The sequence below is a fragment of the Flavobacterium sp. genome (assembly GCF_004295795.1).
GTDB lineage: Bacteria > Bacteroidota > Bacteroidia > Flavobacteriales > Flavobacteriaceae > Flavobacterium.
In genome coordinates, this window is record NZ_SEBR01000008.1 from 1 (window position 1) to 57,671 (window position 57,671).

The 57,671-nt window shown below is 44.8% G+C and carries 50 protein-coding genes, 3 tRNA genes and 1 pseudogene; 25 read left to right on the forward strand and 29 right to left on the reverse strand.

Translation table 11 applies throughout. The features are described from left to right. Nucleotides 1-437 precede the first annotated feature (437 nt). Entirely contained in the window at nucleotides 438-1,436 is a 999-nt protein-coding gene (locus EOO49_RS08440; protein ID WP_290844624.1) for a hypothetical protein, read from the forward strand. Between the two features lie 11 nt (nucleotides 1,437-1,447). On the opposite strand, the gene EOO49_RS08445 is transcribed toward EOO49_RS08440, so the two are convergent. From EOO49_RS08445 to tgt, 7 genes are all read right to left on the reverse strand, one after another. Continuing rightward, nucleotides 1,448-4,114 carry a DNA methyltransferase gene (locus EOO49_RS08445; RefSeq protein WP_290844626.1) on the reverse strand — a complete coding sequence of 889 codons (2,667 nt, stop codon included), beginning with the start codon at nucleotides 4,112-4,114 and terminating at the stop codon, nucleotides 1,448-1,450. Nucleotides 4,115-4,404: 290 nt separating this feature from the next. Continuing rightward, on the reverse strand, nucleotides 4,405-4,590 hold the full coding sequence (locus tag EOO49_RS08450) for a hypothetical protein (protein ID WP_290844628.1): 186 nt from the start codon (nucleotides 4,588-4,590) through the stop codon (nucleotides 4,405-4,407). Nucleotides 4,591-4,628: 38 nt separating this feature from the next. Next, nucleotides 4,629-5,132 carry a hypothetical protein gene (locus EOO49_RS08455; RefSeq protein WP_290844630.1) on the reverse strand — a complete coding sequence of 168 codons (504 nt, stop codon included), beginning with the start codon at nucleotides 5,130-5,132 and terminating at the stop codon, nucleotides 4,629-4,631. Between the two features lie 143 nt (nucleotides 5,133-5,275). Continuing rightward, the gene (locus EOO49_RS08460; protein ID WP_290844632.1) at nucleotides 5,276-5,692 is read right to left on the reverse strand and encodes a helix-turn-helix transcriptional regulator; all 417 of its coding nucleotides are present in this window, start codon (nucleotides 5,690-5,692) and stop codon (nucleotides 5,276-5,278) included. 634 nt (nucleotides 5,693-6,326) lie between these two features. After that, nucleotides 6,327-7,205 (reverse strand): DMT family transporter, encoded by an 879-nt coding sequence (locus EOO49_RS08465; RefSeq protein ID WP_290844635.1) that lies wholly within the window; start codon nucleotides 7,203-7,205, stop codon nucleotides 6,327-6,329. Then, a complete protein-coding gene (locus tag EOO49_RS08470) occupies nucleotides 7,192-8,277 on the reverse strand; it encodes an LptF/LptG family permease (protein ID WP_290844637.1) in 1,086 nt (361 codons plus the stop codon). The genes EOO49_RS08465 and EOO49_RS08470 overlap by 14 nt, the downstream gene beginning before the upstream one ends. Before the next feature lie 27 nt (nucleotides 8,278-8,304). Beyond that, complete coding sequence (gene tgt, locus EOO49_RS08475; protein WP_290844639.1) at nucleotides 8,305-9,435, reverse strand: tRNA guanosine(34) transglycosylase Tgt; 1,131 nt, start codon at nucleotides 9,433-9,435, stop codon at nucleotides 8,305-8,307. A gap of 247 nt (nucleotides 9,436-9,682) precedes the next feature. On the opposite strand from tgt, the gene EOO49_RS08480 reads away from it, so the two are divergent. The 4 genes from EOO49_RS08480 to EOO49_RS08495 all read left to right on the forward strand — a co-directional run bounded on the left by EOO49_RS08480 (nucleotide 9,683) and on the right by EOO49_RS08495 (nucleotide 14,243). After that, nucleotides 9,683-10,174, forward strand: a complete 492-nt coding sequence (locus tag EOO49_RS08480) for a VOC family protein (RefSeq protein ID WP_290844641.1) — start codon at nucleotides 9,683-9,685, stop codon at nucleotides 10,172-10,174. A 755-nt stretch (nucleotides 10,175-10,929) separates the two neighbouring features. Further along, the gene (locus EOO49_RS08485; protein WP_290844643.1) at nucleotides 10,930-11,358 is read left to right on the forward strand and encodes an SRPBCC domain-containing protein; all 429 of its coding nucleotides are present in this window, start codon (nucleotides 10,930-10,932) and stop codon (nucleotides 11,356-11,358) included. A gap of 525 nt (nucleotides 11,359-11,883) precedes the next feature. Continuing rightward, nucleotides 11,884-13,296: a glycoside hydrolase family 30 beta sandwich domain-containing protein gene (locus EOO49_RS08490; RefSeq protein ID WP_290844645.1), complete on the forward strand. Its 1,413-nt coding sequence runs from the start codon at nucleotides 11,884-11,886 to the stop codon at nucleotides 13,294-13,296. Further along, nucleotides 13,296-14,243 (forward strand): VOC family protein, encoded by a 948-nt coding sequence (locus EOO49_RS08495; RefSeq protein WP_366927236.1) that lies wholly within the window; start codon nucleotides 13,296-13,298, stop codon nucleotides 14,241-14,243. Before EOO49_RS08490 ends, EOO49_RS08495 begins: the two co-directional genes overlap by 1 nt. On the opposite strand, the gene EOO49_RS08500 is transcribed toward EOO49_RS08495, so the two are convergent. Next, complete coding sequence (locus EOO49_RS08500) at nucleotides 14,212-15,588, reverse strand: hypothetical protein (protein WP_290844649.1); 1,377 nt, start codon at nucleotides 15,586-15,588, stop codon at nucleotides 14,212-14,214. The genes EOO49_RS08495 and EOO49_RS08500 overlap by 32 nt on opposite strands. 300 nt (nucleotides 15,589-15,888) lie before the next feature. Here EOO49_RS08500 and EOO49_RS08505 point away from each other — a divergent pair, with 300 nt between their 5' ends. After that, a complete protein-coding gene (locus tag EOO49_RS08505; RefSeq protein ID WP_290844651.1) occupies nucleotides 15,889-16,398 on the forward strand; it encodes a hypothetical protein in 510 nt (169 codons plus the stop codon). Between the two features lie 66 nt (nucleotides 16,399-16,464). Here EOO49_RS08505 and galA read toward each other — a convergent pair whose 3' ends face one another. The 4 genes from galA to EOO49_RS08525 form a co-directional block, all read right to left on the reverse strand. Further along, nucleotides 16,465-19,866 (reverse strand): beta-galactosidase GalA, encoded by a 3,402-nt coding sequence (gene galA, locus EOO49_RS08510; protein ID WP_290844653.1) that lies wholly within the window; start codon nucleotides 19,864-19,866, stop codon nucleotides 16,465-16,467. 865 nt (nucleotides 19,867-20,731) lie between these two features. Continuing rightward, nucleotides 20,732-21,286, reverse strand: coding sequence for a hypothetical protein (locus EOO49_RS08515; protein ID WP_290844654.1), 555 nt, complete (start codon nucleotides 21,284-21,286; stop codon nucleotides 20,732-20,734). A gap of 868 nt (nucleotides 21,287-22,154) precedes the next feature. Next, nucleotides 22,155-23,525, reverse strand: coding sequence for a formimidoylglutamate deiminase (hutF, locus tag EOO49_RS08520; protein ID WP_290844655.1), 1,371 nt, complete (start codon nucleotides 23,523-23,525; stop codon nucleotides 22,155-22,157). Continuing rightward, nucleotides 23,522-24,319, reverse strand: coding sequence for an N-formylglutamate amidohydrolase (locus tag EOO49_RS08525; protein WP_290844656.1), 798 nt, complete (start codon nucleotides 24,317-24,319; stop codon nucleotides 23,522-23,524). The genes hutF and EOO49_RS08525 overlap by 4 nt, the downstream gene beginning before the upstream one ends. Before the next feature lie 373 nt (nucleotides 24,320-24,692). Here EOO49_RS08525 and EOO49_RS08530 point away from each other — a divergent pair, with 373 nt between their 5' ends. Both EOO49_RS08530 and EOO49_RS08535 read left to right on the forward strand, forming a co-directional pair. Further along, the gene (locus EOO49_RS08530) at nucleotides 24,693-25,544 is read left to right on the forward strand and encodes a transketolase (RefSeq protein ID WP_290844657.1); all 852 of its coding nucleotides are present in this window, start codon (nucleotides 24,693-24,695) and stop codon (nucleotides 25,542-25,544) included. Between the two features lie 230 nt (nucleotides 25,545-25,774). Then, nucleotides 25,775-26,728, forward strand: coding sequence for a transketolase C-terminal domain-containing protein (locus EOO49_RS08535; RefSeq protein ID WP_290844658.1), 954 nt, complete (start codon nucleotides 25,775-25,777; stop codon nucleotides 26,726-26,728). Nucleotides 26,729-26,799: 71 nt separating this feature from the next. Here EOO49_RS08535 and EOO49_RS08540 read toward each other — a convergent pair whose 3' ends face one another. After that, nucleotides 26,800-27,843 carry an FKBP-type peptidylprolyl isomerase gene (locus EOO49_RS08540; RefSeq protein ID WP_290844659.1) on the reverse strand — a complete coding sequence of 348 codons (1,044 nt, stop codon included), beginning with the start codon at nucleotides 27,841-27,843 and terminating at the stop codon, nucleotides 26,800-26,802. Nucleotides 27,844-27,921: 78 nt separating this feature from the next. Here EOO49_RS08540 and EOO49_RS08545 point away from each other — a divergent pair, with 78 nt between their 5' ends. Both EOO49_RS08545 and EOO49_RS08550 read left to right on the forward strand, forming a co-directional pair. Continuing rightward, complete coding sequence (locus EOO49_RS08545; RefSeq protein WP_290844660.1) at nucleotides 27,922-28,314, forward strand: S4 domain-containing protein; 393 nt, start codon at nucleotides 27,922-27,924, stop codon at nucleotides 28,312-28,314. 39 nt (nucleotides 28,315-28,353) lie between these two features. Continuing rightward, entirely contained in the window at nucleotides 28,354-28,851 is a 498-nt protein-coding gene (locus tag EOO49_RS08550) for a phosphoribosyltransferase domain-containing protein (protein WP_290844661.1), read from the forward strand. Here EOO49_RS08550 and EOO49_RS08555 read toward each other — a convergent pair. Continuing rightward, entirely contained in the window at nucleotides 28,843-29,361 is a 519-nt protein-coding gene (locus EOO49_RS08555; protein ID WP_290844663.1) for a shikimate kinase, read from the reverse strand. The two genes, EOO49_RS08550 and EOO49_RS08555, sit on opposite strands and share 9 nt — an antisense overlap. 126 nt (nucleotides 29,362-29,487) lie before the next feature. Between EOO49_RS08555 and EOO49_RS08560 the strand changes: the two genes are divergently transcribed. The 3 genes from EOO49_RS08560 (at nucleotide 29,488) to EOO49_RS08570 (ending at nucleotide 29,785) form a co-directional block, all read left to right on the forward strand. Then, nucleotides 29,488-29,560 (forward strand) — tRNA-Lys (locus EOO49_RS08560). Nucleotides 29,561-29,591: 31 nt separating this feature from the next. Then, nucleotides 29,592-29,664, forward strand: a tRNA-Lys gene (locus EOO49_RS08565). A gap of 38 nt (nucleotides 29,665-29,702) precedes the next feature. Then, nucleotides 29,703-29,785, forward strand: a tRNA-Leu gene (locus tag EOO49_RS08570). An 838-nt stretch (nucleotides 29,786-30,623) separates the two neighbouring features. On the opposite strand, the gene EOO49_RS08575 is transcribed toward EOO49_RS08570, so the two are convergent. The 6 genes from EOO49_RS08575 to EOO49_RS08600 all read right to left on the reverse strand — a co-directional run bounded on the left by EOO49_RS08575 (nucleotide 30,624) and on the right by EOO49_RS08600 (nucleotide 33,927). Next, nucleotides 30,624-30,950 carry a hypothetical protein gene (locus EOO49_RS08575; protein WP_290844665.1) on the reverse strand — a complete coding sequence of 109 codons (327 nt, stop codon included), beginning with the start codon at nucleotides 30,948-30,950 and terminating at the stop codon, nucleotides 30,624-30,626. Nucleotides 30,951-30,961: 11 nt separating this feature from the next. Then, nucleotides 30,962-31,516 (reverse strand): hypothetical protein, encoded by a 555-nt coding sequence (locus tag EOO49_RS08580; RefSeq protein WP_290844667.1) that lies wholly within the window; start codon nucleotides 31,514-31,516, stop codon nucleotides 30,962-30,964. Between the two features lie 68 nt (nucleotides 31,517-31,584). After that, the gene (locus EOO49_RS08585; RefSeq protein WP_290844669.1) at nucleotides 31,585-32,244 is read right to left on the reverse strand and encodes a response regulator transcription factor; all 660 of its coding nucleotides are present in this window, start codon (nucleotides 32,242-32,244) and stop codon (nucleotides 31,585-31,587) included. Then, the gene (locus EOO49_RS08590; protein ID WP_290844671.1) at nucleotides 32,241-32,993 is read right to left on the reverse strand and encodes a histidine kinase; all 753 of its coding nucleotides are present in this window, start codon (nucleotides 32,991-32,993) and stop codon (nucleotides 32,241-32,243) included. Before EOO49_RS08590 ends, EOO49_RS08585 begins: the two co-directional genes overlap by 4 nt. Next, nucleotides 32,975-33,607 (reverse strand): hypothetical protein, encoded by a 633-nt coding sequence (locus EOO49_RS08595; protein WP_290844673.1) that lies wholly within the window; start codon nucleotides 33,605-33,607, stop codon nucleotides 32,975-32,977. Before EOO49_RS08595 ends, EOO49_RS08590 begins: the two co-directional genes overlap by 19 nt. A gap of 5 nt (nucleotides 33,608-33,612) precedes the next feature. Beyond that, nucleotides 33,613-33,927, reverse strand: coding sequence for a hypothetical protein (locus EOO49_RS08600; RefSeq protein ID WP_290844675.1), 315 nt, complete (start codon nucleotides 33,925-33,927; stop codon nucleotides 33,613-33,615). A 571-nt stretch (nucleotides 33,928-34,498) separates the two neighbouring features. Between EOO49_RS08600 and EOO49_RS08605 the strand changes: the two genes are divergently transcribed. Together EOO49_RS08605 and EOO49_RS08610 are read left to right on the forward strand one after the other, a co-directional pair. Continuing rightward, the gene (locus EOO49_RS08605) at nucleotides 34,499-36,706 is read left to right on the forward strand and encodes a T9SS type A sorting domain-containing protein (protein WP_290844677.1); all 2,208 of its coding nucleotides are present in this window, start codon (nucleotides 34,499-34,501) and stop codon (nucleotides 36,704-36,706) included. A gap of 92 nt (nucleotides 36,707-36,798) precedes the next feature. Next, nucleotides 36,799-38,526 carry a choice-of-anchor tandem repeat GloVer-containing protein gene (locus tag EOO49_RS08610; RefSeq protein ID WP_290844679.1) on the forward strand — a complete coding sequence of 576 codons (1,728 nt, stop codon included), beginning with the start codon at nucleotides 36,799-36,801 and terminating at the stop codon, nucleotides 38,524-38,526. 90 nt (nucleotides 38,527-38,616) lie between these two features. Here the strand turns inward: EOO49_RS08610 and EOO49_RS08615 are convergent, their stop codons facing one another. Further along, nucleotides 38,617-39,465 (reverse strand): hypothetical protein, encoded by an 849-nt coding sequence (locus EOO49_RS08615; RefSeq protein WP_290844681.1) that lies wholly within the window; start codon nucleotides 39,463-39,465, stop codon nucleotides 38,617-38,619. 390 nt (nucleotides 39,466-39,855) lie between these two features. Here EOO49_RS08615 and EOO49_RS08620 point away from each other — a divergent pair, with 390 nt between their 5' ends. Beyond that, nucleotides 39,856-40,629 (forward strand): AraC family transcriptional regulator, encoded by a 774-nt coding sequence (locus EOO49_RS08620; RefSeq protein ID WP_290844683.1) that lies wholly within the window; start codon nucleotides 39,856-39,858, stop codon nucleotides 40,627-40,629. 196 nt (nucleotides 40,630-40,825) lie between these two features. On the opposite strand, the gene fic is transcribed toward EOO49_RS08620, so the two are convergent. The 5 genes and pseudogenes from fic to EOO49_RS08640 form a co-directional block, all read right to left on the reverse strand. Then, on the reverse strand, nucleotides 40,826-41,377 hold the full coding sequence (fic, locus tag EOO49_RS08625; RefSeq protein ID WP_290844685.1) for a protein adenylyltransferase Fic: 552 nt from the start codon (nucleotides 41,375-41,377) through the stop codon (nucleotides 40,826-40,828). Between the two features lie 252 nt (nucleotides 41,378-41,629). Continuing rightward, nucleotides 41,630-41,902: pseudogene (locus tag EOO49_RS19305) on the reverse strand (5'-nucleotidase); the annotation flags it as partial. Between the two features lie 459 nt (nucleotides 41,903-42,361). Next, complete coding sequence (locus EOO49_RS08630; protein WP_290844687.1) at nucleotides 42,362-42,688, reverse strand: helix-turn-helix transcriptional regulator; 327 nt, start codon at nucleotides 42,686-42,688, stop codon at nucleotides 42,362-42,364. 3 nt (nucleotides 42,689-42,691) lie between these two features. Then, the gene (locus EOO49_RS08635) at nucleotides 42,692-42,892 is read right to left on the reverse strand and encodes a hypothetical protein (RefSeq protein ID WP_290844689.1); all 201 of its coding nucleotides are present in this window, start codon (nucleotides 42,890-42,892) and stop codon (nucleotides 42,692-42,694) included. Nucleotides 42,893-42,973: 81 nt separating this feature from the next. Continuing rightward, a complete protein-coding gene (locus tag EOO49_RS08640) occupies nucleotides 42,974-43,879 on the reverse strand; it encodes a hypothetical protein (RefSeq protein WP_290844691.1) in 906 nt (301 codons plus the stop codon). Between the two features lie 481 nt (nucleotides 43,880-44,360). On the opposite strand from EOO49_RS08640, the gene EOO49_RS08645 reads away from it, so the two are divergent. The 9 genes from EOO49_RS08645 to EOO49_RS08685 all read left to right on the forward strand — a co-directional run bounded on the left by EOO49_RS08645 (nucleotide 44,361) and on the right by EOO49_RS08685 (nucleotide 50,711). Then, entirely contained in the window at nucleotides 44,361-44,861 is a 501-nt protein-coding gene (locus EOO49_RS08645) for an antitoxin Xre/MbcA/ParS toxin-binding domain-containing protein (RefSeq protein WP_290844693.1), read from the forward strand. Then, complete coding sequence (locus EOO49_RS08650) at nucleotides 44,861-45,319, forward strand: RES family NAD+ phosphorylase (protein ID WP_290844695.1); 459 nt, start codon at nucleotides 44,861-44,863, stop codon at nucleotides 45,317-45,319. The genes EOO49_RS08645 and EOO49_RS08650 overlap by 1 nt, the downstream gene beginning before the upstream one ends. 320 nt (nucleotides 45,320-45,639) lie before the next feature. Continuing rightward, the gene (locus EOO49_RS08655; RefSeq protein WP_290844697.1) at nucleotides 45,640-46,053 is read left to right on the forward strand and encodes a hypothetical protein; all 414 of its coding nucleotides are present in this window, start codon (nucleotides 45,640-45,642) and stop codon (nucleotides 46,051-46,053) included. Between the two features lie 158 nt (nucleotides 46,054-46,211). Continuing rightward, entirely contained in the window at nucleotides 46,212-46,502 is a 291-nt protein-coding gene (locus tag EOO49_RS08660; protein WP_290844699.1) for a helix-turn-helix domain-containing protein, read from the forward strand. 35 nt (nucleotides 46,503-46,537) lie between these two features. After that, nucleotides 46,538-47,170 (forward strand): hypothetical protein, encoded by a 633-nt coding sequence (locus tag EOO49_RS08665; RefSeq protein WP_290844701.1) that lies wholly within the window; start codon nucleotides 46,538-46,540, stop codon nucleotides 47,168-47,170. A gap of 139 nt (nucleotides 47,171-47,309) precedes the next feature. Then, complete coding sequence (locus EOO49_RS08670) at nucleotides 47,310-47,696, forward strand: hypothetical protein (protein WP_290844703.1); 387 nt, start codon at nucleotides 47,310-47,312, stop codon at nucleotides 47,694-47,696. A 209-nt stretch (nucleotides 47,697-47,905) separates the two neighbouring features. After that, nucleotides 47,906-48,787, forward strand: a complete 882-nt coding sequence (locus EOO49_RS08675) for a helix-turn-helix domain-containing protein (protein WP_290844705.1) — start codon at nucleotides 47,906-47,908, stop codon at nucleotides 48,785-48,787. Between the two features lie 90 nt (nucleotides 48,788-48,877). Continuing rightward, on the forward strand, nucleotides 48,878-50,407 hold the full coding sequence (locus EOO49_RS08680; protein WP_290844707.1) for a DoxX family protein: 1,530 nt from the start codon (nucleotides 48,878-48,880) through the stop codon (nucleotides 50,405-50,407). A gap of 25 nt (nucleotides 50,408-50,432) precedes the next feature. Then, nucleotides 50,433-50,711 carry a DUF6520 family protein gene (locus EOO49_RS08685; RefSeq protein WP_290844709.1) on the forward strand — a complete coding sequence of 93 codons (279 nt, stop codon included), beginning with the start codon at nucleotides 50,433-50,435 and terminating at the stop codon, nucleotides 50,709-50,711. Between the two features lie 36 nt (nucleotides 50,712-50,747). Here EOO49_RS08685 and EOO49_RS08690 read toward each other — a convergent pair whose 3' ends face one another. From EOO49_RS08690 to EOO49_RS08700, 3 genes are read right to left on the reverse strand one after another with little or no spacing between them, the layout of a single operon-like run. Then, a complete protein-coding gene (locus EOO49_RS08690) occupies nucleotides 50,748-53,321 on the reverse strand; it encodes a prolyl oligopeptidase family serine peptidase (protein WP_290844711.1) in 2,574 nt (857 codons plus the stop codon). A gap of 1 nt (nucleotide 53,322) precedes the next feature. Beyond that, nucleotides 53,323-54,705 carry a RagB/SusD family nutrient uptake outer membrane protein gene (locus tag EOO49_RS08695; protein WP_290844713.1) on the reverse strand — a complete coding sequence of 461 codons (1,383 nt, stop codon included), beginning with the start codon at nucleotides 54,703-54,705 and terminating at the stop codon, nucleotides 53,323-53,325. 10 nt (nucleotides 54,706-54,715) lie between these two features. After that, a complete protein-coding gene (locus EOO49_RS08700; RefSeq protein ID WP_290844714.1) occupies nucleotides 54,716-57,634 on the reverse strand; it encodes a SusC/RagA family TonB-linked outer membrane protein in 2,919 nt (972 codons plus the stop codon). Between the last annotated feature and the right edge of the window lie 37 nt (nucleotides 57,635-57,671).

Genomic DNA, 57,671 nt, shown 5'->3' on the forward strand with positions numbered 1-57,671 from the left:
CGTCGCCTGCCAGCGGGGCTTACTTTTGCCTCGCCGCAAAAGTAACAAAAAGGCTCGCGGCACGACCGATTTTGGCGACCTGACAGCCTTGCAAATTCGGGAATTAAAGGAACTCGCGGGAACTTCTTCTCCAAACGACTCACTTTTGGGTCGCTCAAACAGCCTTTAATTCCGCGAATTTCCAAGACGTCAGGTGCCCGCCAAAACGCTCAAATGCCGGACTGATTGGAAGTATCTATTGGCCTTTTGCTTGCGCGCTGCGCAAAAGGCGTGCTCGCTTGGGGAGTTTTGGTTTTTACAGGGAAGATTTTTTCCACGAATGTGCTGTTGTGTATTGACGTAACTCTTCAAAAAAATCGTGGTTATTGTTGACGGTTACCTGCAAGCGTAATACTTTTGATTTTAATCATGTTATTCTAATTTGATACATTTACGACATGATCGATAAATTAAAAAAGCTAATGAGTAGACGCAAGACTGTGAACGACACTGGTATATTGAGAATTCCAGGTATACCTTATCATGATGCTTGGGTTGCATACAAATGTGTTAGTTGTAAAGAAATGAATTACGAACGAATTGGTCAGAATTTAACGACACCTAAAGAGGCGCTTGACTCGGCCGTTTGGAAATGTCAAAGTTGTGGCTTTATTCATTCTAAAGAAACTGATTTACCGTTTGATAATTGGGAAGAAGATTATAATAGTGCAGATTCGACAACAGCTTTAAGATTTTGGGAAGGTTTTTTTCGCATCGCTACAGAACATCCAGAGTCATATTGGAAACAGTGTAATGTTTGTAGTAGAATATTACCATTCAATGCCTTTAGCAAGCATAGTAACTGGGGACCTTTAGAGAAACAAATGGAATGTAGAAGTTGTAAGGGAGCTATCAACGCAGTTCTAAATCCAAAACGTTCAAAAGAACAATTACATGAGTCTTCGGTTCGAAGAAGGATAGCTGATCTTTTCATTGAAGACGAAAATGAACAAATTAATTTTCAAGAATTATTTGACAGATTCGGCGGTCGTTGCTTTAAAACAAAAGAACCATTAGATATTTCTAAGCGTGAAACATGGTCTATTGACCATATTTTACCTTCAAAATATCTTTATCCGCTGAAGAAAGAAAACGCGGCTTTGCTTTCCAAAGGAGCTAATGAAAATAAAAGAGATAAATGGCCAAGCAGATATTACACAAATGGTGAATTAATTGATTTGGCTAAGATTGTTGGCGCAAATATTGACTTGATGTCAAGTAAGCTTCCAATTATGAATCACAATATCGACGTGAATAAAGGAGTAGATCGTTACCTTCAAGTAAGAGAAAAATCTGATTTACCGAAACGCATTAAAGAGATAAAAAAGATAATACTCATTTATGATTTGGTCGATAAGTTGTCAATCGAAAATAAAAAATTGCTTGGGTTTGAATAAACCCAAGCAATCTAAATTAAAACAAGATATTGATGAGAGGTTACGGTTCCTTTATCCCTAATGCCGTGTGACTCACAATGCTCAACACTTTCATCAAAAATGTCCGCGGTTTTGAACCAGCGTTTGCTTATTCTCTGAAGTTCAGATGCCATATCACATTTCTTACTTTTGCCGAGATGTAGCACAAAAGGACAGTCAGTCTTAAGGCGCTCCTTCGCTTGTCTAAAGATTGGCTCATAAATATCAAAATTCAGTTTCTGTTTTTCATCTACAAAAGATTTTGGTTGGTGTTTAAAGTCAATTTCTGACCAGCCTGTAAACCAAATTCTAATCCAATTAGCGAGGTAAAAGCGAGTGCTGTCAAAAAATGGAGGTGATGTAATTATCGCATCAAGATTATTTATTTCTTGTGGCCAGATTTTAGTAGTGTCTTGATGAAATACTTTTCCATTTCTAAAGTTTAACGGAAGTTCTTGATTAATTACCCGGTGAACTTTTTCATTTAATTTTTCAATTAAATTCTTGTACTCGAATTCCCCTGTTGGTGCGTATGGAACAATAGGATGTGATCTTCTGCTGAGAGCATACGGCCTATTACCATGAAGAATATGCAATAAGGATGCAACTACCAACATTTCGCTAGGAGTTTTAGGAGATCGCTCTTTTATAAATCTACGAGCAAGCAAAATTTCTTTTAACGTTCGTTCCTCGTAATATTCGGATAAGTTTTTATTAAAACCGAATTGTTTAACAGCTTCAAGTTCATCACGAGTACAACTATTTGAATTTATGAAATTATTTAATGAGTCTATATAAGCGTAGCTTTCAATCACCGATGCTGAATTGATTTTGGCATAAGAAATATAATACGCAGGTAAGCTAATATCAATCCCATAAGACATTTTACCAGATAAGGCGGCTTCAAACGGTATAGTGCCCACACCAGAAAAAGGATCAAAGACGCTGCCCTCATTAGGCACGAATGTATTTACTAATTGATTGGCAATTGATGGTTTTAATTTGCCCTGATATGAACACAGCGAGTGGTTTTTGTGTCCCCAATTTCTATTCGATAATGGAACTTGTTGATGAGGTAAGTCATTCTTAAAAGAACTCCAATCCGCTTCCCATTTTTTTATAACCCTTCGAGTCGATGAGATTTTTTTTCCAGTATACTCGAAGACAAGCAATGACTGTGTTAGAACTTCTTGATTTCTGGACCGACGCTTACGCAAAACTTTGTTGTCAATTAGTTTATAACCTAAACTTTGAAAAAGTTCGATTAAAATATCGTCAGTCTTAATGTGAATTCCGCAAAAAATAGAATCACCAATATCAATCAAAATTTTCGAGTTTTGTTCGAGTGACGGTTTGATGTCGTTAAAAATTCCATACATCTCATCAAAGTAACTTTTAGCCATTATTGGAATTCTCGAATCATACGAATTACTTTTCAATTCATCCATTGTAGAATGTAATAAAGGACTAATCTTAGTCAAATCTAAAATTCCAGTTTTAGCATATTCCTTTCTGACGTCATTGATTCCACTGGTTAAGACTTGGTCTCTAAAAAAGCGTAAGTCATTTTCATACTGCAGATATCGTAAAAACCACAATTCTATTTTCGTGTTTCTAAAGTAATTAGTGCCGTTAAGATAAGGCGGACTGGTAATAACTGCTCCAATTTTTAAATGATTTATTTTGCCAATATTTTTTGCATTCGTTGAAATAAATTCAGGAAGATTATTGAGCTTAATATTTATATCTAGCACATCTTGAGATATGTCTTCGATTTTGTCCAGCAAAACCTCATTTAGAGCTTTTAGGTCTTTTTTAATTTCTTTCTCAGTCTTAAATCTCACATCTCCAACCTTTTTTAAATATGACACAGGCAGTAAGCAAGAAATGACAGCTACTGTTAGAATATCACCCAGCAATTCATCTTCTAATTTGATATTATCGATGAGAGTGCGAAGTTTTAAAATTTGATCAAGTGCATTTTTGGGAAAATATTCTTTCTCAGGGAACAATAAATTATAAGAGTCTTCTAGTGATTTATTTCTTTCAAAATTATCAATATCACCAATGATAGTATGTTTTATCACTTTCAAACTCTCTGCAATATTTTTACGTCTAGAATCAGAGGATTTTAAAACACTTATTTTTGTCTCAATTAAGAACTGAAGTAATGGGTTGACTTCCGAATAAACAGTTTTGATATTTAATTCATCTGCTGCTAGCAAAGTTGTACCAGTGCCTGCAAAAGGCTCGTAGATTATAGTATTAGCAATGCCATAATTGTTGATCAAAGATTTCACAAAGTCAGGCGCATAGCCTTCAATGTAAGGATACCAGCGTTGAAAAGGAAGACTTTTACTTTTGACAAAGGTTACGTCCTTTTCTGTAACTCCATCAATTTTATCTATTTGATGAAGATTTTGTTTTACAAGTCGTTTAATAACTTGATTTATAGATCTATCTTGTTTCTCTGCAAATAGCGAAAGTTGCTTATATGTCTGAACACCTATCAAATCCTTAATTTCTTGTGTAGAGAGTTCTTTAATTTTTGAAAAGTAGGATTCCTCAGGTTCGCTAAAGGCGATTGTAACTGATCGGTCTTTTGCTATTGCAGAGGGGTAGTCACTGAAATACACTGCTTTATAAAATTGTTTTGCCATAAAAGAAGTAAGTATCAGTTTATGATAGTTACTTCGTAAAGATAGTTCTTTATTTTATAGGTTCTACATCTGGCTATGAACTAATTTTTTTTGGAACCGGTGATACGCTTGCTGGTAGCGTGAGGCCGCCAGTTGAAGGCGCGGCTGTCGAAGAAGGGTTTTTCCGTTAGTACGAAAGGCAGCAACACTTTTGATTTTTTCAAACTTTTCAAGTTAGAAAAATCATTGTTTTGCAGTCATGGAAAGGACACTTCCGAAACCTGAAAACCCGTTATTGAGGTTTGCGGTGTTTATGCGTTCGCGCCTTCGTCTTTTAGTTTTATTTTTACCAACTCTATATATTCAATTAAAGCTGGTTTTTTAAAACTTGAAATGTGATAATGAAGATTTATAATATTTGGAGAAAGAACGGTAAACGGAATTTCGTTCATCGCCTCAAATTTTGCCATCATTAATTTGTGTTTCTCATGGGTCATTGTCGTTATCGAGTTTTCCGAGGATTGCCTTAGTGCATTTAAAATATAAAAGTAATATCGAGAATTATTTGTCCATACTTAATCGTTTCTTCAAACGTCGGAAACTTTCCTTTGTGAATTACATCATTTCTAAATTCCCGCTGTTTCGAATTTAAATTATCTGGAGCGCTTCGATACTTTTGCGTATACAAAAAAACAAAAGCTCCAAGTTGCCTTTCGGATTGCGCACTAACGAGCTTCCAAGATTCATTGAAAGTTTGTTCAGGAATGTTTTGCTCGTAAAACAATACTTTTATGAAATATTCCTGAAGTCGTTCTAAACTAGAAGTCATTGAAGAAACTGCTTCTCGGTAATATCCGTCGATAATAGCGTAAATTGCGGACTCCATTAACAATTCAAACTTTTGATTCATTTGGAAATATACATTTTCATGGCCTTCTGAACATGTATATCTATACAATTCTTGATCTTGTACTTGTACAAAATCTATCGTTTCAACATAATTTCTAAAGCATTTAGAACACTGGAATTTGATTTTCATCGATGTGTTTTTTTGGCATGACGCATGAATAATTAATAAGTGATAGGTCGTCGCCACTATCCTCCCAAATATAGGACTTCGAGTCAAGGCAATACGGTTTTCAGTAAAACAAAAAAGTCGCCAACGGCGACTTTTCAAATTTTCTATTTCTTATCCAATAACCTTTCGAGGTATGTATTTTTTTCCTTTTCAGCCTCAAGCAACCGCTCATAAAGCTTCTCCTTTTCAGCAAAAACCTCAATCAATTTATCTAAAGGATTGAATGTGCACGCAAGAGGATTATTGGCAATCGTGCCTGAGTTTACGCTGTTGTCATAAAAGTTATTGAAATAATTAATCACATTTTCCTCGCTGAAATTCTCAATAGCTTCTTTACTAACGCCAAGCGCCTCCGCGACATCCTTCAAGCGCTTGTCATCAATCTCCTCACTGTTCTCCAAAATCGAGATCGATTGCTGGCTCACGCCCAAAGCCTGCGCTAAAGCTTCCTGTTTCATGCCGCGCAGTTCGCGGATGCGGGAGATTTTACGGCCTATGTGGGATTTAGATGGCGTTTCCATGGTGTTGAATGTTTGTTTTGTAAATATAGGGATTTTGGAAAATGGCAAACGCGGTAAATTACTAACAACATTTTTTTGTAGCAAAATCGTCCGGCCAGAACGAATGCTACAAAAAGTGTAGCATTTGTTTTCAATCGCGAAAATTGCTACAAATAAGGAAGGCATACAAAACTCGTGGAATTCTCCCCCAGTTGATCTCGGGTGTTGCAGACACAGATGGTTCTAAAACCCAAAGTGTCGAGCGGGCACATTAGGGTCGAGCGGGGTGTGAAAGTGCTAATAACCCAAGAGTCCGAGCGGGCACATTTTTGGCGCAGCGCGCAAGCCAAAAATCAATAGACACTTTCCGATTAGTCCGGCAATTGAGCGTTTTGGCGGGCACCTGACGTCTTGGAAATTCGCGGAATTAAAGGCTGTTTGAGCGCCCCAAAAGTTAGTCGTTTCGAAGAAAGCTTCCCGCGAGTTCCTTTAATTCCCGAATTTCCAAGGCTGTCAGGTCGCCAAAATCGGTCGTGCCGCGCGCCTTTTTGTTACTTTTGCGGCGAGGCAAAAGTAAGCCCCGCTGGCAGGCGACGAAAACCGGATTTTTCAAAAAAGCTAGTGCCAGGTAGCCGGAACCAGCTCCCAAAAAAAATCAAGAAGAAATTTTATTTTTAAAAACACCGTTAAGCACAACAACGCCAATAATAACAGCAGCCCCAATATAAAAATCAAAACTCATGCGCTCCCCTTCACCAATAAGAAGCCAAGCCAGCAAAATGCCATAAACCGGCTCGAGGTTGGTCGTCAGCATCACGGTATAAGGCGTAAGTTTCCGCATGATCTGAACCGATGCAGTGAAAGCATACGCCGTGCAGACCGAAGCCAAAAGCAAGATAAGCAGCCAGTCGTTCACGGAAACGTCGAAAAAATCGGGCGTGAAGTCACCCGAAATCGCGAGATATAAAGTCACGAACAGGAAGCCCGAGACGAATTCGTATAAAGTGATGACTTTCGGGTCGTGATCGAGCGTGAGTTTTCCGTTCAACAAGGTGAACATGACTCCGAAGAAAACCGAGATCAGCGCCAAAACCATTCCGTTAATATATTGGAATTCCACGTTCAGGATCAGGCTCAAAGCAGCCACAATCACGAGTCCGAAAAGGATTTCGTACCAAAGCATCTTTCGGTTGTAGAACAAAGGCTCGAAAACGGCGGCGAAAAAAGCGCCCATCGAAAACATGGCCAAGGTGATCGACACATTCGAAACCTTTATCGCCGTAAAGAACAGGATCCAATGCACCGCTATCAGAAGTCCTACGAAAATAAGGCGCAAAAGCACTTTTCGGGGAACTCTCAAAGGCGTTTTGGTAAACTTGAGCCAGCCAAAAAGGCAAGCCGTCGCGATCAGCATGCGATACCACACGAGGTTCGTTCCGCCAATTGAGATCAATCCGCCCAGAACGCCCGTGAATCCCCAGATGAAAACGATCAGGTGAAGCTGTAAGTACGACTGGAGTTTACCGCTTTGCATTCCTCAGGAGATAAACCGCGAGAATCCCGAACAGGAAATTCGGAAGCCACACCGCCAAAAACGGTGGAATACTCGACTTCTCGGCCAAAGTCCCGAAAATCTTGTCGAAGAAAACGAACGTAAACGCGATCCCGATCCCTATGGCGAGGTTCATTCCCATTCCGCCGCGGCGTTTCATCGACGAAACCGAAACCGCGATGATCGTAAGGATGAAGGCCGAAACCGGAAGGCTGTACTTTTTGTACAAAACCACGAGGTAAGTGTCGATATTGCCTGATCCGCGTTTGCGTTCCTTGGCGATGAAGTCGTTCAATTCGCCCAAAGTCAGGGTTTCCGCGATATAGACTGTCGGCGTCAGATCTTCGAGCTCGAACGGGAAAACCGTGTCCTTCTTGGTTTCGGAAGTGAGTCTGTCGCCAAGCGGCCCGACGTCGCGCCTGGTGTAGTTGAACATCGTGTATTTCTTCGTGCGTTCGTTATATTTCACGCGGCTTGCGGTGATTTTATACTCGAGTTTCTTGTTCTTATCGAACTTCTCAAGCGTGAACGAAAACGCCATTTTCGAGCCTTGGTTGAAGGTTCCGACGTGGATGAAAACCTCGTCGTTTATCTGACGGAAAACGTCGCTGTTCTTTTGCTTTTTGTCCTTTCCGCCGCCTTTTAGATACTCGTACCGAAAGTCATTGAAACCTTGGCTGGCTTTGGGAACGATAAAAAATCCGGCCAAAAGCACGACGATAGAAACGATGGTCGCGCCCACGATATAAGGACGCAAAAATCTCGAAAATGAAATCCCCGAACTCAAAATCGCGATGACTTCGGTATTGTTCGCAAGCTTCGAAGTGAACCAGATCACCGAAAGGAAAAGGAAAATCGGGAACAACAAATTCGCGAAATAGATCGTGAAATTGAGGTAGTAAAAGGCGATTTCTCCAAACGGTATCTTGTTCTCGATCATCTTGTTGACCTTTTCGGACACGTCGATCACGATCCCGATCGGAATGAACATGAGCAACATCACCGTAAAAGTGACGAGGTAGCGCTTTAGGATGTAGAGGTCGATGATCTTCATAGGTGCGAAGTGCTAAAGTGCCTGAGTTTAGAGTCGATTGTTCATCTGACGGACCATTTTCTCTTTCCACTCGCGGAAATCTCCCGCTAAGATATGTTTTCTGGCCTCGCGCACCAACCACATGTAAAATCCGAGGTTGTGGATCGTGGCGATCTGTTTTCCGAGATATTCATCGGCTACGAACAAATGGCGCAGATAAGCTTTCGTGTACTCGCGGTCTACGAATGTCGTCCCGTTTTCGTCGAGTATCGAAAAATCGTCGGCCCACTTTCTATTTTTGATGTTGATCGTGCCGTAAGCCGTGAACAACATGCCGTTTCTGGCGTTTCTGGTTGGCATCACGCAGTCGAACATGTCGATTCCGAGCGCGATGTTTTCGAGAATGTTGATAGGAGTTCCGACGCCCATCAGGTAACGCGGCTTGTCTTCTGGCAAAATCGCCGTCACGACTTCGGTCATCGCGTACATTTCTTCTGCCGGTTCACCAACCGAGAGTCCGCCGATGGCATTGCCGACTTGTTGGGAATTGGCGATATATTCCGCCGATTGCTGACGCAAATCCTTATAAGTACTTCCTTGCACGATTGGGAAAAATGCCTGCTCGTACCCGTATTTGAACGGCAATTTGTCCAGGTGCGAAATGCAACGGTCGAGCCAGCGATGCGTCATGTGCATCGAACGTTGGGCGTATCTGTAATCGCATGGATACGGCGTACATTCGTCAAAGGCCATGATGATGTCGGCGCCTATCGTACGTTGGATTTCCATCACGTTTTCTGGCGTAAAAAAGTGGTAGGAACCGTCGATGTGCGACTTGAACTTCACGCCTTCTTCCTTGATTTTTCGGTTGGCAGACAAAGAGTAGACCTGATAACCGCCCGAATCTGTCAGGATATTCCTGTCCCAACCCATGAATTTGTGCAAACCTCCGGCTTTCTCGAGGATTTCGGTTCGCGGACGCAAATACAGATGGTAAGTGTTTCCGAGGATGATATCCGGATTGATTTCCTCCCGCAACTCGCGTTGGTGCACGCCTTTCACGGACGCGACCGTTCCCACGGGCATAAAAATCGGGGTTTCTATAACGCCGTGGTCTGTAGTTAACTTTCCGGCGCGGGCTTTGGTTTGCGGGTCTTTTTGTAAAAGGTCGAATTTCATGTTTGTCCCGATGTTTTTCGGCTCGCAAATATAGTCGAAATCAGCTATTGGTTTGGGACACTTTAGTTTGAATTTAAGAGTTGCGCCTGAGCGGATGCAAAACGCTCGTTTCCAAATCGCGATCGGCTTCCTGATTCCGGAAACCACTTCTGACGATTGGCGCGTTTCACAATATGGATTGTCGCTTCCACCACTCGATTTCGTCTCAAAAATCCGATAACTTTGGACAAAGCAAAAAACAAAAACCATGAACTTTCAGACAAACAGCCAGCAAATCGAGCCTTTTTTGTGGTTCGACACCCAAGCAGAAGAAGCCGTGAACAAATATGTTTCGCTATTTCCGAATTCGAAGGTCAACGCCACGACGCGCTTCGGGAAAGAAGGTCCGGGACCCGAAGGCTCGGTGATGACGATAGGTTTCGAGCTCAACGGAATCAAGTTCGCAGCGCTGAACGGCGGCCCGATGTTCAAGTTCACCGAAGCCGTTTCGTTCGTGATCCACTGCAAAGACCAAAGCGAGGTCGACAAATATTGGGACGCGCTGCTCGAAGGCGGGCAAACCCAGGCTTGCGGCTGGCTCAAGGACAAATTCGGGCTGTCGTGGCAAATCATTCCCGACAAATTCCTCGAGTTGATAAAATCGGACGAGCCCAAAAAAATCGCCAGCATGATGCAAGCCATGATGAAGATGATAAAACTCGACGAAGCGGAATTGGTCGCGGCATACGACGCAGGCTGAACGGGCGATTCAAATAAAATGAACTTTTTTTTCGCAAACACTGTAACAAATCGCGGCGACGTTCTTCTTTATAGAAATCATCAGTCGCAAATCAATCACGAATCAATCGCAGATCATCAATCAAGGCAGTCACACCGAAATCAAAATGCAATTCCCGTCTAATCAGCGGGATTTTTTTTTAGTGATAAAGTCACGGATGTGGAAATGCCTGAGTTGTCTGATCGCATCGACAAAATCATATCTCAAAACTGATTTTTTGTTTCTGCGACAAAGCCCTAGCCCGGGTGAAGCGGCTTAGCCTTTCGAGGAAGCCGACGTGATTTTTCGCGCCCAAAACAGCGACCGAAGGAAGCTCGTTTTGGGCGCAGAAAAAACCGACGGGTTCGAGAAAGCTAAAAGCGGCAGCCGGAATTTGCTTCAAAATATTGTGTCGAAAAACTGGAAACAACAAATGATGATTACGGACGACCTTTATTTAACAAAAAGTACATGTTTTCTGTAATGAGCGTATTTTGGAAATCCCGATCTTACCTTCAGGGAAGGGGAAAATGTTTATCCCTACAAAATCGCGGAATGAATCGGTTACAGAAAATCTGTAAAAATTGTTAAATGAAGGTTCAGTAGATTTACTTTTGTCTTTCGGAAAACACCACATCTTTTCATGGCCACATTTCTCGGCAAAACAAAAAACTTCAGGCACTTCGGGCTCAGTCGCTCAGACACTCAAAAAAATCCTAACTAAAAAAAAAACGATCATGGACAACACACTGAACATCACGCAATCGGTCGAGATTCACGCCACGGCGGCCGACGTCTGGAAAGGCGTCACAGACCCGGAACTCATAAAAGAATATTTTTTCGGAACCACGATGGAAACGTCATGGGAAAAAGGCGCGCCCGTTTTTTGGAGAGGCGTCTGGGACGGAAAAGCATACGAGGAAAAGGGCGAAGTGCTCGATATCGATCGGGGAAATTCCGTGTCGGTGAGCTACCTGACTTCGGGCCTTGAAGACAAACCCGAAAATTATGCGGTCGTCACCTACGAAATTGAAACTTTGGACGAGGAATTCACGAAACTCACGATCACGCAAGAAGGTTTCCAAGACCAAAAAGCCTGTGACGATTCGCGTGAAAACTGGAAAGTCGTACTCGATGGCTTGAGAAAAGTCGTCGAAAATCTCTAGGAAGAGCAAGCGAACTAAAGCCATTTTCGGTAGCCAAAAACCTGATTTCCAATTTGGAGTCAGTTTTTTTTTATTGTCGGATTTTCGGACTTTCGGATTTGGACTCAAACCGATAATTGCCATTTGAACATAACTGAATTCTCGCATCTCTCAATCAGTCGGACGCTTTCGAATTTAACACATTAAGGACATTAAGGACATTAAGGAAATTAAGTTTGTTAAGCAAAAACTACTACGACAACTTCGAAACACATCTCCTTACTGCTCTTAATGAACTTAATGGTTCAAAAAAAACTACAAGGTCGAAAAAACCTTGCAGGTCAGCATAAAAAAACAAACAGCGGATTTTGCCTCAAAAGTGATCGGCGTTGGAATTAGTCCAGCTGACTATCGGAATTGGATTTGGGATTTGTCCCGATAGCGATCGGGATTGGATTTTGGAATTTGGATTTGGATTTTTAACTTTTATTATCCCTATTTTTGAGAATCCCGAAATCTCAACCGACAAAAATCAAAAAACAACCAATGAACCTCCTAAAAACAACACTAGTTGTGGCAGTTGCGCTTTTCACCGCGATGGTCGCAGCCCAGACCCAAAAATCCGTAAAAGTAGAAAACTGGCTCACCAAACCAGACAAGTCGGTACTTTTTACCAAGCAGTCCGATATAACTTCGGTCGAAGCGTCGGCGCTCACGAACAGGAACGGAATCTCGATCGACGACAAACAAACCTTCCAAACCATAGACGGTTTCGGGTATTGCCTGAACGGCGGAAGCGCACAATTGCTCACGGCGATGGGCGAAGACGAACAAAAAGAACTTTTGGCCGATTTGTTTTCAACTGCCGGAAATGCCATCGGGATAAGCTTTCTGAGAATCTCGATCGGCGCATCTGACCTTGACGACCACGTTTTCTCTTACAACGATCTGCCAAAAGGAAAAACCGACGTCAAACTCGAAAAGTTCAGCCTGGAGAACGACCGCCGCACGGGATTGATCCCGATTCTCAAAAAAATCCTCAAGATCAACCCCAAAATAAAGATCATGGGCTCGCCTTGGAGCGCTCCGGTCTGGATGAAAGACAACGGCGACACAAGAGGCGGCAGCCTGAAACCGGAATATTATCCGGTTTACGCCCAGTATTTCGTGAAGTACATCCAAGGCATGAAAGCCGAAGGAATCGCCATCGATGCGATCACGATCCAAAACGAACCTTTGCATCCGGGCAACAATCCGAGTATGTACATGGAAGCCAAAGACCAACTGGTTTTCGTGCGCGATTTCCTCGGACCGGCGTTTGCCAAAGCGGGAATCAAGACCAAAATCGTGCTTTACGACCACAATTGCGACAAACCTGACTATCCGATTTCGATCCTGAACGATCTAAAAGCCAAAAAGTTCATCGACGGTTCGGGCTTTCACCTTTACGGAGGCACGATCGATGCCATGAGCAAGGTGCACGACGCGCATCCCGACAAAAACCTTTATTTCACCGAACAATGGACAGGCGGACCGGGCGATTTCCTTAACGATCTCAAGTGGAATGTCGAGCATTTGCTGGTCGGTGCGACGCGAAATTGGGCAAAAACGGTCTTGCAGTGGAATTTGGCCGCCGATTCGAAATACGATCCACACACAGATCGCGGCGGTTGCACGACTTGCATGGGCGCGGTCACGATCCAGGGTTCGAAAGTCAACAAAAATGTCGCGTATTACCACATGGCGCACGCCTCGAAATTCGCGCGTCCGGGGTCGAAACGCATCAAGACCAACGAAATCGAAGGTTTGCCGAACGTCGCTTTCCTGACGCCTGACGGAAAAACGGTTCTGGTCGTGGTCAACACATCGGCCGCAGCCAAGACGTTTTCGGTAAATTTCAACAACCAGACTTTCAGCTCGCAACTCGACGCCGGAGCGGTTTCGACCTATATTTTCTAATGCGGCTTCGCGTCGCTAGACATACCAAAGATTTGAGTCCGATGCTTGGTTTTTATACCGAAGTCATCGGACTTTCGGTTTTGGGAAAATTCGGGAACCACGATGGTTACGACGGCATCTTCCTTGGAAAGCTGAACGAAAATTGGGAAATCGAATTCACAAGATCGGACGAAAATCCGGAACATTTCCCTGACGAGGACGACCTCTTGGTTTTCTATCTGAATTCTCAGGCCGAAATCGATGCCTTGGTGAAACGAGCCGGGCGTTTTGGAACAAATCCGATAGAAGCGAAAAATCCGTATTGGAGAGAAAACGGCAAAATCTTGCGCGATCCGGATGGTTTTCGTGTTTGCATCGGCCTGAAATCACCACGGCTGAAAATCGGGATGCTCACGAAAATCGCGCTCGATCTGGGAATCGGGGATTGGAATTCACTTTTGGAACACGTTCGCGATTTGCCTTACGGAAGAAACGCGAACCGACGCGATCTTAGCTTGGTTTTAACCGAAGCAAAAGGCAGTTGTTCATCCAAACACGCGCTGTTGAAAGCAATCGCCGATGAAAACTACATTCCGGCAAAGCTGATTTTGGGCGTTTACCGAATGTCGCGAAGGAACACGCCGGGAATTGGGAACACACTTGAGAACTCGGGTTTGGACTTTATTCCCGAAGCACATTGTTATTTGGATCTCGGCGGATTCAAGTTCGATTTCACTGCTGCAAATTCGGATTTCTCAAAACTCAAAGCAGACATTTTACACGAAATAGAAATCGAACCCGATCAGGTCTCGGATTTTAAAGTCAAGTTCCATCAGAATTTTGTGCGCGATTGGATTGCGTCCGAAAAAATTGCGCTTGACTACGATCAAGTCTGGAAACTGCGAGAAAACTGCATCGCCCGACTTTCGGACAACACTACATTTTCATCAGACCTGGATAAAGTCTGACGTAAACCTCGAACGCCATCGGATTTTTTCCGTACAGCTCGTCCAATCGGCTGGAACTCGCGTAAAAACTGAACTGTCCGCCGGCGGCAAGATTGAATTTCTTCATTTTCAGGATGTCGTAACTGCTTCCGACCGTGATCGCATTCACCGGAAAAACCGCGTGTTCGCCATAAATCGATTCGTCCAAAGCCAATTCCTCGGCCGATTTTTGCACGAATTCGTATTTTCCGTAAACCGCCAATCTTCGCTTATTCCACGCGGCTTCAAACAATGCGGCGTGCTCGCCATCGTGTCCTTTCGATTTGTTCATTCCCCAAAGTGCGGTCGCGTTGAACCAGCCGTTCTTGTCCAATGGCAAGCTGTAAGTGGCCGAAGCGGTCGTTCGGTTCACGTCTTCGTTCAGATGCAATTCTTCGGGTTGTTTCAAAAATCCGTGGGAAACCTGAAGTGCCCAATTTTGGTTCGGATTGTATGAAAGTCGTCCCGAATAGCTGTCGAATCGCGGTTTGTCGAAATCGTACCGATGTTCGTTCGGCTCACGTCCGGTGAAAGACGAACCTTCAATCTTGAACTTTTTGTATCGGAAACCGATCGTCGCCACGCCGAAGGTGATGTGCGTCGCATCGACCCAATGATGGCTCAAAGGCGCATCCGGATTGTAAAGCGCTGACGGACGGTGCATGAACGCAACGGCTCCAAGCGCAGGTTCGCCCGGATATCCGACATAAACGAAAGCGTCGATTTCTTTGGTAAACGCGTGAGCGTAACTCACCGAAAGCTCCGAAAACAAATCGTGTGGATGCTGGCGATCGACCAAAGGCGCGCCGCGATAAGCTTCTCCGCTTTGGAACAACAAGGGATAACCGTCATTTCCACCGAGCGCGGCATCGAACGAAAACATCGTGCTGAAATGGAAAAGTCCTTTCTTGCCGACCGGTTTTTGTCCCATGAACATAAACCAGTTCGGAGCGTCGAATTCGTCTGCGCCACGCGATCCGCGATTCGTGAAATCCTGGTTGTTGTATCGCACGAACAGACTGCCGTGCGTCATGAACATCCAATCTTTCGAGTGGAACATGAGTCCGTACATTGGCGAGGCGTCTGGCAACCAACCTGTTCCCGAAGCGTTGCGGTTCATGGGAAGATTTCTCGAGAAAGCGTGTGGCATCGAATGCATTTGGTGTTCGGTTTTCGTGGAATCCGGGTCCATTTTCGACATATCGTGACCTTCGTGGTTTTGATGGTTTTGTGGCTTCGGATTATCTGGTTTGGCTTGATGGTGATCGTGTTGCGCGAATGTTTGCCAAGCTGTCAGCAACAGTGAGAAGGCAAGTATTTTTTTCATGATCCGTCTATTTTTCTGACTTGTAAAAGTAAAACAGCCGATTCGTTGCCGAACTGTACAATTATGGTTTGGTTTTGCAGGATTATGGACACGGACGGCTTCGGAAAATACCCGACCATCTGATTCTAAATCACATTGTTACATCCGACGAAAAATATGTAACTTGGTTTTGACAAATCGACGGGGCCGAAATTCGTGCATTCGTGGCTCGAAACTAAACTGCATCTGAGCCACGAATGCACGAATCACATAAGCCTTACTATTTTAGACAACTTGTATTCAAGGAAAAAATCAGAATTCATGAAAAAAATCGGACTCTTACTTTTGTTCGTGCTCGCGGCCTGCAGCAAACCTGAACCCAAACTTTTCAGCCACGACGGCGTTTCGTTCAACATTCCCGGCGACTGGAAAATTGCCGAACAGGAAGCGATAACCGAAATCGGGTATTACCTCGCCGCCCAAAAAGAAGGACTGAGCTCAAGCGGATTGTTCACGCTGTCGTGGGTAAAAGGCGATCTGGACGCGAACGAAAACCTTCAGACATATCAAAGCGAAATGAACAGCAACATGACCTACAGTTCATCCGGGTTGGTTTTCACGCCCACAAAACCCGGGAAATTCGCGGGCAATGAAACGCTTTCGTGCGATTTTACGGCAAATATCCTCACGGTAAAACACCACGGAACATTGCATTGTTTTCATCTTAAAGGCCGCACCTACACCGTTTTGATCCAGGAAGCCGACGAGGACGTAAGCGACAACAAGGAAGGTTACGAGCTGATCGAAAAGACTTTTGCCGTAAAAGGCTGAATCCAAATCAGGGAAAAATAAAAAGGCCGGATGATGATGTCCGGCCTTTTCGTGTTTTAAAAAATATTACTTCTTTAGGAATTTCGTGCTGATGTCGTCATATTCCAGAATCAGGTCGTTAGACTTTCCGTCCTTGTCAAAAACCTTTTCCCAAGTCGAAAGCGGTTCCCAGATCGCCGTTCCTTTTCCGCGGCCGTTCGGGACTTCGAAAGCCGCTTTGTTCACTTCCTGTTTCATGGCCGAATATTCTACCACGATCACATCTTTGTCGTAACGGTTCGACAATTCGGCGAGATTGTATTCGAGATCGCTGATCGTTCCGTGCCATTTCGGATAGTACGAAAGTCCGATCACGTCGAAGTGCGCTCCGCGTTTCAGCATTTCGTCAATGCATTCGGTCGACTCGAAATGTTGTCCGCCAAGTGCGAGGTGAAACAACATCTGTGTTTTCGGATTCACCGCTTTCACGGCAGAAACGCCTGCGTTGTACAATTGCGCCATTCCGTCCGGATTCGCGATCGAGCCTTCGGGCCAGACAAGTCCGTGATTGATCTCGTTTCCTACTTGGACCATATCGGGCAAAGTGCTTTGATTTTTGAGGTCAGACATTACCTTGAACGTCCAATCGTAAAGCGACTTCTTGAGTTGTTCCATCGATTGGCCTTCCCAGGATTTCGGCTTGTATTGTTTGCCTGGATCGGCCCAATAATCGCTGTAATGGAAATCGAGCAACAGTTTCATGCCCGAAGCCTTCACGCGTTTTGCCATAGCCAAAGTGTTTTTGAGATCGCAGAAACCTTTGCCCGGAGAATAGCCTTTTTCGTTAGCGGGTTCGTTGAAAATACGCAGTCTGACGTAATTCACGCCGTGGCTTTTCAAAATCTCTATCGCGTCTTTCTCGACGCCTTTGTCCGAGAACTTCATTCCTTTTGCTTCCAATTCCGGAAGGAACGAAATATCGGCGCCGATCATTTTGTCGACCGGGCGCGTTTTGGCCGCTTCGCCTTTGAGTTCGTATTTTTTGTCAGATGTGACAATCGCTTTCTTCGTCGGTTCTACCGTGATGAAATCAGTCGCTCCGGTTTCGAGTCCGGCGGCTTTTGCGTCGAAATGGATAAATTCCGATTTGGTTCCGGCTTGCACGATCACTTGGCAATGTCCGTTGAACAAGGAACGCTGCCACGCACCGTCGACACATTTGTCAGCTTCGTGCGAACTCGGATCGCCGTTCCCGACTCCGATGATTTTCGCATCGCCTTTGAGTCCGAACCTTATCATGTTGTCGGCATCGGGCACTTCACGCCCTTCCTTGTCCACAACCGAAATGTTGACGATCGAAACGTCTTTCCCGTCGGCGGTCATCGTGGTTTTGTACGGCGTCACTACAACTTCATAAGCCGGACCGGTCGTTTCTACCTTGGCCGTGAGTTTTTTGCCTTTTTTGTAAGCGACGGCCTCGAGTTTTCCGGGTTCGTATTGGACGTTCCAGTTCAGGTGCCCGTTTCTTGGCATGTCTTTTTTGCCCAGCGACTTTCCATTTAGAAACAATTCGACATTGTCCGCATTCGAGTTTACCCAAACTTCGACGAAATCGCTTGGTTTGTCCCAATGCTTTTTGTCAGGCCAGTTCCAGTGCGGGGAAATGTGCAGCACGTCTTTGTCCGTCCACCAGCTCTGGTAGTAATAGTATAGGTTTTTCGGGAAACCGCAAACGTCCATGATCCCGAAATGCGAGCTCACGTTCGGCCACGAATAAGGCGTCGGCTCACCTCGATAATCGAATCCTGTCCAGATGAATCCGCCAAGCCAGTAGTCGTTTTCTGCGGACAATTTCTGCCATTCCTCGGCTTTGCTCGCCCACCAAGGCGCGGTAATATCCTGGTCTGGCACATAAGCGCGAATCGAATCTTTCACGTAAATGCCACGGGTCGTGACCGTACTTCCCATTTCTGTCCCGATAAGCGGTTGGTTCGGATGCGCTTTGTGGTAATCGGCCACGGCAAACTGGCGATAATTGAAACCACGCACCGGAATCACCTCGTTCACGCCTTCGTATTCCGTGCCCAAGTCGGCAGCGTAAGTGGAAGTTCGCGTAGGATCGTATTGACGTTGGATGGACAAAAGCGACTTGGAGATCCTGTTCCCGAAATCGGTTTTCTGGATCATGCCTTCCTCGTTCCCGATTGACCAAAGGAAAATCGACGCATGGTTTCTGTCGCGCTTTAGCAATTTCTTGAATTGATCGGTGTATTCCTTGCCCGAATTCAATAGCCTTTGTTCGTTCAAGACCAACATTCCGAGTGAATCGCAAGCCGTGAGCAAAACAGGATCGGGCGCGTTATGGCTCATTCTCCAAGCGTTCACGCCCATTTGTTTCTCGAGCATGACGCGGTGATAATGCAAATGATCCGGAATCGCAGCACCGACGCCTGCGTGATCCTGATGGTTGTTCACACCGAAGATCTTATGGTATTTCCCGTTTACGAAAACGCCGTTTTTCTTGATTTCGATGGTCCGGAAACCGAATGGCACGATTTCGGAATCGACGAGTTTCCCGCCTTGGTTGATTCTGACAGAAATTCTATACAGATATGGATTTTCGAGCGACCACAATTTTAGGTTCGGAACCGAAATATTCTGTTTTACTGTAGCATTTCTCCCTTCGGACAAATTCACTTTCGAGCTCGCCGACGAAGCCACGACTTTGCCCGATCTGTCTTTGACGAAAACCTGAACCGATGCCTCGGAAGCCGAAAAACCGTCGTTGGCGACCGTTGTTTCTACGGTGAGATTCGCTTTGTTTCCCGAAATTTTGGCGTGGGCGAAAATCCCGTCGGTTTCTATGTGCGTGTTGGCATATTGGTTGAGCCAGACGTGGCGGTAAATGCCCGCGCCTTCGTAAAACCAGCCTTCGTATTGGGTTGCGTCGACCCTTACTACGACGACGTTTTCTTTGTCGAACGAGACGAAATCGGTGATGTCATAATTGGTTCCGAGATAACCGCTCTCGTTTTTGCCGCAGTAAAATCCGTTTACCCAGACTTGTGCGTTGCGGTAAATGCCGTCGAATTGGAGTTCGAACCTTTGCCCTCTGTCTTTTGGATCGAGGCTGAAGTTCTTGCGGTACCAACCGATCGAAGTTTCGGGGAAAAGTCCGCCGACGGGTTTGTACCCGTGCGACTGTACATCGAAATTCTTGACGTATTGAAACGGAAGCGCGACAGCCCAATCGTGCGGCAGGCTCACCTTCGCCCACGAAGTGTCGACGAATTTGGGATCTATTGCCGTTTTGCCGCCGTTGCCCGATTTTGAGAACGCCGTCGCGATGGAATAATTGAAGTCTTTTTCAGCGTTTGCGGCGTGTCCGAAGTGGAATTTCCAGCCGAAGTCAAAGTCGGTTTTTTTTCGTTGTTGTGCAAAAACGACCGTCGCAACTAGCAGAAATGGTAAAAGTAATCTCGATTTCATGCGTGGATTTTTGATTTTGGTAAAAATAGCTATATCGATTTCTCTTCCATACCGAACCCTACCAGTTTGAGAAAGTCCCTAATTGCAAAGTGCTTGAGTGCCTGAGTTTGCGCAACGCAAGTTTTGCCGAGATTGCTTCGGAAAAGTGCCGAAGTTGAACGTGCCTTAGCGCTTAATTCCCAAAACCGGCCAATCTTGCACCAAGCCCTAGCCCGGATGAAGCGGCTTAGCCTTTCGAAAAAGCCGACATGTTTTTTCGCGACCGAAACAGCGACCGAAGGAAGCTCGTTTTGGCCGCAGCAAAAACCGACGGGTTCGAGAAAGCTAAAAGCGGCAGCCGGAAATTGCTTCAAAATATTGAGATGGATTCCCGATAGCATTTCTTTTCACCGGAAGTTCGTAGAAATGCTGAATCAGATTTCGGACACTCATATTTAACAAAAAGTACATATTTTCTGTAATGGGCCTATTCGGGAAATCCCGATCTTACCTTCAGGGAAGGGGAAAATGTTTATCCCTACAAAATCGCGGAATGAATTGGTTACAGAAAATCTGTAAAAAATGTTAAATGAAGGTTTGGTAAATTCGCTCATTTATTTGTAAAAATGCACCTTTCCAAGGCTCGACTTCTCGGCAAACAAAACTCAGGCACTTTCGCAGTCCGCCGCTCGCCACACCAAAAAAAAATCCCCGAACCGAAGCCCAGGGATTTGAAACATGGCAGTTTCCTTTCAGAGTGTATCACAAAGTCGATTGCGGCAATCTCCGGATCGTTTGCAGAGTAGTTTCGGCGCAATTTCGGAAAAGTCTCGGCACAATTTCGGCACTACATCTCAGGCACTCACAAACTCAGGAACTCAGGAACTTAATTTTTCCAGAAATTCCAAAGCCTTCCCGCAAATTTGACATAAGCCGAATCTGGACTCAAAGGCACCGGATTGCTTACTTCGATCTTGCCTTTGAGAAAGTCCAGTCGCGCAGCCGGAGTTCTCAGCGAAATCCATTGCTGCAAAAGGCTTTCGGCCGTGGCTGCGAGCTTTTGGCGCGTCGTTTCGTACGACAGATATTCGTTTTGCAACTCGTAATCGTATTCGCCGATCATCGCGAACAAAGGATAATCGTACCTGAGGCTGAAATCGTGAGCCGATCTTACGACGCGAAACAGATTCCCGTCAGACAAAATCTGTTTCAACGTGTTCTCGAATTTGTACAGCGCATATTCGTCCGTATTGAAATTCGTGAGCAGCTTCGAGAATTCATATCCCGATTTATGGGTGTAATTGAAGTTGAAAAAGGCTTTGAACAAGGCCGAATTCCTGAGCCCGTCAGTGTTTTCCAGCGAGTAAAGCCAGTTTTCGAATTCCTTTAGCGAGAGGTTTCTTTCGAGTACATCGAAGAATTTTAAGGTTAGTGCTTTCATGATTGTGTTGTGTTGATGATTGAAACTTCGTAGGTAATTAATAATTATTAATTGATAATTATTATTTGATTGGCTACTTGTTATTAATGGGTTATTTTTTCTTGGTAATTGTTTCTTTTTATCTATCCAGGATGCTGTTATTGCGGCTTTCAAACTGTCGCAAAAAAAAAGCACCTGCGGATGGCAAGTGCTTTCGTATCAAAAGGAAATGAACGTCTTACTTCTTCCTTGTTCGTCTACTTGTACACTTGCCCGTGACCACAAATTCGTCACACACCATAAAAAGCACCGCCTGTTTAGGCTGCTTAATGGAGCGATTTGCGATGTGGTTCAAGGTTTTCATTTTTGTAATTGTTATTTTACTATCCTGATTTGTGTTTGTCGTTTTTGGGGAAATCCTTTCCTTTTTCCGACTTTGCAAAGAACGCAAGTCTTTTTGGAACTCGCAAGAAAAATTTAATTTATTTCACTGGAAATCAATTAGTTATAATAAATAAAAGACAATAATTATCCTGTCCGCGTTCTTTGGCAGATTTTCCAGTTTGTTATTTTTCGGACTTACTCAGAAGTTCCAAAGACTAACCGCATTTGTGTTCAATATCGACTTTCACTGATTTGTCTTTTAAAAAAAAAGCGCCCCGATTATCAGGACGCTTTGTGATTATATGGTTTCAATTTCTGAATCAATATGGGTTCACACAAAACGCCCGCAACACGAACGGTTTCACGTCCGAGCGCAGTGCACATGTCATTTGAATATTGTTTTGTGTATTCATGATGTCGCGAAAGTAAGCAATTTTGTGTTTGGTGGACTTTCTTTTTTGCCAATACTTACACAAATTGTCGGTCAACAGTTTTGTCTATCAGGTCACAATCGCGAACCCAAATCGGCCATCGTTCGCCTGAAATCAGCAATTGTCTCAGATTGCCGCAAGTGCTTTCCGTCTTTGGCAACCCAGTTTCCGGCGACGATCGTTCCGAGGATATTCGAAACATCGGCAGCATAAACAAAAGTATTGCACAGGTTTTTGGCCGAAGCCGTCGCCACCAAAGCCGAATCGGCATCCATCACGACAGCGTCGAACGAATCGCCTATCTTGAAGAACGTCTGGTTTTGTTCGCCCATCGCCTTTCGTCCGGATTCCCAAGCCATCCTGATCGCGTTGAAACCGCTGTCGCCTTTTCCGCTTTCGTAAAATGTGGTTCTTTTGTGCGAAATCAGTCTTTGTCCGTAGTCGAGAATCCGCAATTCCTCGAAAGGATTGAGGCCGACGTGACTGTCAGTGCCAATCGACCACTTTCCGCCAAGGTTCTTGTAATCGTCAAATCGGAACAAACCATCGCCCAAATTGCCTTCGGTACTCGGACAAATCACGACATTCGCTCCAGATTTCGCGATGCCCGAAACCTCTGAATCGTCGAGATGCGTCGCGTGTACCAAATGGAAATTCGCATCGACCGAAGTATTGTCGAGAAGCCATTGCACGGGCCGTTTTTGGTGAAACGCCAGACAGTCTTCGATTTCCTTGAGTTGTTCGGAAACGTGAATGTGAAACGGAGCGTTCTTGTCCATTTCGTTTGTTACGCGAATCACGTCTTGTGGTTTCACCGCTCGCAACGAATGGATTCCCGTTCCCCAATTCGCGCCACTATATAAGGTCGCCGATTTTTTGGTCGCTTCACGCAACTGCCAATAGTCGTCGGTCGTAGCCGAAATGAAACGCTTTTGTTTCTCGACCGGATTTTGTCCAAAACCGCCTTGTTGGTAGAACATCGGAACCAAAGTGATGCGGATTCCCGTTTTCTTTGCCGCCGCAATCAAGCGCTCGCCCATTTCGGACAAGTTCGCGTACCTTTTCCCGTCTTTGTCGTGGTGCAGATAATGGAATTCGGCTACGGAAGTGTAACCGTGACGCAACATTTCCGAATATAGCATCGCTGCGATCGCCTCGAGTTGATCGGGCGAAATCGTCAATGCCAGATTGTACATCGCGGTTCTCCAAGACCAAAAATCGTCCGGAACGCCCGTGCCTTCGTGCAATTCTGCCAATCCGGCCATAGCGTATTGAAACGCGTGCGAATGGGCGTTCTGAAAACCTGGAAGCGCATAACCGTTCACTTTTTCACCGTCGGAACCACTCGAAATCGAGGCAATTTTTCCGTCGGCATCAACCGAAACACAGGCATTTTCGAGCCAACCGTTTTCGGTCAGCAAACCTTTAAAGCAAAACGACTTCATGACCTGAAAGTTGCTATGATATTGGCGAACATTCTTTGCAACAGATCGCGCATTTCGCCCGCGCGTTGCTCGTCGTAAACCATTTCGGAATCGTCCATATAATTTTTCTTAGCCATTTCGAGCTGAAGTGCGTGCACGTTGTTCTCCGGTTTTCCGAAGAAACGCGTGATATAGCCGCCTTTGAACGGAATGTTGTGCTCGACCTCGAATTTTCCGGTCTGCAGAACGTCGTAACAGGCCGCGATGATGGCAGGTGAAGCCGATGTCATATCGTTGTCGCCCAGAATAAGATCGGGAAACGGGGTTTTCGAAATTCCGGGAACGGCTTTTCGGATCGAATGCGCATCGAATAAAACGGCGATTCCGTGCTTTTCTACCATGGCCGCGAGCAATTCCTCCACTTTTTGATGATATGGGATGAAGTATTTTTCAAGGCGTTTCTCGATCTCGCGGTCGTCCGGAACTTTTCCGTCGTAAAGCGCCAGTCCGTTGAAATCGGTTACGGGACACAAGCCCGTGATCACGCGTCCGTCGTAGTACAAAGGTTCGCGCTGCGGATAGCGGTTCAAATCGATAACCCATCGGCAATAATTCGCATTGATCATCGAAATGCCCATCGCGGGTGCGAAATCGTAAAGTTTGTCGATGTACCAATCGGCGTCGTCCGGGCGCGCGGCCAATTCAGGCTTGATGCGTGATTTGATGTCGTCCGGGAAATACGTGCCCGAATGAGGCGAACTGATCAAAATCGGAACTTCGGTCGCCGTTGGTTCTATAATGGTGTAGAGTTGCATAGAAGTCGTTTGCTCAAAGTTAGGATTATTTAATAAGTAGTAATGAATAATTACTAATGGACATGGCGTGAATTTCTGACAGAACAACAATTATTAATTAATAATTGTTAATTAATAATTGTTGGTGTCCAAACCCAAAAAATCATCCGAAAGTAAAAACTCACAATACAACGGAAAAGCGGTCTTAACGGATCGTTTTTTTATGGATTGGAGTTGCGTCCGAAAGCGGGAAACCAAAATAAATTTGCAATAGTGTATATTTAACACTTAATTTGCCGATGACTACTTTCCTTCGTCGGTTTTTCGGTTTCACAATATCATTTGCCGCTTTGGAATTAAGTTTATCTTTGGGACAGTTTAATAAAACCACATAATGAAACGTAACACACAACAGTTAAATGCGCTGGCCATTCAGGTGCGTCGCGATATCCTGCGCATGGTACACAAGGTCAATTCCGGCCATCCCGGCGGATCGCTTGGGTGCACCGAATTTTTCGTGGCGCTTTACCAGAACATCATGGAGCGCAAGGAAGGTTTCGATATGGACGGCATTGGCGAGGACATTTTCTTCTTGTCAAACGGACATATTTCTCCCGTTTTTTATAGCGTTCTGGCGCGTAGTGGCTATTTTCCGGTTTCGGAATTGGCGACTTTCAGACACATCGATTCGCGTTTGCAAGGACATCCTACAACCCACGAAGGCTTGCCGGGAATTCGCGTAGCTTCGGGATCTTTGGGTCAGGGATTGTCTGTTGCCATTGGTGCGGCTCAAGCCAAGAAACTCAACAAGGACAACCATTTGGTGTTCACTTTGCACGGCGACGGCGAACTTCAGGAAGGACAGAATTGGGAAGCGATCATGTATGCATCGGCCAAAAAAGTCGACAACCTTATCGCTACGGTCGACCTTAACGGACAACAGATCGACGGTTCTACAGACGAGGTTCTGAACATGGGAAGCATCGCAGCCAAGTTCATCGCCTTCGGATGGGACGTGCTCGAAATCACGCAGGGAAACAACATCGAGGCAATCATCGCCGGACTGACCGAGGCCAAAGCGCTTACTGGAAAAGGAAAACCGGTTTGCGTGCTCTTGCATACCGAAATGGGCAACGGCGTCGACTTCATGATGCACACGCACGCCTGGCACGGCAAAGCGCCGAGCGATGCGCAACTCGAGACGGCTTTGTTGCAGAATTACACGGAAACCGAATCTGATTATTAATAGGTGTGAGATACTGGTTTTGAGTATTGAGATGTGAGTTTTGAGTATTGAGATATGAGTTTTGAGATATGAGTAGTGAGATAAGGGTGTTGAGATTTTTGCAACATTCAGCGTCTTCTCAAAAACTCAAAACTAAAAACTCAAAACTAAAAACTAAAAACTCAGGATTAAAAACTCAAGACTAAAAACTCAAACCTCAAGACTGAAACTTACGACTCAAGACTACAAAAATGAAAAAATACGAAAATACAGGTAGCAAAGACACGCGTTCCGGTTTTGGAGCGGGTCTTACCGAACTCGGGCAGACCAACGAGAATGTCGTGGCGCTTTGTGCCGACCTTATCGGATCGCTCAAAATGGACGATTTCAAGAAGAACCATCCGGAGCGCTTTTTCCAGATCGGAATCGCCGAGGCGAATATGATCGGGATTGCCGCAGGACTTACCATTGGCGGAAAAATTCCTTTTACGGGAACGTTCGCGAACTTTTCTACCGGACGCGTTTATGACCAGATTCGCCAATCGGTTGCCTATTCCGACAAAAACGTCAAGATCTGCGCGTCTCACGCCGGACTCACCTTGGGCGAAGACGGTGCGACACACCAGATTCTGGAAGACATCGGACTCATGAAAATGCTTCCGGGAATGACCGTGATCAACACTTGCGACTACAACCAGACGAAAGCCGCGACAATTGCGATCGCCGAACACCACGGGCCGGTTTACCTGCGCTTCGGACGTCCGGTCGTGCCTAACTTTACACCGGCCGACGAAAAATTCGAGATCGGGAAAGCCGTGCTTTTGAACGAAGGTTCAGATGTGACGATCGTCGCCACAGGCCATTTGGTCTGGGAAGCGCTTTTGGCCGCCGAGACTTTGGAAGCCACCGGGATTTCGGCCGAAGTGATCAACATCCACACCATCAAGCCACTTGACGAGGAAGCAATCCTCAAATCGTTGAAAAAGACAGGTTGCATCGTGACCGCCGAAGAACACAATATTTTGGGCGGACTCGGCGAAAGCGTTTCGAGAGTTCTCGCGCTTAATAATCCGGCGCCTCAGGAATTCGTTGCCGTTTTCGACAGTTTCGGAGAATCGGGCACACCTGAGCAACTCATGGAAAAATACAAGCTCAACGCCAAAGCGATTGTAGCTGCGGCAGAGAAAGTAATTTCGAGAAAGTAATTTCCGAATATATATCCAAAAAAAATCCCGTTCGGCCTGAACGGGATTTTTTGTTTCTATACATCTTTTACTTACGGCGCTTGCGAGCAAGACGGGTCGTAAATAAGCCTGAGTCTATCGATGGTCGTGACGTCGCCGCTACAACTTGGAGCCGTATCGAACGTGTATTTCGCTCCGTCCGGATTGTTCTGGTCAACCAAAAGTTCCACATTGGTCAACACGCGATCGCCGTCGTCGTCCTGGTCGAGGTAATTTGGAGCGCCGTCGTTGTCGATGTCGTCCGGGCGCGCGCCTACTCCATTTCCGTCGGCATCCAACATAATGTACATGTAACCGTCGTGATCGAGATCCTCGAGATAATTCGGAATGCCGTCGTTATCTGTATCCAAACGCGTCACGTTGTAAAGCTTGAAGGTAAAGATAAGTGGCGAGTAGGCCGGAATGTTCGTCGAGCCTGAATTGTAGTAACCCAAAGCCGAAGGAAGGAACATTACGCCGGCACCGAAATCAGTGTACAAAGTTGGCGAACCGTCAACCTGTGTGGCGTCTCCCGACTTGAATTGCGGGAAAATCTCGCTCCAACCGCGAATCGTCTCGCCAAGGTTCAAATCGCCTTGCGGAAAAGGATTCGTTTCGAACTCGAATGTTTTGAGGCTGTCGACCGCATTCCCTTGCGCATCTTCTGTGGCAAGGTGAAACATGTATCTACCGGAGTAAGCCGCCAAAACTGCATCGGCGTTACACGGACTTGGACGCGTGCCCAAAGCACCGCCGCCTTCTCTCAATTTGAGGTAGTAGACTTTGTATTCGACATCTTCGTCAGCCGTCCTGTAAGTCTTGACCATTCGCGTCTGAAGGTTCGGACTTGCCCAGATCGCGTCAGGACTTCCTTCGGCTACCGTGTCGAAAGTCACGTCCTGGTCATCGTGATAGCCGGGATGATTTACAACTTCGTAGCTGTGCGTCTTGAGGAACGTCTCAATGTCGGCTAAATCTGTAGCGTATTGAGTTGCGTAATCCCTAGGTTTTGAAGCCCCGATGTCGTCGTCGTTTTTACACTGGACGAGCACAAGCGCAAGCACGAGCAAAGAAGTTAAAATAATGCTCTTTTTCATATTTGCAAGGTTTTTTAAAGCCCGCAAGATACAATATTGATTTATTTTTGTGAGTACTTTAACGACGTTTTTAGAATTATGAGAATCGACAAATTCCTTTGGTGCGTGCGCTATTACAAGACCCGCAACATGGTAACCGAAGCCGCCAAGAAGAACCATATCACCGTCAACGGAAACGTGGCCAAACCGTCAAAGGAAGTTTTTCCGGGCGACAAGATCACTTTCCGCAAAGACCAGATCACGCATATCGTTTCTGTTCTCGATTTGCCGCAAAGCCGCGTCGGTGCGAAACTCGTCGACATTTACAGGAAAGACGAGACGCCGGCCGAATCATTTGCGCACATGGAAATGATCAGGTTGTCGAAAGAACACTACCGAAAGAATGGCGAAGGCCGTCCGACGAAGAAAGACAGACGCGACATTGACGGTTATACGGGTGATTTTGACGAAGCCGATGAATCGGATTCCTGATTTAAATGCTTAAATTGCGGCTGAAAAACAACGTCGGAAATGGCCAAGAACGTCATCCTCAACCACGAGGAAATCGAGCACAAGATCAAGCGGATCGCCTATCAGATTTACGAGACTTTTAGTGAAGCGGACGAAATCGTGATTGCGGGAATCGCCCCTAACGGTTTCGTGTTTGCCGAAAAACTCGCGGCCCAACTCTCGAAAGTCTCCGATTTGCAACCGCTTTTGTGCGAGGTAAAAGTCGACAAGAAAAATCCGGGTTCACCGATAAAAACTTCCTTGAAAGCCGAAGATTATCGCGACAAAGGATTGGTTCTGGTCGACGACGTGCTCAATTCGGGCACGACCTTGATCTATGCCGTGAGACACTTTCTCGACGTGCCGCTCACGAAATTTAAGACTGCCGTTCTCGTGGACCGAAACCACAAAAAATATCCGGTAAAGGCCGATTTCAAAGGGATTTCGCTTTCCACCGGACTGATGGAACACGTGAAGGTTGTTTTTAAGGAGAACGCCAATTCAGCTTACTTAAGCTAGTTTTTCGAGGATTTCAGATGCGACCTCATCGGCCGACTTTCCATCGACTGAAATAACTTTATTGGCCTGATTGTAGTAGTAATTCCTGTCGAACAGGTGTTTGGCGATGTGCTCTTTCATTTCTTCTTCGGACTTTTCCGCGAGCAACGGACGCCCGTGTTTTTCATGGATAAGCCGATCGTATAAAGTATCGATCGAAGCCTTGAGGAAAAACGATTGGACGTTGTTGCCTTTTAGCAGCAAATGGTTGTTCGCGTAGGCCGGAGTTCCGCCTCCGAGTGCCAAAACAAAGCTTTCTTTTCCCGACATCATCTCCATATAAACCTCATGCTCAAGCCTGCGGAAATAGATCTCTCCTTTTTTGGAAAAGATTTCCGAAACCGACAAACCTGCCTTTTTTTCGACCAGATCGTCAAGGTCAAAACTAGGCAAATCGATTTTCGCGGACAAAATATGGCCAACGGTCGACTTTCCGCAACCCATGTAACCGCACAACACTACTTTTTTCATTCGGCAAATCCCTAATAAATAACGCATTAACGTTGCGCTTCAAAAAAACGTAAATTTAAAGTAAAATCAGTTTGAAAATTTAAAATTAAGACTGTATATTTGCACCCGCATTGAAGAAATGTTAACGACTCGATAGCTCAGTTGGTAGAGCACAACACTTTTAATGTTGGGGTCCTGGGTTCGAGCCCCAGTCGGGTCACAATGACCTAAAAAACATTTCTTCAGGCAATGACTCGATAGCTCAGTTGGTAGAGCACAACACTTTTAATGTTGGGGTCCTGGGTTCGAGCCCCAGTCGGGTCACAAAGTCGAGCGTTCATCGTTTGACTTTTTTTGTTGAAGGCCTCGTGGAGAAACTGGTAGACTTGCCATCTTGAGGGGGTGGTGCTCACAAGGCGTATGGGTTCGAATCCCATCGAGGTCACGGATGCGTAAAGCGCAAATAAAAAAATGCCCAAGCTTGCTTGAGGCATTTTTTTATTTGCGCTTTACGCTCAAAACGGAGTTTTGAGGGATGCCGCGAAGCGGAATCCCATCCGGTGAACTCGAGGTACACGCCAGGGCGAGGATTTTCTTGCAAAACGAAACCTTTGTACGGCTACACTCAGATAGCCGCTTAAAACACTTCATTTGTCACCAAGTAAGCTTTATCTATTAGGATACCTACACGATACACACCAGAAGCCCTATTGAGCGCATGCATAACCAACGCCCAACAAGATTGCCGCAGGCGATCTTTTCCCTATTTTAGAAAAAAATCCGACCGTATGACTAAAATTGAGATAAGCGAGGCGTTCGAGTCAACGATTTCCAATTTAGAAGCGTCCATTACGGTACTTAACAACAAGAAAATTCGCGCGACTCTTGATGAGCTCCATATCTTTCCTGGCCAAGAATTGTTTGCCATAATATTGGACTGGAAATTAATTTTAATAACCGCCCTCAATAGACAAATGTGTATCCAAATGAACAGCTATTGCGCCTACATCCGCAATTTAAAGTTTGTAGTAGACGATTCCAAGCAGTTATTTAGCGTTTTGCAAGGAAAAAAAAGAAAACGTTTCTAGAAAGATAGGTAAGTCAGAACTTACGATAATGGCTCTCCAGGTAATCGTGGAACAAATTTACCGAAACGAAGCAATCAGCTACGGAACAACCTAAACATGTTTAGTGATCGAAATGGAAAAATTTCTTCTAAGCGGTTACCTTAAGTAAAAAGAATTTTCTTTGCATCACAAAAGAAAGTAGCGCTGAAACGGTAATTAGCCCGCAGCCTGAAAACGAGTCTCTTTTGTATTTTTGCCTAAGCCGATAAAATATTCTGAGACGTTCACACCATTTGCATATACATCGCATTCGATTACATCATTCGCGAGTTTTCGAGGATTCAGCAATGAAATATTTTTATCTACCAAAGCTGTGGTCAATGTTTTCTTGGCAAATTCTCGGGCAACCTGTAAAGGCACTTCTGATTTTTCGAGATCATACCCTCTAACCACCACCTTTTCTCCTTCATTTCCGTCCCACTTCCAGTTGGGTGAAACCGAAATTTCTCTTTCGTTGATTATGTTGATCAATTTAAATTTCATGGCTGATCTCTTTATGTGCTTACCCTAGTCTCATTCGCTTTTTTCTGCTCTTCGAATTTAAAATCCACCACCAAGCAAAGAATACTGTACAGCCTGAAAAGTGCTTTTCCTGCCAACAGAAAACTAAATCCTATTAGCAAGGTACAACAAAAACCGACAGGGTCGAAAACTTTCAAGTCAATGTCGAAGTGTATTGCGAAATCTGGGCGAACAAAATTGCCTACAATAATAAGTACGAGCGCTCCCAGAAGCGAACCGAAAATATCAGGAACTTGCTTCTTTAATGAAAGTAAATCCAGCTGTTCATTCAAACGATCTATCTCTTCTCGTAATTTTCGGGAAATTTCCGTAAGGCCGTTTTCGATTTGATAAGTTTGCGCACTTAAATCGGAATACATCTCTTCTATATCTTTTAAAGTATTGGATTTCTCTGCTAAGTTGGCTTTCAGAATGTCCAGTTTCGGAATCATTACCGGAAACAACAATGTTACCGAAGGTGCGATGAACCCGAACGTTGCAACCAGAATTTTCGCGTAGATATCGAGTGCGTACTGTAATGGTGTCATTTTAACGTGTTTTTTTCGTACTAAATTGGCAACGCTCTTAGCCGCCAACAGCTATTGTAATCGATAATTCAAATCTCCTCCAACCCAACCAAATCATTCCGCAAAGCATAAAGCACAACTCCGATAAAGTTCTTTGCACCGGTTTTTTCCATAATTTTCTTGCGATGGGTTTCTACCGTGCGGACGTTGATGAATAACTTTGATGCAATTTCTAGACTGTTATATTCCTTACAGGCCAGCCTGATTACTTCTACTTCTCTTCTTGTTAGGGAAACATCTCCTGACTCATTCGCCTTTTTTGATTTTTTCTCCCACAACAAAGCTTCGCGGATTACCGGGCCAAGTTCCCTGCCGAAATAAAAATCTTTTTCCTTAATGCTGAATATCGCGTCCTGTAGTTGATCAGGGTTCGAGTCTTTCGAGAAATAGCCGTGCGCGCCTATCTGCATGACCTGGAATACTGCTTCTTTTGAGGTAAGGCGGGAAACGACGAGAATCTTTACATCAGGGTATTTTTCGCGAATGATCTTGCTCGCCGCAAAACCGTCCATTTCGGGCATTTCAAGGTCGGTGATCAGGATGTCTACCGGAATCTCCTGCATCAGCTGTAAAAGGGAATGGCCATTCTCGGCTTCCAGGACGACCTCGATTCCCTCCAGACTTCCCAACAAACTTGCCATACCTTTTCGGAAAAGGCGGTGGTCATCGGCTATCGCAATTCTCGTCATGGCGTGATTTTTAAGGTTATAATGAAACGGTTACCCACTTGCGTTTTTTCCTGAACCATAACGGCTCCAAGTGTCTCAAGCCTCGACTTTATATTCTTAAGCCCCATTCCGCCAGATTCCCGATAGGCAAGCTCGAAATCGTATGCAGGACCGTCGTCATTGAGTTCAAGACAAAAAACGCCTGCTTCGTGAGAGAGGTTTATATTGCATTTCTGCACCAAGCCGTGCTTGATCATATTCGTGGAAAATTCTTGTATTATGCGATATAGGGAATAGCTTGTCGTGATGTCAAGCTTGATGTCTTTGGTTGCCTTTATGGTAAAATTTACACCGGATTCCCCTGATATCTTTTCCAGGTAAGCGCCAATCGTGTGCAGGAAACCATGGCTTGAAAGCAGCGGTGGGACAAGGTTTTGCGAGATCAGGCGGGTGTTTTCAATAGCTGCCAGTATGGCTTCCTCGACATCCATAATTATATCATGTTCCCCTGGATTTTTTTTGAGCCGGAATAGCTGCATACGTACGGCGCTCAAGTCGCCCTGGAGTCCGTCGTGCAGATCACGGGCTATCCTTTGCCTTTCTTTCAACTCGCTTGCGAACGCCGTCTCCAACAGCAGCGCGGCCTCCCTCTTCTGCACTTTAAAGAAATGTCGCTGATAGCTCAATATCACGACGACAAGCGCCAAAATAAATGCGAGCATTGCGCAGGTGCCGAGCCAAAAAATAATATTTATGTCCTGTCTCTCCATACGGCTACGCTAAAAACAATTCTCGAAATAAAACTGAACAATATGTTGAGCCACCACAATTCAATGAATGCATCGTGATTTTGATCGTATATCAACCCACTGAACAAAAACAGGAAAAGGGTACCGGCCAGGTAAACCAATATGGCTCCGACGTAAAGAAACACATAATCCTTCACAAGATAGCCATAGGCCAGTTCTTTCATCGACCTCACAAACCAAGCCGTGGCCAAAACCACCGTCGCCACGAAGGTAACGGCAGAAAGGTACCCGTCGAGTACCAATTCGTTGTTTTCACGCCTTTGGAAATGTAGCAACAAAAAGAAAACGACATAGGCCAACGCAACACCGCACCACAACTTCCAAGATCGCAACAGCCGACAAAAGAAATAAGAGATTGTAAGGAATTCCAGCAGCAAGTAACTCGAAAACCACAGGTTTACGTTGTAAAGCAACCACAACGAAAACACGAATTCGTATGCCGAAGCAACGGAAAGCAGTATGATGTAAGGGAAAACAAAACGTGTTTCAAGGCTTACCCGTCTCTTCCCAAACACAAAGATCGCCATTGGCAGAAATCCCAGCGCGAGAGTGAAATAGGTAAACCATTGAAACATGATTCTTACTGATTTAGCGCGCCACTCGAAGGGCAATAGGGCGGACAGGTAATGAGTCTTTCGATGATAACACCTTCACTCATATCCTGTTGCTGGGCATTTACGCCTACGAGCACCTGGTTCATCTTGGACTCTGCGGTATTGTAGCCGTTGTAAATCCTAATGCCAATACAATTTGGTTGGCGCAGGATAAGGTCGACCTTGGACGCCCCCACGAAAAAGGCAGTCACCTCATTTGGGTAGCGCACCTTGAACGCATCAATGTAAGTTTTCGCTTCCTGCTTGGTAATGACCGTACCTGAATTTTGGTCTGGTATCATAGAAATCAATTTGTTGGTTAATGTGCGAAAGCTACTACGGTTTAGGCGTTCTAAAAATACCGGTTTCCACGGATTTATGTACGTATTTACACGTAAAGACAATGTAAAAGTAAGTATTCTTTTTTACCGACAAATCGGTTGGCGCAACTTGGCGTTTATCGCACTCAAATTTCCGTACCAGTATCGCAAAATAAACGGACACGGTTTTAGGCTACCTATTTACACGGACTGAATCCGCGAACAAATCAGTATTTACTGTGAGCGTTAAGGAAATCTTAAAAACTACATTTGAAAAGACAAACACAACGCTGAAAAACAGCTCTTTAGCTGAGACAAATTAAGAAGCTTCAGCTATCGCAGCGGCAATCCGAAATCTATAAATCCTGTCTCGGGAGCATCTTCAAAATGGAACCAATACTTCACAAATATGAAACCAACCAACAGCAAACAAGAGGCGCTTTACAAGCGGTCAAAATCAAAGAAGCATTTTGTGGGAATCGCGAGTTAGCCCCACGTTAATCCAAACCAGCGACAGACTATTATTTTATTGTAAACGCTAATTACTTTTAAAATGAAAAATTCAAATACTTTATTCAAAAAATACCTTTCGCTTTTAGCCGTCATTTTCGGAACCGTGACGGGCTACGCGCAAACTGTGTCGGTTCCTCCCGGATGTACCGTTGTCGTTGCGGGAATCGGTGGCACGACCGGCCCTAATCCAACCGGAAAAGTTGGTGATGGAGGAATCGTTTCGATGCCCGATCCTAGCGGTGGCGGTACTTTCACGTTCAATCCGCCATCGGGCGCGACGACCATCACCTGGACGCTCAGAGGTGACCTTTCCAATTCTACCGCGACGCCTTTTTATGGCGCTCCAACCCAACCGGCCAACGGTTTGACGGCCAACATCATAACCTACAATAAGAAACTTCGCCAATACTCGACGGAAGATGCAAATCCCAGTTTCGGCCGCAGTAAAGGGCAAGTTCGGGTCGGTTATGATCAAACTGGTTGCGGAAAAGCGATCACCTTTGATGTCTATAAGGTTTTCAGCACGAATCTACCCATTATAATTGGTCCTTCTTGTTTGAAGCCACTCACCGAATATACTTATTCCGTAGACAGGATCGTTAGCGATAATCCCAACGACAACATTGGTTTTGACAGCTATTATTGGAGCGGAATTCCCGCAAGTTTACTTTCTTCTGTTGGCTTCTATACTTCCACGGACAACAGTTCGATCACCTTCAAAACCGGTGCGACCGTTACTCCTTTTACCCTTCAATGCTGTTACGGCAGGGTAAATCCAAATAGTGCCGATGGCGGCGTTTCGACCGTAACGACCGCAGTTTCGGGAACCCATACCTCATGTGTCACGAAGTCACTTATCGTAGCACCGTTGGCTCCCGTTTACAGTATGGCTCCACCTGCATGTGTGCCAACCAATCAATCGGTTTTCTCTGTTGTTTATCCGAATGCACCCTCGGGACAGACTTACACTTGGACGGCACCCAATACTGGCTGGGTACTGACCACCGGCTTGATTCCTCCGACCAATACCGAAACGAAGCTCAGTGTCGATACGGGCGGCAGCACGAACCCTGGCCAACTCATCTTGACCATCACCGGATTGTGTGACCCGGTAACGCTCGTTTACCAAATAGACAGAAATATTACTGCTCCTTATGCTGTGGTTCCTTCCGGAGGCTCCACGACTTGTATTAACGCGACGTCTTCAGGAAATACTTATACGATAACTCCTAGCATAGGTGGTAACCTCATCCAGTGGTACACTGTTCCCGCATCTGTTCCGGGTGTAATGCTCCAAAATGCGACCACTTCTACGGTTACGGTAAATACTACGAATTCATCGGGTTCTTTCCAACTCCATGTAAGATCTAGCGTAGCGGCCTGCAGCAGCACTTCTGTGTTCACGACCATAAACATACGACCGGCCACACCAACGTTTACTGCTACTACGCCTACATGTGTACCGCTGAGTTCTCCTGCCTTGACCACATTTGCAGTGAATCCTGTGGCTGGCGCAACTAGCTATACGTGGAGTTTGCCTTCGGGATGGAGTTGTACTGGAAATTGTACTACTTCAAACCCGACATTAGTACCTCCTGTTAATACTTCAGCGGTGAGTGCACCTGCAATGCCTGCCGGAACAATATATGTCATTGCAAATAGTGCAAGTGGTTGCAGTAGTGCAGTCGCCGCGCAGCTCGCCGTGAATTATATCCGGATTACCACGAACACTTTGCAGTCGGGATCTGGAAATTGCGACCAATACTCGATAAACACAAACGTGTCTCCTTGCACAGGGACAATTTCATCGTGGACCGTAAACGGAGCGACTGCCGCAAACAGCAGTACGGTGAATATATTTGGAAACACCTTGACTTTGTGCGGCAGTACAGCCCCGCCTGCCGGAGGTGTCTGTGCCAACTTCGTAATAAACGGCGTCACTTATACCACTTGTTCTTCTACAGTCGCTACCGGAACACACGGGTTGAAACAATCGGGTCCTAAGGCATCACTTGAAGGAATTACCATTTCACCGAATCCGAACGACGGAAATTTCAGCATAAGAGTGGACGATTTCAAGGTTTCGGCTACCGCAGTCCTAACGGACGTTGCCGGGAAGCAACTGGGCAGTTATTCGCTGAGCATCGGTGAAAATAATATTCGAGGCGTAAACCTGGCACAAGGTGCTTATTTTGTTCTTTTGTCGGTTGACGGAAAACAGGAAACCAGACAAATAATCGTCAAGTAAACAGTCTTTTATCAACTAGAAAGTTTTGATCTTTACCGGGTCAAAACTTTCTTATTTTTAATCGGTCACAAATCTGCAATCAAACCGACAACATGAAACGATACATCCTGCTTAGCGTACTGGCATTTTTCATTTCACTTCCCATCGCCGCCCAAAAAGAACTTTGGGGCGTCAACACCGGAGATGAATTCGATGCTTTGGACGGTTACTACGGCAATATCACCAAGTATGATATAAATGGGGAAAATCCAGTGATCATGCACGTGTTCGACTCCGTTCACGGCTATACTCCGAAAGGGAAATTATTTCTGGCCAGTAACGGCAAATTGTACGGCACCTGCCAAAGAGGTGGAAATCTCTACTCCAACTCGGGCGGAACGAACAACTATTCCTGCGGTGTACTGTATGAATATGACCTGACTACAAACCAATATCGCGTCGTCCATAATTTTGAATTCGATGCCACTTTTCCGATCAATCCGCAAATTGGTGTTATCGAACCCACGCCAGGGTTTCTTTACGGAGCCACCCGCAACCGGGTTTACAAATACAATATTGCCACAGAAGTCACGACACTCTACAACCCTTTGGGTAATCTCTATACGATCTACAACGAATTCATCATGGCAGCCGATGGAAATTTGTACAGTACAAGCGCCTACGCAGTTTGTCCTTCGCCAAACAGCACACAACCCTGGAACGGCAGTATCATCAAATTCAGTATGAACAACCAAAACCTGGGCATAGCCCGTTCCCTGAATTGTGCCGCTAGCCTTGAAGGCAATTTTCCTTACAGCGTTCTGGAAACAAGTCCCGGCGTATTGTACTGTGAAACAAGAGCCGGAGGCATAAACCAAGTGGTAAACGGACAATCGCAGCCAGCAGGAGCACTATTGGAATACAATATTTTCACGAACTCGCTACTCAAGAAAATCGATTTCAACGGATCTACAACAGGTGGAATTCCCACGCCTCTATTGAATGGAGGCAACGGCAAACTATACGGACTGTGCGAGCAAGGCGGTTCGCCACAGGCTTGTAACCCTACTTACAACTTTGGAACACTTTACGAATACACCACATCGAGCGGCGCTTTGAATGTCAAACAAAATTTCAACTACTGCGGCAATACCGTCAGATACCCAAATTCGCTACTTAAAACCAGCGTTGGCCATTTCATAGGAACCATTCCGAACGGCGGTACTTTCAAATGGAATTCGGAAACCAACCAAATCACGATGCCCGGCGGTGGCAGTGCCGACATCCATGCCTTTAACATCGCGAGTTTTATAGAAATCTGCCGAAAACCTTCCTATCATTTTTTCGAAACCGACACCTACACGATTTGTAAAAACAATCCCTTTACATTCGATGTACAAAACACAAATGCGACGAGCTATGTATGGAAAAAAGGAGGTGTTGTCGTAGCCAACCAAACCAGCGGAATACTTTCTTTTGCAAACCTGCAATTGACCGATTCGGGCGACTACACTTGTGAAATGGTGAACGAGTGCGGAACTACGGTGACCATGCCCTTGCACCTCATCGTCGATAATTGCATGGGGCTTGATGCCATTATCGGAAGAAAGAACGCAATAACGCTTTATCCCAATCCGGCGAAAAACACCTTAAATATCGGTCTGCCTGAAAATAAGAATTTCACTGTGAAGAACGTCATAGTTAGCAATATGCTCGGACAACAAGTTCTTAACGTTAGTTCACAAACTTCGATTGGTGTGGGTTCGTTGAGCGAAGGTATTTATATCGTGCTGATACAAACCGACAAAGGGAATTGGTGCGAAAAGTTCGTAAAGGAATGATCCATATGCGACTTCAAGCCGAAATGTTTTAACGGGACACAAAAAATCCGGGCATTGCCCGGATTCTTTTTTTATCAAAATTCAATGCAATCAATTCCAGTAAACAGAACCGTGTCTTCCTACAGCCATGGCATTCAAAATGACGATTTTATCGAGTTGGCTGTAAGAGGATTGGGCAACCAACTTCTCGGCCTGTTTGGAATAATTTATAAAGGCGTCGAGATTGGCCGCGGCATCCATCGAATTGAAGTAATCGTTCATCACGTTTTTCGCGGTAAGACTGATCTTCCCTTGGGCGTAAAGCGCGTCAACCTTCGATTTAGCGGTCACGGATGGATCGTTTGGCATGTCTGCTACAAACTTGGTACACCATTCAACGGTAGCGTTTACATAGTAAGCGTCCAATTGCGCGTTCGTAAAAACGTGGTTGGTACGCAAGTAGTTTTCCTGAAAGTTGTTGAAAGCGGTCAAATTGAACTTACCTGCCACCAGATAGTTTGAAGGGTTTGTCCAAGTTGCGGCCACAGTTTGGTAATGCCAGTAGCCTCTGCTGTCATAGGGATTGTCCGGACAAGCTAGAGGGACTCCTGGAGTGCCCGGAGTGCCCGGAATAGGGCTGCTCGTGGAACTTGTTGTAACTGCCGCCAAGACCGAAGCTCCGACCCCGCCAATTACTGCACCCACTACGGCACCTTCAGGTCCTGTAAAGGCTCCTATTCCTGCTCCGGCCATGGCGCCAATCGCATCTGCCCTGACGATTTGAAACCATCTTGGCGGCCAACGCTCGGTGCCGGACTGTTGGCCTTGAGAGGCAATGAATTCTAACGAGAGTTGGTGTAATTTAGCTCCCGTTTGATCGTTCTCGACGTGCTGATCGCTTTCACAAGCTGAAATGCCTATGAATAAAAACACCACTGCAATGAAAATTTTTCTTGACATAGTTTAGAGAATTTAAATTAGAAAAAATTGAAAATCCAGTATTTGTATCAAACTCACCAGCAAAACAAATCGCAGCCAATTTCAACGATCCCATCTGTTCATTGTCGATGTGCAAAAAAGCCTTGAAAAAGATTAATGCGTTGTGAAAGCTCTTTCAAACTTATCGCAAACTTCACGATTTCAGATAAGTGATTATACTGATTTACAGGTGCGTATTTGTACCTAAATATTGGAGCGAATCGTGACACGGAAATTTGACGTGGTATTTGGCATTTTCACAAGCACTTCAAAGTTTTTCGATTTTTCGACCAATCATATTTCTTTATTGGTCAACTATCTGAGCCGTTATGCGTTACTTTATCTTTTACCTTTAGTGCACAACACTAAACGATGGAAAACAGCAGCAATTTTATTACGGACTTATCCAGATTATCCGAAGAAAATTTCACAGATTCGAATTCCCAAGGATTCAACAGCAACGATTTTTCGAGACTATACGAAAGTGAAAAATGTGGTTTGGAGCGGTTTTTCTTTCTTGTGAAACGCGGAGGCAAGATCGAACGAACGAACGCTGGAGAGCAGGCTAAAGCATTCGGGTTCGAAAAAGCCCAAGCCGTGACGAAATTATTGGCTCCAGAGTCAAACTGCGCCTGGATTCATGCGGAACGAAATTCGAGCAAAAATTCGTTTCAAAAGCTTCAATTGAGTTTCCTTGCCAATGACGGCAGCATCGTTCCTACTGTGAGTTTGGTATGCACTATGGAGCCTGGCGGTCGCATCATCGTTTTTTCCATCTTTAAAAAATCCGAAATTGAACTGATGCAGGGGGAAGCTCAAGAAGATTCTGTTTCCACGGCGATCAAAAATTATATCGATGAAAATTTCGCCACTCCTCTACCGTCACTCAAACAATTTGCAAGACGTTTTGGGACCAATGAACACTCGTTGAACGAACGATTCAAGAAGTCCTATGGCATGGCTATTTATCAATACTATACAAGGGAACGACTCCGCAGGGCCATGTCGCTTATCATGGAAAGCGATCTTCCCCTAAAGAACATTGCAGCCGCATGTGGTTATCCAACCTACACACGCTTTTCTAAAGTTTTCAGGAAATATTTTGGAAAGGCGGCGGCCGAATTTAGACGTCTGGAAAGAAATTAGTCAATGACGATTCGCCAACGAAATGGGGCTGTTATCCAAACCTTTTGATGCGTTACGAGAAAAAGTCCGGATTATAAAACCCGACATCTCTCGCAGAGGCAATCATAACGTTTCGAGGAAAATGCGCTGCGAACTCTCAGGACGAGCTTATGAAAAAAAGTAATTTAATCAACCCGTAAACAGCTATGAATCGTAATCATTCATCATCTTTTTCGTAACCTTCGTAATAATAGGACTGTTCAATACCTTTAAAAATAATTTCCCTGTTGTTAATTTCACTTGTCAAATTTTCCTCCAACAGCGTTCTCAGTTCCAAATCATTTATCGGGCTTCTCTCCATGGATTGCAGGTAAAGCGTCTTGTCTACGAATTGCCAGTTTACAAGTTTTTGAATTCTACTTTTTAGAATCATATCCAGCCATATGCGCATCGATCTTCCGTTGCCTTCCATAAAAGGATGCGCTATATTCATCTCCACATATTTTGCGATGATTTCCCTGAAGTTAGTTTCCGGCATTTGCTCGATCTTTACCAAAATTTCATCCAGATACAATGAATTTGCAAATCTAAAGCCTCCTTTCGAAATATTAAGTTTACGGATCTTACCTGCGAAATCATACAGCCCATCAAATAAATAGCGTTGTATTTCCTGAAGCCCTTTTATCGTGCCGATTTCTATATTATCGATTTCATTCGATTCGAACAACCGATAGGCATTTTCTAAACAACTTTTATCGATATTCTTCATAGAAGTTCATCACCTAATTCTGCTAAAACAAAAATAATTCAAATGATTGGCATAACGTCGGGATGGATAAATTTTCTCGAAGTTCGGAAGGCGACGACTTTTTCACTTGCTGATAATTACTGACTCAGTTTTTCGCTAATCCTTCGTATTATTTCTTTCTAACGCTTTTGCTACCTCATTCAATAGGGAATCTGACGAATACGGAACCTTTCCGGAGGGAACTAATTTCGACGAATCCTTCAAATGGACATCCTAATCATCGAAGAATATATGTGCGCCAAAAGCTTGCAGAATTTTATCTTTTGAAACGCCGCCCAGAAAATAGGCCTCATCGACATAAACGCCCCATTTTCTCAATGTCTTGATAACCCTCATGTTCGATGGGGCACTTCTGGCAGTGACTATCGCCAGCCTTAATGGTGAAAGCTCGATACTTGTTGGAAGTTCATCTTGAATTTTGGACAATTTGATAAGCAACTTCGCAAAAGGATCTTTCTGGAGAGGCTCGTCTTTATGTTCGGCTTCATATTTATGTGAGGATTCACAAAACTAGCAATATTGTCGGTGTTGTATAACGAACAAATCCCTACGCCATATTGATCATGGTTTTGTGAATCAGTTTTTCGACAATTCCTAATTGAAATTTCTTAATCTTTTACAGGTTAAATCACCGCTACCTTCAAAGAATTATTTAACGAAGGTTCGAAAGAATTTCAGATGAGAATTTTCTCCAATTAGGAAACGAAAAAATTATTGGAACAAATTTATAGCCCACAGGTGAAAAATAAAATTGGAACTTTAGTGAATGAACTCAAGGAAGTCTATTAAGAGAGAATTCAAGAAATACCTTCCCTAGAAATAATAGGTCGATTCATGGAGAAATTCACTGAGACATAGACATCATTGTCTGGTGAAGGAAAACTTCAGTAGATAAATTCATTCATTGATGACTTATGCTGATATTCTAATCAACAAAAAAAGCCCTTAAAGGGCTTTTTTTGCAAGTTCTAAATCTTCGGGCGCGGTGTTGAAAACATCCAACATAAACCGTTCCATAGTCGGAGCCATGGCCTTGTATAATGCGCGATTCTCAGGTGGTATCATGCTTTCATCGATTGCTAGAAAGTGGAAGACTTGGACGGGAACTTTCAAAACCTTGCTCAGCGCATCAAGTGTGTCGGCTTGCGGTTGATATGCTCCGTTTATAATCTGTGACAAAGAAGTTGGACTCTTTCCAATCTTATCAGCAACGTCGATTTGTGACATCTTCCTTGCTTTGATAAACATTTTGATAACTTCACCTATTTTCATAATCTAAAAGTATTTGGAGAGTTCAGAAACGACTTGCATTGTTATCAAGATGAGTTCCATCCACTCGAGGTAAGCTTGAACTCTTTCTTGTTCCGCAACGGGAGGATTATCTCTCAACGCCGTTAAAAATTCTCTCATTTCTTGAGACATCGGCATCGTGCCTAGTACTCTATCTATTTCTGATATAAATTCTGATTCACTCATGGTAATACGTAAAATTTTTTGTTGAAAGAAGGTCTATTCAAACTCAAATTTCCCATATCAAGGCAACGCCTTCAATTCGCCTCAATATCCAAGGGATATTACTGGCGTTGAGTGATAATCATCAAGGTTTTTAAATGTTAGGTTTTGGATTCTTCTTATAAAATCTCTTTTATTGATTTGGAAAACCGAGACCACTCTTGAAAGGATTCTCTCGAACAAATCAACAAATTCGATGAATTTGGAATTTTCCTTAATGTCTTCTTGAACTGCTTCAAGAGACAAAAGTCGATTGTAGAAATCTTCACTGATTACTCTATAATGGTGCGGCTCATAGAGGTCGGCAAGATTTATGTTTTCGCCAAGTATTGATAGTTTTTTAAGGAGATACTCACTACTAACTATGAATTTTGGATTATAAGTGGTTTCGGATTCTTCTAAAAAGGAAAAAACGCGAGAACTGTCAGATGTATACGGTTTGGCGATTTCATTACGCTCCTGAACCTTCAGCTTTGTTTTAAGCGCATCGAGAATTTCCGATTCAACCTTCTTTTTTTCTTCTAGCTCTCTATGAGCTTTTTCTGAAAGAATCTGAAGATTGGATAATTCGCGGGATTTGTCAACCCAAAATTTATTAGCGAGGACATCATTAACCGATACATTACTTTGAATTAGGTTTTCAATGGATGCAATATCTTTCCATTGCGTGATACCATAACTCGGAAAACTGTGAAAATCTAAGCTGACAAGTTGGTTAACGTCTTTAATGTGTTGGGGAGCAATAAGCTGTTTCCACTTTTCCGAAAATTGGATGTAATCCACAAATTGAGTTGATACATCAGGCACCTTCAAAACCGTCTCACAAATCTTGCTAACCTTTGCAGATGTTTCCATCATCGACGTTGCCCAACTAGAAGCATCGGCGGCCTTGGCCGCCTTTGAGGACGCCGACACTATGCTAATAATTTTATCGTGAATTGTTGGATCCATCTTCTTGTTTTTTTTGACAAATTTAAATCACACCTAAATATCACACAAGTTTTTTGCGTAAAATTAACAGATTTATTTTAGTTGAATATTCAGAAATTGAAGCAAACCCTTGTGAACACTAATTCATAACAATCAAACTTCCCGCCTCCAAAAAGGGAGTAGCTAGGAATCTGCTTCAGTTCTTTCGGTATGAACCTTCCTTCAAAAGTGATTCCCAACCTCGCGCCTCAATCCCGTTCTTTATCTCTAGGTGATGCGATTATTTTATATCCCGATCTGAAAATCTAAATATCTGCAAAATAAAAGTCAAAGACGTTTCGCAACACCACACAATATTCGGATCATCGGAATCCGTCTAACCATGATTAGTGCCAAACAGGGATAATACTGCAAGCCGATGCGCCAATGAAATACGACCATAAAATTTTGATTTCAGGAAAATTGTCTGACTTTTACAGACAAATGTCTAAATTTCAATACTATGAAGACAATGTCGACTACAATGGAACAGAAACTTGATAACGAAATCCATCAAGTGATTACACGCTCAAAAATTATTAAAGAATCCATGCCTTTTGCAGACGGCGTAGGCTACCTCGACTTTTTCAATCACAAATTGCTTGTCGTACAAGTCATCCGCGAGGGTATTCCCTATTCCTTGTTCGCAAACATCCAGGACTACACGCCTTTTACGGAAAATGACTGGTCTGATTATCTCTCAATATCGACAAAATCACTGCAACGCTACAAAAAGGACTTAAGCAAATTCAAGCCTATCCATTCTGAAAAAATTATTGAACTGGCAGAAGTGACAAATTTGGGTGTATCCGTATTCGGCGATGTGGAAAAATTTAAGTTGTGGCTAAACACGCCTAGCTTTGCCTTGGGCAGCAATAAGCCTAAAGAACTTCTTAAAGATTCCTATGGAAAGGAATTGGTCGTAGGGGAATTGACCAGAATCGACCACGGTATACTTTCCTGATGGAAGCCTACAGACTTTCTACTGCGAAATATGCATCCGTACTATCAGGTTATGGCGCAGCGCTAAAAGGCGCTCGGTGGAATTCACAGGGAATAGAGATGATCTACATGGCCACAAACAGGTCACTTGCTATGGCAGAAGTGGCTGTACACATGTCAATTGGAACGCTTCCGCCCGACTATATGATGATTACCATACATATACCCGACGATACCTCAACTTATAGATTGCCGCAAAATTCCCTACCTCCTGACCGGGATACTTTTCCACATTCAATCACAACGCAAGCCATTGGCGATGCGTTCATCTTCGAGAAAAAGTTTTGCGTTATGCAAGTTCCTTCTGCAGTAACCAAAGGCGATTACAATTTGCTTATCAATCCTGGCCATCCTGAGTTTAAAATGATACGCATAATCAGTTCTGTCAAATTTCCATTCGATACGAGGCTCATTCGATAGTAGACCCCATCCTGTTCTTTTCACATCTCTTTTTCCCATATTTCTCAAGCCACAAAAAGACATTGATGGCAAAACAACCTTTAAGTTATTTTTGAGTGAAGGATCAAAATGTGCCAATGATAATCAATGTGCATTAGTACCCTCCTAAAAATGCTCACATCACAGCATTCCGGCACAAATCAAATGTGTTTTTTTTTTAGTCTTTGGCTGATGGCAAATCTAAATTGCTTTCCGAGATCTCAAGGCATTGCTGCCGGTCGGAAATGTCGAAACAGCGACCTAAAAAACTGAAAGTAGACACAATCTTAAATTTTGAAAACATGAACTATTCACTTCAGAATGTAGCCACCATCGCTGATTGCGACGCGCTACTGTCATTGGCAACCAAAGAAAGAGCCGATTTGGCCTTTAAACAGCTTTCTGACGAACGCATCACGTCCCGTTTCTCTGAAACGGCTGTGAAACTTGCGAGCGACATGCAAGGCCTGATGGTGGAAATTTCCGCCACGCAAACCATCATTTCAGTACTTCCCGAAGGCCCGTCAAAACAAGATGCGGTAGACAAGCTGGTCAGGCTTGAATACAGAAGATTCTTGCTTGAGCAGCGAATCCAGAGTTATGGCATTACCGCTTTGCTCGAAAAGGAAATGGATTTGGCCAGAGTGATTCGAGAAATCGAAGAGGTCGATGCATTCGCCTTGGCCGTCGCTGCCAGAAAAACGGAACTCAGTTAGAGAATGCGACAACAATCTTGTTGGAAAAGCGGAACGATGTTCCGCTTTTTTTATGGCACAAAGCAGGAGTTATTTTTTTTCTCCCAAGTTGGGTACGTCTTGGGATATATAAGTTTTTGATAGGGACACTTTTGTAGCACAATCAATACAGTTGCACTATGGCTATCGAAGTAATTACCCGCGAAGACCTGTACGAATTCCGGAATATTCTCCTAGAGGAGATCAGGACACTTTTGGAAGGCAGGAACAATCCACAACAAAAATGGATAAAATCACCCGACGTGCGGAAAATCTTCAATATCTCCCGCGGAACGCTCCAAAACCTTAGACTGAATGGCACACTACCCTATACCAAAATTGGCGGTATCATCTACTACGATGTCAACGAAGTCGAACTACTGCTATCGAAAAACAAAGTAAATACGGCCTCGGCCAGTCGAGAAATCTAAGAAGCACCACTTTCAGTAACGCAACATCAGCAATCATGAACTATAAACTTGCGCACTTCCTGCATTGGTTCTTTGTGAACGAACAAATCGTAACACAACTTCCTAATCTTCGTTTTGAAAAACAACTGTTCTGGTTAGGGTGGCTTCAGTGGCATCTTGACTTTTATCTGCCAAATACTTCTTTTGTACTGCTGTTTGCACCAAATCAGAAACTTTTCAAACTGTACCTCATAGGTTTACTACCGCCACAGCAGCAGCAAGTTCGCAACAAAAAAAAACTCAAGCGCTTCCGTCTTACTTTTTCTCCTGCCCCAGCAGCCATACGTTCCATGGAAAAGTTTGAACGGCAAATAATATTCGATGTCGTCAACGGTCAACTGGAAACAGTGGCACAGAACAAGGTTAAATTTTTAGAAATCGACCTGGGCGAAATTTCTCTCTACTGCAATTATAAATCGACGGCAATAGCATTGACACTGGCTGATCAGGAGTTTTCCAATATGAAAACTGACTTTATCAACCAAACGTTCGTGCAACTTCCTCGGCTCACAATCGAAGACAATAGTATGTCACGCTTGATCGAGTTCAACAACTACATCGATCTACTGAACGCAGACAATCAAAATGCAAAAGGTTTAAACAAGCCAACAGCAGACGATCAATCTTGATTTTGCGGGCGTTTTAGCCCAACCCATAAACAGTTTTTTACTGCCGTATTGAGATCTCACGGCTAGACTGTCGGTCGGAATAGTCGAAACAGCGACCTAAAACAATCTGAAAGTAGGCAACCATTTAATTTTTTATACCATGAAAAATCTAAAAATGTTATTGATGTGCGCTACCATCGCGCTGCCATTCCTGAATTGTTCTCGTCCTGTTCCCAATGCCCTTCCGTTGGGGAAGGAAGTTGCCCAAGACACCGGAGGAGGCGTGACCATCGATGCAGGAAAAAAACTTGATCTTGCGCTGGAGGCTGAAACTTCAGGAAACGTTGCTGTTCATGTTTCAACTGTGTTAGTGACCGAAATCGGAGGCGTAAAACTACCACCAGACGGTAAAAAGTCAGATTGCCTTATCGATTATGACATCCATTTTTTGATGAATGCAGGTGAACCCTTTGGTTGCGCCAGTGAAACAGGCGGCGTGCAGTCGCCCGACAAAGGATCTAAAAAGGTGGATTGCCATTTGGCTTAACTAGAATACCAGCGCATCCAATGATTTGAGATGCATCTTAATTTTGATAAACCGGGCTATCGCTAGCCCGGTTTTTTTATGGCTCAAAACCTGAGATCACAAATTCTGCAAGTAGTCATTTTGCATATTGACTAGTAAACATTTATAAAAACCCAACTTCCCGATATAGCTTTGTCCCACTCCCTTGGTACAAACAAACCACTATATCCATGCACGACGAAAACCATTACCAGCGTATCAGGCAGCTGTACCGAATGCTTTTTGAGCTTTCTACGGGAAACCTCGGCTTTCGTATAGCCAAAGACAGTCAGGACGATATAGGTAAACTAAGCGACTCCCTCAACACTTTCGCGGCACAAATGCAGCTCTCTCTTCGAAAGTCAGGACAAATACAACCCTTCTACACTTATCAGAATGTAACCTATGCGGCCTTTCTGCTCGATTCCCAACTGCTCATCGTTGCGTGTTCAGATAACGCCATAACGTTACTGCATTCCAGCTTTGCGCTAATAAAGAATCAACCTTTCGCAAATTTGCTTACACCTGCCTCGAAAAAAGTTTGGCAACAACTTCAGTTTGAAATAAGAAACGCTCCGGCATCCCTTGAGACGGTTCGTCTTGAATTTGAAATAGACGGCCAGCATATTCAGCCCGCATTTTGTTCAATAAGCAAGCTAATTGAATCTGACCAATTTCTGGTGAGTACCGTCACTACGTTGCTTCATGAGATTGCCGAAATCAACCAAAACGCGAAAGCTCCGGTAAACGATACCGCACTGGCTCAAAATCTTTACCGCTATATCCTTGACAATCTCGACAAACCACTACCGACGCTTACCAAACTTGCCTCTCATTTCAATACCAATGAATACAAACTCAAGGATAACTTCAGGCTATTCTTCAATACAAGCATCTACCAATTCTACAACGAAGAACGTCTGAAACGCGCCCACATGATCATCGAGCAAACAGATATTACGCTCAAGGCTGTCGCTATAATGAGCGGCTTCAATGACTACATTACTTTCCTGAAAGCTTTCCGCAAGAAATTCGGATACACCCCAAGCAGCGTCAACCGTTCAAAAGATTGAACTTCAGCCGTATTGCATAAACTTCGTCCTCAATTGCTGCCTTCGGTGATTTTGCGATTCGGCAACTTTACATAACCAACAAAGCAAATAATGAAACTGAAAAACAATCTCGCGCAAGGAATAGCCTTGCTGTACATAGTGCTGTTCATTTACGCGGCGATAAGCAAACTGCTGGATTATTCGGCATTTCACCGCCAACTTGCGATGTCTCCTGTTCTTACCAGTCATGCAGATTGGCTTGCTTGGGTCGTGCCTTCGATCGAAATTTTTCTGGCACTTTTACTGGCCTTTCCAAAAACAAGGCTTGTAGGAATGTTCGGCTCACTTAATTTGATGGTCGCGTTCACCGTCTACATTTACCTGATCATGAATTATGCTTCCCATGTTCCTTGTTCCTGCGGGGGCATTCTCGAAAAAATGGGTTGGCTCGAACACTTCTACTTCAACTTGGTTTTTGTCATTTTTGCGTTAATTGCTGTTGCTTTGGATTACTTAGCCAGAAAGGAGTTCTTTCATGACAAAAAGATTTTCGGGATTGCAGTACTGACCTTCGGAATGCTTATCAGTAGTGGGATTACAGTAAAACTTTTCCTGATTTCAGAGCGCATCGTGCATTATGAAAACAGATTCCAGCGTCGCTATCCACATCCGTCAGTAACACAGATATCCAAAGCCAAATTACCTCATAATAGCTACTATATTGCGGGATTTGATTCAGAGCTGATATATCTGGGAAACGTTACAGCGCCCTTACACCTGCTGTCCTGCGATTACAATCTCTCAAATTTCAGCTCAAGGGAAATCAAACTTGACAAGTCAAAAATTTCTTTCAGCTCTGCCCAAGTAAGGGTTCGAAAAGGCAAATTCTATCTTATCAATGGAACAGTTCCATATGTGTTTGAAGGAAGTGTGAACGATTGGATTGCTTATAGGAGTGTTGCCAATAGGAAGCGGTTTACACTTGCAGAACTTTTTGGTGATAATTTGGCCGTGCGCACATTTTCAAAGCAGGGTAATAATTTATTGGGACTGCAACCACTTTCAATATCGCAAGACTCGAGATACAATGAAAAGTTACTGCTTCGACAAGCTGACGGCACATTTGACACCGATGGTCAATTACTCACCAACGAAAATGAATTCGTGTACTTGTATTACTACCGTAATCAATTTGTGGTATCCGATCACAATCTGCAACCGTTGCGGCAAGGAAAAACTATCGACACTATTAGCCGAGCCCGCGTCAAGGTAGGAACAAACCGCAAAGGTCTAAGACAAATGCGCGAAGCACCTTTATTGGTAAACCGCCGCGCCTCGCTCTACAAAAATTTACTTTTTGTGAATTCAATGCTTCCGGGTAAAGAGGAAGTAGACAAACTTTGGAAACAAGCCAGTATAATCGATGTGTATGATATTCGCGACGGCTCGTACCGCTTCAGCTTTCCGCTTTACGACATCGATGGCAACAGCCTTGACAGTTTTAAGGTGATCGATGACAAGATTTACCTAATCAATGAAAAATGGATCGTCCGCTACGACCTAAAAAGAAATCTGTTGGGCGATTATCAAGATACACCGGGCCCGGTTCAGGGATCAGATCGAAAACCTGTAAAAGAGTAGATCACAATCTTTAAATTTTTTAATTATGAAAACGACCATCGTAAAAATGATTTTGCCGGTTGCGGCATTCGTTCTTGCCTCTGCGGGAGCAGTTGGAACAGCCAAAACCGATTCAAAAGGTGCCTTGGCTCCATTGGCAGGATATCGCCTAACAGGCAATCCCCTTCAGCCGTGTTCGTACGTAAAAATGTGCGCGGACACAGGAGGTCAGATTTGTACCGTTGACGGTACACCATTTACGCAACAGCTTTGGCATCAACCCAACGTTAATGTTGCATGCAACATCACGGTTTTCGAGCCGTAAACAATTGAAAGCGGCTCCTGAGAGCCGCTTTTTATTTTATTTTATCCAGTCTGATTCCGAACCTTTCAAAAAGTGATCAAACCATTCTTCAATTCTTTTTGTCAAATCCTTACTGGCATCAGGCTTTACAATTGAATGCCCTTCATTAGGATATATCAACATTGTACTCTGCTTGCCAAGCCTTCGCAACGCTAAATGCATATTATAGGACTGGTCGGCAAGCACTTGCCTATCTTCTTTTCCTGTCCAGATAAGCAGTGGAGTTACGATTTTTTCAGCGTTGAATGCAGGCGAATTGTCGTCAAATGCCTTCTTGTTCTCGAAAAGGCTTTTGCCAATTTTCCATTGGTCGCGCTCCAAACGCCAGTACTCCGGCTTCGAAGTGTTTGGGTTTACGCGCAGATACATACTACTTGCAATAGAAACACCACAACCCATTACAGCAGCGCGGAATCGATTAGTATAACCGACGATTGCGGCCGTCTCGTAACCCCCGAAAGAATGTCCTATCAAACCTAACTTGTCGGTATCTACCGGATAGCCTTCAAGTATTGTATCTATTGCCGCATTGACGCAAATTGTGGCATCCATACCCGTATTTCCCCAGCCATAAGCGAGATCAGGCAAAAGCACATAGTAGCCTTTGGCAACTAGATTGGCAACATTAAAACCTGTGAAGTTTATGAGGCTTGGCGCAAATGAAGTATGCAACTTATCGCTTTGCACTTGGTACACATCGGTAACAAGCGGATATTTTTTTTCTTTCTCTATATTTTCTGGGCAATAGAGTATTCCTTGCAACTCAGTTGTGCCAACTTTATATTTTATGAGTTCCGCATGTCCCCAGTAGTATTCGTTTTGTTGCTTATTGCTTTGAAATATTTTTGTCGTTTTTCCGCTGACAAAAGATTTGATTGCCTTGGATGTCGCGAACGATTCTGTGACGAATGCAAAGTGGGTTTTTTCTGCATTTGCGATTACCTCGGGATATCCTTCCCGGCCATGAGCTATTTGTGTGACGCGACCGTCCGGATGCAGCATGGCCAAGCCTGTGAAACTGCCGTCCTGATTGCGGACATGGAGTACCAGTTGTTTTGACAGGTCAAAACAGCGCAATGCACGCAAGCCACCCGTGTTGTCTATTTTGTCGCTCTTCTCCGGAAGCGAATAGGTTAGGTTCTTCTCTCTTCCATGCGTAAGTCGAACTTTCCTTAAAGTGTTCATATCCAGTTTCCAAATATCGAATCCATCATTGGTAAGAAGGTACTTTCCATTTAAGTCCGAGGCCGGCGACTGGAAATTTATGGCCTTGTTTGGTGTTTCTTTAAAATCCGGAATGTCCAATTCGGTGACGATCTTTCTTGCAGGATCAAAAAGCCTCCATCCATTGTCACGATACACGATCTGATTACCTTTCAACAACGGATGCACAGACGTAAAAGGCATCTTGGTAAGCCATTTCACTTTGATTCCGCTTTTCAGATCAGTTAGGTAATAATCTGCAGGGCCATTTCGTTCAAAATGTGGTTCGTACGCATCATCATCCCACGTGATCGCGAAATCCTTATTGCCCGTCAAAGCCGTGAGCGGCGTTTTGGTGTCGGCTATAAGCACGCAACTTCCCTTTCTTACATCCCATTGCGCCATCAGCAACTCAGGTGCTCCATCAAGAATTTTTTGTGCCGGGTAAACGAGCTTGTCGCTCGCGTTCCAAATCTCGACCATATCGCTGTACTTCTTCATCCGGCCTTTATCGCGTTTCGTATTGAAGAAAACACTTGAACCATCATCTTTTACCCTTAGCTGCAAATTGAAACTGTTGGCAATCGTCCTTCCGTCCGAGAAAATTTCTTTGCCATTTGCCGCCATACTGTCTAGTGTACCGCTTGTCGTGTCAAAAAGATAAATTGCCTGATGTTCAGGAGCGGTATTTGCAAACGCCAAGTACTTGCCATAGTTGTCCCACACCGGCATTTGCACTTCGCCGTTAAGATAAGCAGACACTTTTTTGAGAACCAAATCTTCTAGACGCAATAGCACGCAATGCGATGCGCCCCCTTCCTTGAGAACCAAAGCGATCTTGTTTTTTTCAGGATTCACCGTCCATGATTCCACGTTCGCAATTTCCAGTTTGCGCTGTCCTTTAAAATCAACGATTTCAAGTTGGGACAACCCTGACTGTACGTCTTTCTGCAAAAGAAGCAATCCAAACTTGTCGAAGCACTCATAAGCGACAATTCCTGCTTTCTCCCATTCCCCGCCTTTTTCCAAGTCGAGTACTCTAAGCAGGTTGTTCGGGTCGCAGTAGGCGAACTGCTTTCGTCCCACGAAACTTTCCCTGGTTGCTCTAGCAAAAACCTTAGGCAATGATTTACCTGAGGTTCGCCCTACATAGAGCATACTGGTGCCATCCTCATACAACATCCGCCAACTCATCCAACTCCCTTCGGCATTCATCCTGCCCATAGAGAGCCGTCCCCACAATATGTAGTCGTCCTCGGTCAATACCTTTTTTGGATTGACCTGCCCCATTGCGGGGCAGGCACTACTAACTAACCAAAATAAAAGCCAAAGGAAACTGGCCTTTTCTCGTCTGTAAGATCCAATCATATCAGTATCCGGGATTTTGGGAACCAAGGTTCGGGTTGCGCAGCAACTCTGTCTCGGGTATTGGCAAAAGCACATCGGTGGCATCCCAGTTCGGCTTTACTGCGCCTAGCACCGCATCAGCTATCCCAAATCTTTTCAGGTCAAAAAAGCGGTGTCCCATTTCGGTAAAAAGCTCCACTCTTCTTTCCTGCAGCACGGCATCCAAGATAGCCTGTTGCCCAACTACTGTCGTGGCCACAAGTCCGGCACGGAGTCTTACGGCATCCAAATCTTCTTTTGCGCCCGTAAGCTCGCCCTGTCTTGCACGCGCTTCTGCCCTTATCAGGTAAATCTCACCAATGCGCATCATTACGGAATTTTCCATCGAAAAAGAACTTATGCCTTGTTGTTTGTATTTGAAGGCGTGATACCAAATCTCGCTTCCATTGGTTATGGCTTTAGTCCAAGCGGCTTCCCGCCCGTCGTTGGGTTCAAAAGAATTCATCAATTCTGTTGTCAATGCCATATTAGGTGGCGGGCCCGCCAAGAAAATAAAAGTCGCGGCCTCCAGCGTGTTTGCCGTACCTGAGATTGGCGCCAATTTCCAAATTGTCTCGTTGCTCGAAACCGAAAACACATCGTTCAAATTGGGATTGAGACCAAAAAGTGCGGTGTTGTTCAGTACTGCCGAAGCCGCATTTGAAGCCTCTGCCCATTGCCCTGAATACAGGTAGACCCTTGCGAGAAATGCCTGAGCAGCCCACTTATCCGGTTTTGTACGGCCAAATCCGGCGGCAGTCTCCGGTAATAAAGCGAGGGACTGCTCCAAATCATCACGAACCTGTGCATAAACCTGTTCGACTGAAAGTCGGGATACGGCGGAATTGACCGCGTAATCGGTCGTGGTGATGTAAGGAATACCTCCGTAAAGATTGGCCAGATAAAAATGCAGCCAAGCCCTTACGAATAAAGCCTCGCCTTTAAGCCTGTCCTTGTCGGCCTGCGGAATGGGCGATGCTGCCCCCACGCCTTCAATGACGGAATTAGCGGCATAAATTTGGTTGTAGCTCACCGACCACAATGTACTTACCTGTGGTTCGGTAGCGAGCAAACTGTTGTTGAAAAAGAAATCCAAGCTTGTTCCTGCCAGACCATAATAGTCCATTTCGTCTGCATAGCCACCCATCAAGCTCGAGATTCCCGTTGGGGATCCGGTAACGATTCCGTTATCCCGCAAACCGGCATAGACGTAAGCCATTGCGGCATTGGCCGTGGCCGTACTTTGAAAAACACCTTGGGACGTAAGTTGGGAAGTTGGCATATCCACCTCCACAAAACTGTCGCACCCTATAAGCAGCAAAATCGTCACTGCCGCCGCCATTCTTTTATATAAAAACTCTTTCATGATTTTCTTATTAAAGTGTGAGGTTAAGTCCCGCAGTGAACACGCGCAAAGGCGGCGTGAATCCTAGTGTGCGGAATTCGGGATCGGCTCCTTTGTAAGAGGTTAAAGTGAGCACGTTTTGCCCTTGTAGTGAAACGCGGCAGCCTACGCTACCCGTCCATCGTTTGGGAACGTCATAGGTCAATGACACATTCTTGAGCCTTATGTAGGAAGCATCGCTTATGGCCGCATCACTGGCAATGAAACGCGAGAAAGGAACATTCGTGGCCGGGTTCGCACCTGCCGTCAGAATTTGATATGGCGCGTCGTCTCCCGCTTGTGACCAATGGTTGACCACCTCGGCGGGTTGGTTGCTCATTGTTCCGGGACGCCCGAACATTGCTTTGGAATTGTAGTTTTCCTGTTTCACGAACTGGAAAAGGAAATCGAGTTGTACGGGTCCATATCGAATCTGGTTCTGTATTCCTCCAAAAAATTTCGGGTTCAGGTCTTTTATGGTCTGCCTGTCGTCAGGAGCGGAAATTATCCCGTCGCCGTTCACGTCCGCAAAGGTATAGATGCCCGTTTGCGGATCGAGTCCCGTATACTTGAACACCTTTACGATGTTGAGCGGCTGCCCAATTACGTATTGGTTCACGTAGCTTGTACTTTCAAGCCCCGGAAACGAGAGCAGCTTGTTTTTCGAAGTGGAAAAATTGATGTCTGTCGTCCACGAGAACTTATCACGCTTTATGTTGATTGTCCTAAGCGTAAGTTCAACGCCGCTGTTCTCGACCTCGGCACCCAAATTGGCTTGCAACGAATTGAATCCCGTGGTGGCCGGAAGCGGGATTCCCACGAGTTGGTTGGACGAGCGGTTGCGATACCATGCCCAAGTCAAGAAAATTCGGTCGTTCAGCACGCCCGTCTCGAGTGCGATCTCGAGTTTCTTGTTTTCTTCCCACCCGAAATCAGGGTTATAGAGCCGCGTTGGCTGCAGGCCTATGATACCTTCGTATGTAATGCCCGTGGTAGAAAAGGTATTCAGGAACTGGTAGTTGCCAATCTGGTCGTTACCGGTTGTGCCGTAACTTGCGCGAAGCTTGCCAAAACTTAGGAAAGCATTATCCCGTAACCATTGCTCGTTCGAGAATATCCAAGCTGCGCCTACGGCACCAAAGTTGGCGAACTGCCTGCCCGGACCAAAACGGCTCGAACCGTCTCGCCTTCCTGTAAAATTCACGATAAACCGCTTGTCCCAATTGAGGTTGGCTCTGCCAAAAATCGCTTGGTACTTGTACTCAGATTCGTTGTCCAGCATAACCTGCGTATAGGATGCCGCCGCAAGATTATAGATCAGGCTGTTCGAGGGAAACCCGCTTCCCATTAGTGCCAGTTGGCCATTGTCCTGCTTTTGGAAAGTGCTTCCGGCCAAGAGTTCAAGACGGGCTTTTCCCAAATTCCTTTTCCAATCCAGTTGCGGCTCCACGATCCAGGACTGCCTTTCGGTGCGGCTCACGAAAATCGAGGAAAAGCTCGGTGTGAAATTGAACGATGGATTGTAGATTGTAGAGGGTGTCGTGTTCCTCTCCTTATGATTCAAACTCGTATAGCCCAAATTCACCTTGGCCTGAAAACCTAACGGCAAACGATAGGACAAGACCATGTTCGAAACTAGGTCGTTCGACTTGGCAAGCGACTTCCCGTATTGCGATGCCAAAGGATTGGTAAAGGTGTTATTTTCCCAATTCAGTTCGCCATCTCCAGTGTACAAGGCTGGCGCATTTGGCGGTGTACTCATGGCGGCGGCCGTTAGGTCGCGAGACGGTTGGTCGTTATCTTGCAAAGTGTAACCCGCAGAAAAGTTCACGTTGAAATCACCGTCTGTCGAGGTGTGGTTAAGATTTACGCGAATGTTTCCTTTTTTGTAAGCAAAGTCTCCCGGAAATACCGTTGTTTCCTTGTTGAAGTTTCCGCTTATCATAAATTGCGTATACTCGCTGCCACCTGAAAGCGAGGAACTGAGATTCGTGATCTCGGCAGTGCCGCCCAACAATTCCTTTTGCCAGTCCGTGTATCTATTTTGATCCCACGTTCCGTTGATGTCATAAGCGATCGCAGGAATTGTCGTAAAGCCGTCATTGGTAAAGGCCTCGGCGCGCATGGCCAAGTACTGCTCTGTATTCATGAGCTTCATAAATCTTGTCACCTCCCCTATCCCTTTAGACATGTTGGCCGTGAATGTCGTCTTGCCCTTTTTGCCTTTTTTTGTGGTCACGAGCACCACGCCGTTCGCGCCTCTCGAACCGTAGATCGCGGTCGCATCAGCGTCCTTAAGTACCTCAAGACTCTCGATGTCGCCTGGGTTCAGGTTGTTGAGCGGACTGGTCGTCGTGGGGTGTATCGTGTTGCTTTGAACATAGCCGATGGATTCTGACGAATACGGCACTCCATCGATAATGTATAGCGGCGCGTTACCGTCAGCCCTCAGGCTGTTAATCCCCCTAATCTGCAAATTGAAACCACCTCCTGGCGTTCCCGTGGTTTGGGTGATGTTGACACCTGCAAGCCTTCCCTGCATGGCGGCCAAAGTATTGCTTACCGGTTGGGTAGCAATTTCCTTGCTAGAAATTTTGGCAATACTGCCCGTGCGCTCGCTTTCCTTCACATTGTAGTACCCGGCATTTACCGTCACTTCCTGCAAAGCGGTAACATCTTCCTCAAGATTGATTACCAACGGCTCGTAATTTCGTACCGTTAGTTCCTGGGTCTTGTAGCCTACGTAGGTAATCACTAACGTATCATCGGTAGTTGCCGCGATACTGAAATTTCCCATGTTGTCTGTAATGGTAGTGGCTGTCTTGCCTTTTACAGCGATTGTGACTCCGGATAGCGCGCCCTGGTTGTCGGTCACCATTCCCATGAGGATTTGTTGGGTCGCTTGTTGCAAGCCTTTTGGTGGTGGTAAGCGCCATTCTAAAGCGGAT

Excerpts from the sequence above, each read along its gene's own strand:
- EOO49_RS08545 (WP_290844660.1), top strand. The coding sequence starts at position 27,922 with ATGAGAATCGACAAATTCCTTTGGTGCGTGCGCTATTACAAGACCCGC.
- EOO49_RS08480 (WP_290844641.1), top strand. The coding sequence starts at position 9,683 with ATGAACTTTCAGACAAACAGCCAGCAAATCGAGCCTTTTTTGTGGTTC.
- EOO49_RS08445 (WP_290844626.1), bottom strand. The coding sequence starts at position 4,114 with ATGGCAAAACAATTTTATAAAGCAGTGTATTTCAGTGACTACCCCTCT.
- EOO49_RS08450 (WP_290844628.1), bottom strand. The coding sequence starts at position 4,590 with ATGACCCATGAGAAACACAAATTAATGATGGCAAAATTTGAGGCGATG.
- EOO49_RS08585 (WP_290844669.1), bottom strand. The coding sequence starts at position 32,244 with ATGACGAGAATTGCGATAGCCGATGACCACCGCCTTTTCCGAAAAGGT.
- EOO49_RS08575 (WP_290844665.1), bottom strand. The coding sequence starts at position 30,950 with ATGAAATTTAAATTGATCAACATAATCAACGAAAGAGAAATTTCGGTT.
- EOO49_RS08675 (WP_290844705.1), top strand. The coding sequence starts at position 47,906 with ATGCACGACGAAAACCATTACCAGCGTATCAGGCAGCTGTACCGAATG.
- EOO49_RS08605 (WP_290844677.1), top strand. The coding sequence starts at position 34,499 with ATGAAAAATTCAAATACTTTATTCAAAAAATACCTTTCGCTTTTAGCC.
- EOO49_RS08640 (WP_290844691.1), bottom strand. The coding sequence starts at position 43,879 with ATGGATCCAACAATTCACGATAAAATTATTAGCATAGTGTCGGCGTCC.
- EOO49_RS08685 (WP_290844709.1), top strand. The coding sequence starts at position 50,433 with ATGAAAACGACCATCGTAAAAATGATTTTGCCGGTTGCGGCATTCGTT.
- EOO49_RS08590 (WP_290844671.1), bottom strand. The coding sequence starts at position 32,993 with ATGGAGAGACAGGACATAAATATTATTTTTTGGCTCGGCACCTGCGCA.
- galA (WP_290844653.1), bottom strand. The coding sequence starts at position 19,866 with ATGAAATCGAGATTACTTTTACCATTTCTGCTAGTTGCGACGGTCGTT.
- EOO49_RS08525 (WP_290844656.1), bottom strand. The coding sequence starts at position 24,319 with ATGCAACTCTACACCATTATAGAACCAACGGCGACCGAAGTTCCGATT.
- EOO49_RS08650 (WP_290844695.1), top strand. The coding sequence starts at position 44,861 with ATGGAAGCCTACAGACTTTCTACTGCGAAATATGCATCCGTACTATCA.
- EOO49_RS08610 (WP_290844679.1), top strand. The coding sequence starts at position 36,799 with ATGAAACGATACATCCTGCTTAGCGTACTGGCATTTTTCATTTCACTT.
- EOO49_RS08635 (WP_290844689.1), bottom strand. The coding sequence starts at position 42,892 with ATGAGTGAATCAGAATTTATATCAGAAATAGATAGAGTACTAGGCACG.
- EOO49_RS08460 (WP_290844632.1), bottom strand. The coding sequence starts at position 5,692 with ATGGAAACGCCATCTAAATCCCACATAGGCCGTAAAATCTCCCGCATC.
- fic (WP_290844685.1), bottom strand. The coding sequence starts at position 41,377 with ATGAAGAATATCGATAAAAGTTGTTTAGAAAATGCCTATCGGTTGTTC.
- EOO49_RS08465 (WP_290844635.1), bottom strand. The coding sequence starts at position 7,205 with ATGCAAAGCGGTAAACTCCAGTCGTACTTACAGCTTCACCTGATCGTT.
- EOO49_RS08555 (WP_290844663.1), bottom strand. The coding sequence starts at position 29,361 with ATGAAAAAAGTAGTGTTGTGCGGTTACATGGGTTGCGGAAAGTCGACC.
- EOO49_RS08550 (WP_290844661.1), top strand. The coding sequence starts at position 28,354 with ATGGCCAAGAACGTCATCCTCAACCACGAGGAAATCGAGCACAAGATC.
- EOO49_RS08620 (WP_290844683.1), top strand. The coding sequence starts at position 39,856 with ATGGAAAACAGCAGCAATTTTATTACGGACTTATCCAGATTATCCGAA.
- EOO49_RS08580 (WP_290844667.1), bottom strand. The coding sequence starts at position 31,516 with ATGACACCATTACAGTACGCACTCGATATCTACGCGAAAATTCTGGTT.
- EOO49_RS08455 (WP_290844630.1), bottom strand. The coding sequence starts at position 5,132 with ATGAAAATCAAATTCCAGTGTTCTAAATGCTTTAGAAATTATGTTGAA.
- hutF (WP_290844655.1), bottom strand. The coding sequence starts at position 23,525 with ATGAAGTCGTTTTGCTTTAAAGGTTTGCTGACCGAAAACGGTTGGCTC.
- EOO49_RS08515 (WP_290844654.1), bottom strand. The coding sequence starts at position 21,286 with ATGAAAGCACTAACCTTAAAATTCTTCGATGTACTCGAAAGAAACCTC.
- tgt (WP_290844639.1), bottom strand. The coding sequence starts at position 9,435 with ATGAAATTCGACCTTTTACAAAAAGACCCGCAAACCAAAGCCCGCGCC.
- EOO49_RS08595 (WP_290844673.1), bottom strand. The coding sequence starts at position 33,607 with ATGTTTCAATGGTTTACCTATTTCACTCTCGCGCTGGGATTTCTGCCA.
- EOO49_RS08500 (WP_290844649.1), bottom strand. The coding sequence starts at position 15,588 with ATGAAAAAAATACTTGCCTTCTCACTGTTGCTGACAGCTTGGCAAACA.
- EOO49_RS08490 (WP_290844645.1), top strand. The coding sequence starts at position 11,884 with ATGAACCTCCTAAAAACAACACTAGTTGTGGCAGTTGCGCTTTTCACC.
- EOO49_RS08540 (WP_290844659.1), bottom strand. The coding sequence starts at position 27,843 with ATGAAAAAGAGCATTATTTTAACTTCTTTGCTCGTGCTTGCGCTTGTG.
- EOO49_RS08495 (WP_366927236.1), top strand. The coding sequence starts at position 13,296 with ATGCGGCTTCGCGTCGCTAGACATACCAAAGATTTGAGTCCGATGCTT.
- EOO49_RS08680 (WP_290844707.1), top strand. The coding sequence starts at position 48,878 with ATGAAACTGAAAAACAATCTCGCGCAAGGAATAGCCTTGCTGTACATA.
- EOO49_RS08645 (WP_290844693.1), top strand. The coding sequence starts at position 44,361 with ATGAAGACAATGTCGACTACAATGGAACAGAAACTTGATAACGAAATC.
- EOO49_RS08630 (WP_290844687.1), bottom strand. The coding sequence starts at position 42,688 with ATGAAAATAGGTGAAGTTATCAAAATGTTTATCAAAGCAAGGAAGATG.
- EOO49_RS08665 (WP_290844701.1), top strand. The coding sequence starts at position 46,538 with ATGAACTATAAACTTGCGCACTTCCTGCATTGGTTCTTTGTGAACGAA.
- EOO49_RS08535 (WP_290844658.1), top strand. The coding sequence starts at position 25,775 with ATGAAAAAATACGAAAATACAGGTAGCAAAGACACGCGTTCCGGTTTT.
- EOO49_RS08615 (WP_290844681.1), bottom strand. The coding sequence starts at position 39,465 with ATGTCAAGAAAAATTTTCATTGCAGTGGTGTTTTTATTCATAGGCATT.
- EOO49_RS08660 (WP_290844699.1), top strand. The coding sequence starts at position 46,212 with ATGGCTATCGAAGTAATTACCCGCGAAGACCTGTACGAATTCCGGAAT.
- EOO49_RS08440 (WP_290844624.1), top strand. The coding sequence starts at position 438 with ATGATCGATAAATTAAAAAAGCTAATGAGTAGACGCAAGACTGTGAAC.
- EOO49_RS08600 (WP_290844675.1), bottom strand. The coding sequence starts at position 33,927 with ATGATACCAGACCAAAATTCAGGTACGGTCATTACCAAGCAGGAAGCG.
- EOO49_RS08690 (WP_290844711.1), bottom strand. The coding sequence starts at position 53,321 with ATGATTGGATCTTACAGACGAGAAAAGGCCAGTTTCCTTTGGCTTTTA.
- EOO49_RS08505 (WP_290844651.1), top strand. The coding sequence starts at position 15,889 with ATGAAAAAAATCGGACTCTTACTTTTGTTCGTGCTCGCGGCCTGCAGC.
- EOO49_RS08670 (WP_290844703.1), top strand. The coding sequence starts at position 47,310 with ATGAAAAATCTAAAAATGTTATTGATGTGCGCTACCATCGCGCTGCCA.
- EOO49_RS08695 (WP_290844713.1), bottom strand. The coding sequence starts at position 54,705 with ATGAAAGAGTTTTTATATAAAAGAATGGCGGCGGCAGTGACGATTTTG.
- EOO49_RS08470 (WP_290844637.1), bottom strand. The coding sequence starts at position 8,277 with ATGAAGATCATCGACCTCTACATCCTAAAGCGCTACCTCGTCACTTTT.
- EOO49_RS08655 (WP_290844697.1), top strand. The coding sequence starts at position 45,640 with ATGAACTATTCACTTCAGAATGTAGCCACCATCGCTGATTGCGACGCG.
- EOO49_RS08485 (WP_290844643.1), top strand. The coding sequence starts at position 10,930 with ATGGACAACACACTGAACATCACGCAATCGGTCGAGATTCACGCCACG.
- EOO49_RS08530 (WP_290844657.1), top strand. The coding sequence starts at position 24,693 with ATGAAACGTAACACACAACAGTTAAATGCGCTGGCCATTCAGGTGCGT.